The sequence below is a fragment of the Sphingomonas sp. genome (genome assembly GCF_036269755.1).
GTDB lineage: Bacteria > Pseudomonadota > Alphaproteobacteria > Sphingomonadales > Sphingomonadaceae > Sphingomonas.
Window position 1 is genome coordinate 1 of sequence record NZ_DATBDV010000019.1, and the last position, 55,994, is coordinate 55,994.

General features: G+C 66.6%; 60 protein-coding genes and 1 tRNA gene (1 of these 61 running past the window's edge). 40 read left to right on the forward strand and 21 right to left on the reverse strand.

All coding sequences use genetic code 11. The features are described 5' to 3' along the window. From infB to rimP, 5 genes are all read right to left on the reverse strand, one after another. Positions 1-2,045: translation initiation factor IF-2 (infB, locus tag VH326_RS12130; RefSeq protein WP_329632093.1), on the reverse strand; the 2,045-nt coding region annotated here is incomplete at its 3' end. Next, complete coding sequence (locus tag VH326_RS12135) at positions 2,042-2,779, reverse strand: DUF448 domain-containing protein (protein WP_329632094.1); 738 nt, start codon at positions 2,777-2,779, stop codon at positions 2,042-2,044. The genes infB and VH326_RS12135, both read right to left, overlap by 4 nt. Next, positions 2,760-2,990, reverse strand: coding sequence for a 4-oxalocrotonate tautomerase family protein (locus tag VH326_RS12140; RefSeq protein ID WP_329632095.1), 231 nt, complete (start codon positions 2,988-2,990; stop codon positions 2,760-2,762). Before VH326_RS12140 ends, VH326_RS12135 begins: the two co-directional genes overlap by 20 nt. Beyond that, positions 2,990-4,609: a transcription termination factor NusA gene (gene nusA / locus VH326_RS12145; protein ID WP_329632096.1), complete on the reverse strand. Its 1,620-nt coding sequence runs from the start codon at positions 4,607-4,609 to the stop codon at positions 2,990-2,992. The genes VH326_RS12140 and nusA overlap by 1 nt, the downstream gene beginning before the upstream one ends. After that, positions 4,609-5,139 (reverse strand): ribosome maturation protein RimP, encoded by a 531-nt coding sequence (gene rimP / locus VH326_RS12150; protein ID WP_329632097.1) that lies wholly within the window; start codon positions 5,137-5,139, stop codon positions 4,609-4,611. The genes nusA and rimP overlap by 1 nt, the downstream gene beginning before the upstream one ends. A gap of 340 nt (positions 5,140-5,479) precedes the next feature. Between rimP and VH326_RS12155 the strand changes: the two genes are divergently transcribed. The 7 genes from VH326_RS12155 (at position 5,480) to VH326_RS12185 (ending at position 12,535) form a co-directional block, all read left to right on the forward strand. Beyond that, complete coding sequence (locus VH326_RS12155; RefSeq protein WP_329632098.1) at positions 5,480-6,271, forward strand: Coq4 family protein; 792 nt, start codon at positions 5,480-5,482, stop codon at positions 6,269-6,271. Positions 6,272-6,295: 24 nt separating this feature from the next. Next, a complete protein-coding gene (gene recF / locus VH326_RS12160) occupies positions 6,296-7,540 on the forward strand; it encodes a DNA replication/repair protein RecF (RefSeq protein ID WP_329632099.1) in 1,245 nt (414 codons plus the stop codon). A 31-nt stretch (positions 7,541-7,571) separates the two neighbouring features. Continuing rightward, positions 7,572-8,015, forward strand: a complete 444-nt coding sequence (locus VH326_RS12165) for a hypothetical protein (RefSeq protein ID WP_329632100.1) — start codon at positions 7,572-7,574, stop codon at positions 8,013-8,015. Positions 8,016-8,085: 70 nt separating this feature from the next. Next, on the forward strand, positions 8,086-10,581 hold the full coding sequence (gene gyrB, locus VH326_RS12170; RefSeq protein ID WP_329632101.1) for a DNA topoisomerase (ATP-hydrolyzing) subunit B: 2,496 nt from the start codon (positions 8,086-8,088) through the stop codon (positions 10,579-10,581). A 58-nt stretch (positions 10,582-10,639) separates the two neighbouring features. After that, positions 10,640-10,963: a hypothetical protein gene (locus VH326_RS12175; RefSeq protein WP_329632102.1), complete on the forward strand. Its 324-nt coding sequence runs from the start codon at positions 10,640-10,642 to the stop codon at positions 10,961-10,963. A gap of 94 nt (positions 10,964-11,057) precedes the next feature. Beyond that, complete coding sequence (locus tag VH326_RS12180; RefSeq protein WP_329632103.1) at positions 11,058-11,801, forward strand: methyltransferase; 744 nt, start codon at positions 11,058-11,060, stop codon at positions 11,799-11,801. Further along, complete coding sequence (locus VH326_RS12185) at positions 11,798-12,535, forward strand: methyltransferase (RefSeq protein ID WP_329632104.1); 738 nt, start codon at positions 11,798-11,800, stop codon at positions 12,533-12,535. Before VH326_RS12180 ends, VH326_RS12185 begins: the two co-directional genes overlap by 4 nt. Here VH326_RS12185 and VH326_RS12190 read toward each other — a convergent pair. After that, a complete protein-coding gene (locus tag VH326_RS12190; protein WP_329632105.1) occupies positions 12,532-13,509 on the reverse strand; it encodes an NAD(P)H-dependent glycerol-3-phosphate dehydrogenase in 978 nt (325 codons plus the stop codon). The genes VH326_RS12185 and VH326_RS12190 overlap by 4 nt on opposite strands. Next, complete coding sequence (gene tsaD / locus VH326_RS12195; RefSeq protein WP_329632106.1) at positions 13,506-14,531, reverse strand: tRNA (adenosine(37)-N6)-threonylcarbamoyltransferase complex transferase subunit TsaD; 1,026 nt, start codon at positions 14,529-14,531, stop codon at positions 13,506-13,508. The genes VH326_RS12190 and tsaD overlap by 4 nt, the downstream gene beginning before the upstream one ends. A gap of 98 nt (positions 14,532-14,629) precedes the next feature. On the opposite strand from tsaD, the gene hemC reads away from it, so the two are divergent. From hemC to VH326_RS12210, 3 genes are read left to right on the forward strand one after another with little or no spacing between them, the layout of a single operon-like run. Then, complete coding sequence (hemC, locus tag VH326_RS12200) at positions 14,630-15,541, forward strand: hydroxymethylbilane synthase (RefSeq protein WP_329632107.1); 912 nt, start codon at positions 14,630-14,632, stop codon at positions 15,539-15,541. Continuing rightward, a complete protein-coding gene (locus VH326_RS12205) occupies positions 15,538-16,212 on the forward strand; it encodes a uroporphyrinogen-III synthase (protein ID WP_329632108.1) in 675 nt (224 codons plus the stop codon). The genes hemC and VH326_RS12205 overlap by 4 nt, the downstream gene beginning before the upstream one ends. A 31-nt stretch (positions 16,213-16,243) precedes the next feature. Next, positions 16,244-17,116 (forward strand): hypothetical protein, encoded by an 873-nt coding sequence (locus VH326_RS12210; protein WP_329632109.1) that lies wholly within the window; start codon positions 16,244-16,246, stop codon positions 17,114-17,116. Here VH326_RS12210 and VH326_RS12215 read toward each other — a convergent pair. Both VH326_RS12215 and VH326_RS12220 read right to left on the reverse strand, forming a co-directional pair. Further along, positions 17,113-17,898 (reverse strand): DUF72 domain-containing protein, encoded by a 786-nt coding sequence (locus VH326_RS12215; protein ID WP_329632110.1) that lies wholly within the window; start codon positions 17,896-17,898, stop codon positions 17,113-17,115. The two genes, VH326_RS12210 and VH326_RS12215, sit on opposite strands and share 4 nt — an antisense overlap. Positions 17,899-17,912: 14 nt before the next feature. Next, a complete protein-coding gene (locus VH326_RS12220; protein ID WP_329632111.1) occupies positions 17,913-18,095 on the reverse strand; it encodes a KTSC domain-containing protein in 183 nt (60 codons plus the stop codon). A 189-nt stretch (positions 18,096-18,284) separates the two neighbouring features. On the opposite strand from VH326_RS12220, the gene VH326_RS12225 reads away from it, so the two are divergent. The 9 genes from VH326_RS12225 to VH326_RS12265 all read left to right on the forward strand — a co-directional run bounded on the left by VH326_RS12225 (position 18,285) and on the right by VH326_RS12265 (position 26,622). After that, positions 18,285-18,614 carry a TrbC/VirB2 family protein gene (locus VH326_RS12225; protein ID WP_329632112.1) on the forward strand — a complete coding sequence of 110 codons (330 nt, stop codon included), beginning with the start codon at positions 18,285-18,287 and terminating at the stop codon, positions 18,612-18,614. Positions 18,615-18,671: 57 nt separating this feature from the next. After that, a complete protein-coding gene (locus VH326_RS12230; RefSeq protein ID WP_329632229.1) occupies positions 18,672-18,905 on the forward strand; it encodes a type IV secretion system protein VirB3 in 234 nt (77 codons plus the stop codon). Beyond that, positions 18,884-21,256 carry a VirB4 family type IV secretion/conjugal transfer ATPase gene (locus tag VH326_RS12235; protein ID WP_329632113.1) on the forward strand — a complete coding sequence of 791 codons (2,373 nt, stop codon included), beginning with the start codon at positions 18,884-18,886 and terminating at the stop codon, positions 21,254-21,256. The genes VH326_RS12230 and VH326_RS12235 overlap by 22 nt, the downstream gene beginning before the upstream one ends. Continuing rightward, on the forward strand, positions 21,256-22,527 hold the full coding sequence (locus VH326_RS12240; RefSeq protein WP_329632114.1) for a type IV secretion system protein: 1,272 nt from the start codon (positions 21,256-21,258) through the stop codon (positions 22,525-22,527). The genes VH326_RS12235 and VH326_RS12240 overlap by 1 nt, the downstream gene beginning before the upstream one ends. Continuing rightward, positions 22,524-23,330: a virB8 family protein gene (locus tag VH326_RS12245; RefSeq protein ID WP_329632115.1), complete on the forward strand. Its 807-nt coding sequence runs from the start codon at positions 22,524-22,526 to the stop codon at positions 23,328-23,330. The genes VH326_RS12240 and VH326_RS12245 overlap by 4 nt, the downstream gene beginning before the upstream one ends. A gap of 23 nt (positions 23,331-23,353) precedes the next feature. Beyond that, positions 23,354-24,025, forward strand: coding sequence for a TrbG/VirB9 family P-type conjugative transfer protein (locus VH326_RS12250; protein WP_329632116.1), 672 nt, complete (start codon positions 23,354-23,356; stop codon positions 24,023-24,025). Further along, a complete protein-coding gene (locus VH326_RS12255) occupies positions 24,025-25,134 on the forward strand; it encodes a TrbI/VirB10 family protein (protein WP_329632117.1) in 1,110 nt (369 codons plus the stop codon). The genes VH326_RS12250 and VH326_RS12255 overlap by 1 nt, the downstream gene beginning before the upstream one ends. Before the next feature lie 50 nt (positions 25,135-25,184). After that, complete coding sequence (virB11, locus tag VH326_RS12260) at positions 25,185-26,114, forward strand: P-type DNA transfer ATPase VirB11 (RefSeq protein WP_329632118.1); 930 nt, start codon at positions 25,185-25,187, stop codon at positions 26,112-26,114. 73 nt (positions 26,115-26,187) lie between these two features. Next, positions 26,188-26,622 carry a hypothetical protein gene (locus tag VH326_RS12265; protein ID WP_329632119.1) on the forward strand — a complete coding sequence of 145 codons (435 nt, stop codon included), beginning with the start codon at positions 26,188-26,190 and terminating at the stop codon, positions 26,620-26,622. Positions 26,623-26,825: 203 nt separating this feature from the next. Here VH326_RS12265 and VH326_RS12270 read toward each other — a convergent pair. Then, positions 26,826-26,900: transfer RNA gene (locus VH326_RS12270), tRNA-Gly, on the reverse strand. 170 nt (positions 26,901-27,070) lie between these two features. Between VH326_RS12270 and VH326_RS12275 the strand changes: the two genes are divergently transcribed. Together VH326_RS12275 and VH326_RS12280 are read left to right on the forward strand one after the other, a co-directional pair. Further along, a complete protein-coding gene (locus VH326_RS12275; RefSeq protein WP_329632120.1) occupies positions 27,071-27,967 on the forward strand; it encodes a tetratricopeptide repeat protein in 897 nt (298 codons plus the stop codon). Continuing rightward, positions 27,964-28,584, forward strand: a complete 621-nt coding sequence (locus VH326_RS12280; protein ID WP_329632121.1) for an LON peptidase substrate-binding domain-containing protein — start codon at positions 27,964-27,966, stop codon at positions 28,582-28,584. The genes VH326_RS12275 and VH326_RS12280 overlap by 4 nt, the downstream gene beginning before the upstream one ends. Before the next feature lie 110 nt (positions 28,585-28,694). Here VH326_RS12280 and VH326_RS12285 read toward each other — a convergent pair whose 3' ends face one another. Both VH326_RS12285 and VH326_RS12290 read right to left on the reverse strand, forming a co-directional pair. Next, positions 28,695-29,672, reverse strand: a complete 978-nt coding sequence (locus VH326_RS12285; RefSeq protein ID WP_329632122.1) for an agmatine deiminase family protein — start codon at positions 29,670-29,672, stop codon at positions 28,695-28,697. Continuing rightward, complete coding sequence (locus VH326_RS12290) at positions 29,669-31,306, reverse strand: M28 family peptidase (RefSeq protein ID WP_329632123.1); 1,638 nt, start codon at positions 31,304-31,306, stop codon at positions 29,669-29,671. The genes VH326_RS12285 and VH326_RS12290 overlap by 4 nt, the downstream gene beginning before the upstream one ends. 161 nt (positions 31,307-31,467) lie before the next feature. Between VH326_RS12290 and VH326_RS12295 the strand changes: the two genes are divergently transcribed. Next, positions 31,468-33,480: a S9 family peptidase gene (locus VH326_RS12295; protein WP_329632124.1), complete on the forward strand. Its 2,013-nt coding sequence runs from the start codon at positions 31,468-31,470 to the stop codon at positions 33,478-33,480. Positions 33,481-33,543: 63 nt separating this feature from the next. Here VH326_RS12295 and rpsD read toward each other — a convergent pair whose 3' ends face one another. The 4 genes from rpsD to VH326_RS12315 form a co-directional block, all read right to left on the reverse strand. Continuing rightward, entirely contained in the window at positions 33,544-34,158 is a 615-nt protein-coding gene (rpsD, locus tag VH326_RS12300; RefSeq protein WP_329632125.1) for a 30S ribosomal protein S4, read from the reverse strand. A gap of 177 nt (positions 34,159-34,335) precedes the next feature. Further along, on the reverse strand, positions 34,336-34,590 hold the full coding sequence (locus VH326_RS12305; protein WP_329632126.1) for a hypothetical protein: 255 nt from the start codon (positions 34,588-34,590) through the stop codon (positions 34,336-34,338). Between the two features lie 69 nt (positions 34,591-34,659). Further along, complete coding sequence (locus VH326_RS12310; protein WP_329632127.1) at positions 34,660-35,379, reverse strand: RNA methyltransferase; 720 nt, start codon at positions 35,377-35,379, stop codon at positions 34,660-34,662. Positions 35,380-35,411: 32 nt separating this feature from the next. Beyond that, positions 35,412-35,978 carry a DUF1579 domain-containing protein gene (locus tag VH326_RS12315; protein ID WP_329632128.1) on the reverse strand — a complete coding sequence of 189 codons (567 nt, stop codon included), beginning with the start codon at positions 35,976-35,978 and terminating at the stop codon, positions 35,412-35,414. Between the two features lie 38 nt (positions 35,979-36,016). On the opposite strand from VH326_RS12315, the gene VH326_RS12320 reads away from it, so the two are divergent. The 5 genes from VH326_RS12320 (at position 36,017) to nrdR (ending at position 39,490) form a co-directional block, all read left to right on the forward strand. Continuing rightward, positions 36,017-36,841, forward strand: coding sequence for a LytTR family DNA-binding domain-containing protein (locus VH326_RS12320; RefSeq protein WP_329632129.1), 825 nt, complete (start codon positions 36,017-36,019; stop codon positions 36,839-36,841). Positions 36,842-36,902: 61 nt separating this feature from the next. After that, the gene (rpiB, locus tag VH326_RS12325; protein ID WP_329632130.1) at positions 36,903-37,349 is read left to right on the forward strand and encodes a ribose 5-phosphate isomerase B; all 447 of its coding nucleotides are present in this window, start codon (positions 36,903-36,905) and stop codon (positions 37,347-37,349) included. Further along, the gene (glyA, locus tag VH326_RS12330) at positions 37,346-38,656 is read left to right on the forward strand and encodes a serine hydroxymethyltransferase (RefSeq protein WP_329632131.1); all 1,311 of its coding nucleotides are present in this window, start codon (positions 37,346-37,348) and stop codon (positions 38,654-38,656) included. Before rpiB ends, glyA begins: the two co-directional genes overlap by 4 nt. A gap of 2 nt (positions 38,657-38,658) precedes the next feature. Further along, on the forward strand, positions 38,659-38,979 hold the full coding sequence (locus VH326_RS12335) for a zinc ribbon domain-containing protein (RefSeq protein WP_329632132.1): 321 nt from the start codon (positions 38,659-38,661) through the stop codon (positions 38,977-38,979). A 46-nt stretch (positions 38,980-39,025) separates the two neighbouring features. After that, positions 39,026-39,490, forward strand: coding sequence for a transcriptional regulator NrdR (gene nrdR, locus VH326_RS12340; protein WP_329632133.1), 465 nt, complete (start codon positions 39,026-39,028; stop codon positions 39,488-39,490). Here nrdR and VH326_RS12345 read toward each other — a convergent pair. Beyond that, on the reverse strand, positions 39,487-39,669 hold the full coding sequence (locus VH326_RS12345; protein WP_329632134.1) for a hypothetical protein: 183 nt from the start codon (positions 39,667-39,669) through the stop codon (positions 39,487-39,489). The two genes, nrdR and VH326_RS12345, sit on opposite strands and share 4 nt — an antisense overlap. A 301-nt stretch (positions 39,670-39,970) precedes the next feature. Further along, positions 39,971-41,212: a 5-aminolevulinate synthase gene (hemA, locus tag VH326_RS12350; RefSeq protein WP_329632135.1), complete on the reverse strand. Its 1,242-nt coding sequence runs from the start codon at positions 41,210-41,212 to the stop codon at positions 39,971-39,973. Positions 41,213-41,388: 176 nt separating this feature from the next. On the opposite strand from hemA, the gene VH326_RS12355 reads away from it, so the two are divergent. Then, on the forward strand, positions 41,389-41,562 hold the full coding sequence (locus VH326_RS12355; protein WP_329632136.1) for a hypothetical protein: 174 nt from the start codon (positions 41,389-41,391) through the stop codon (positions 41,560-41,562). Here the strand turns inward: VH326_RS12355 and murI are convergent. Then, entirely contained in the window at positions 41,559-42,350 is a 792-nt protein-coding gene (gene murI, locus VH326_RS12360; RefSeq protein WP_329632137.1) for a glutamate racemase, read from the reverse strand. The two genes, VH326_RS12355 and murI, sit on opposite strands and share 4 nt — an antisense overlap. Positions 42,351-42,482: 132 nt before the next feature. On the opposite strand from murI, the gene plsY reads away from it, so the two are divergent. The 5 genes from plsY (at position 42,483) to topA (ending at position 48,755) form a co-directional block, all read left to right on the forward strand. Beyond that, positions 42,483-43,046, forward strand: a complete 564-nt coding sequence (gene plsY, locus VH326_RS12365; RefSeq protein WP_329632230.1) for a glycerol-3-phosphate 1-O-acyltransferase PlsY — start codon at positions 42,483-42,485, stop codon at positions 43,044-43,046. After that, entirely contained in the window at positions 43,043-44,122 is a 1,080-nt protein-coding gene (dprA, locus tag VH326_RS12370; protein WP_329632138.1) for a DNA-processing protein DprA, read from the forward strand. The genes plsY and dprA overlap by 4 nt, the downstream gene beginning before the upstream one ends. Positions 44,123-44,591: 469 nt before the next feature. Next, positions 44,592-45,755 (forward strand): vWA domain-containing protein, encoded by a 1,164-nt coding sequence (locus VH326_RS12375; RefSeq protein WP_329632139.1) that lies wholly within the window; start codon positions 44,592-44,594, stop codon positions 45,753-45,755. Between the two features lie 41 nt (positions 45,756-45,796). Further along, complete coding sequence (locus tag VH326_RS12380; RefSeq protein ID WP_329632140.1) at positions 45,797-46,171, forward strand: hypothetical protein; 375 nt, start codon at positions 45,797-45,799, stop codon at positions 46,169-46,171. Between the two features lie 61 nt (positions 46,172-46,232). Further along, entirely contained in the window at positions 46,233-48,755 is a 2,523-nt protein-coding gene (gene topA / locus VH326_RS12385; protein ID WP_329632141.1) for a type I DNA topoisomerase, read from the forward strand. Here topA and VH326_RS12390 read toward each other — a convergent pair whose 3' ends face one another. Both VH326_RS12390 and panC read right to left on the reverse strand, forming a co-directional pair. Then, positions 48,756-49,052 (reverse strand): hypothetical protein, encoded by a 297-nt coding sequence (locus tag VH326_RS12390; RefSeq protein WP_329632142.1) that lies wholly within the window; start codon positions 49,050-49,052, stop codon positions 48,756-48,758. 61 nt (positions 49,053-49,113) lie between these two features. Next, positions 49,114-49,965, reverse strand: coding sequence for a pantoate--beta-alanine ligase (gene panC, locus VH326_RS12395; protein WP_329632143.1), 852 nt, complete (start codon positions 49,963-49,965; stop codon positions 49,114-49,116). A gap of 74 nt (positions 49,966-50,039) precedes the next feature. Here panC and VH326_RS12400 point away from each other — a divergent pair, with 74 nt between their 5' ends. The 7 genes from VH326_RS12400 to VH326_RS12430 all read left to right on the forward strand — a co-directional run. After that, positions 50,040-50,831: a division plane positioning ATPase MipZ gene (locus VH326_RS12400; RefSeq protein WP_329632144.1), complete on the forward strand. Its 792-nt coding sequence runs from the start codon at positions 50,040-50,042 to the stop codon at positions 50,829-50,831. 10 nt (positions 50,832-50,841) lie between these two features. Next, entirely contained in the window at positions 50,842-51,144 is a 303-nt protein-coding gene (locus VH326_RS12405) for a J domain-containing protein (protein ID WP_329632145.1), read from the forward strand. A 53-nt stretch (positions 51,145-51,197) separates the two neighbouring features. Then, positions 51,198-52,580 carry a phosphoglucomutase/phosphomannomutase PgmG gene (gene pgmG / locus VH326_RS12410; RefSeq protein ID WP_329632146.1) on the forward strand — a complete coding sequence of 461 codons (1,383 nt, stop codon included), beginning with the start codon at positions 51,198-51,200 and terminating at the stop codon, positions 52,578-52,580. Between the two features lie 35 nt (positions 52,581-52,615). Further along, entirely contained in the window at positions 52,616-53,374 is a 759-nt protein-coding gene (locus tag VH326_RS12415) for a 3'-5' exonuclease (protein WP_329632147.1), read from the forward strand. A gap of 131 nt (positions 53,375-53,505) precedes the next feature. Further along, positions 53,506-54,987: a sensor histidine kinase gene (locus tag VH326_RS12420; protein ID WP_329632148.1), complete on the forward strand. Its 1,482-nt coding sequence runs from the start codon at positions 53,506-53,508 to the stop codon at positions 54,985-54,987. After that, complete coding sequence (locus VH326_RS12425) at positions 54,944-55,390, forward strand: response regulator (RefSeq protein WP_329632149.1); 447 nt, start codon at positions 54,944-54,946, stop codon at positions 55,388-55,390. Before VH326_RS12420 ends, VH326_RS12425 begins: the two co-directional genes overlap by 44 nt. Next, positions 55,390-55,994: the 5' portion of a sensor histidine kinase gene (locus tag VH326_RS12430; RefSeq protein WP_329632150.1), read on the forward strand. Its footprint extends 436 nt past the window's final position; the window shows 605 of its 1,041 coding nt (coding positions 1-605); the start codon lies at positions 55,390-55,392; the stop codon falls past the right edge of the window. Before VH326_RS12425 ends, VH326_RS12430 begins: the two co-directional genes overlap by 1 nt.

Consider the following 55,994-nt stretch of genomic DNA (forward strand, 5'->3'; position numbering starts at 1 on the left):
ACCACCACGGGGAGCTCGCGCGCCTCGCCGGCCTGGATCTTGGAGAACATCTCCTCGAGCGTGCCGCGGGCGCCCGCCGCCGCCGTCTTCTGGCGCAGCGTATGCACGCGGAACTCGGTCACCTCGCGGGCGCGGGCCTCGGATTCCACGACCGAGAAGACATCGCCGGCTTGCGGCGTCCCCTGCAGGCCGAGGACCTCGACCGGCATCGCCGGACCAGCGGATTCGATCGGATTGCCCTTGTCGTCGAGCAGCGCGCGGACGCGGCCCCATTCGGTGCCGGCCACGAAGATGTCGCCGACATGGAGCGTGCCCTTCTGCACCAGCAGGGTCGCGACCGCGCCGCGGCCCCGTTCCAGCTTGGCCTCGATGACCGCACCCTGCGCCGCGCGATCGGGATTGGCCTTGAGGTCGAGCACTTCGGCCTGCAGCAGCAGGGTCTCTTCGAGCTTGTCGAGGTTGAGCTTGGTCTTGGCCGAGACTTCGACGGTCAGCACGTCGCCGCCCAGCTCTTCGGTCACCAGCTCGTGGTTCAGCAGTTCCTGGCGCACGCGCTGCGCGTTGGCGTCCGGCTTGTCCATCTTGTTGATGGCGACCAGGATCGGCACGTTCGCGGCCTTGGCGTGGCGGATCGCCTCGACGGTCTGCGGCATGATGCCGTCATCGCCGGCCACCACCAGCACGACGATGTCGGTGACGTTGGCGCCCCGCGCGCGCATCTCGCTGAACGCTTCGTGGCCCGGCGTGTCGAGGAAGGTGATCTTCGACTTGTCCTTCAGCGTGACCTGGTACGCGCCGATATGCTGCGTGATGCCGCCGGCCTCGCCGCGCACCACGTCGGTACCGCGGAGAGCATCGAGCAGCGATGTCTTGCCGTGATCGACATGGCCCATGATCGTCACCACCGGCGGACGCGCCTTGAGCGTCTCGGCCGCATCCTCGACCGCATCGGTCGCCAAATCGATGTCGCTTTCCGACACGCGCACGATGTTGTGGCCGAATTCGGTGACGAGCAGCTCGGCGGTGTCCTGGTCGATCGTCTGGGTCAGCGTGACCGGTGAGCCCATCTTGAACAGCGCCTTGACCAGGTCGGCGCCTTTTTCCGCCATGCGGTTGGCGAGTTCCTGGACCGTGATCGCCTCGGGCACCTGGACGTCGCGGACTTGCTTGGCCTGCGCCTCGCGCGGGCCGCCCATCCGGCGATGTTCCTTTTCGCGCGCGCGCTTCAATGCGGCGAGGCTGCGCGCCCGCGCGCCGTCTTCGCCCCCGAGCGCGCGGTTGACCGTCAGCTTGCCGCCGCGACGCTCGTCGCCGGTGCGGCCGCGTTGACCCGGACGCTGCGGTTGTGCGGTCTCGGCGCCACGCCGCGGCGTGGCTTGGCCAGTACCGCTCGGCAGCGCACGCGCGGCCGGTGCCGCCGTCGCCGCGGCAGGGGTCGGGGCCGGCTCGGGCTTGGGCTGGGGCTTGGGAATTTCGGGACGCGCGACCGGCGAGAAGCGGCGCGGGGCGGGCATCGACGGATCGAGCTGGAGCGCGACGATCGGCTCGGGTTCGGGCGCTGGGGTCGGCGCGGGCGCCGGAGCCGCCGGAGCAGGCTTTTCTGCGGCGGGCGCAGGCGCGGCCTCAGCAGACTTCTCACCGGACGTGCGGGCGCGCTCCTCGGCGCGGCGCTTTTCTTCGTCGGCGACAGCGTGACGCTCGGCATCCTCGCGGCGACGCGCTTCCTCCGCGCTGGCGAGGCGCTGGTCCTCGGCCTCGCGCATCAGGCGGGCTTGACGCTCCTGCGCGGTCTCCGCAGCAGGTGAAGCCGCGCGCGCGACCGGGGCTGCCGGTGCGGGTGCGGGCGCTGGCGTCGGATCGGCCACCGGCGCTTCGACAGGCGCCGCGTTGGGGCCGAGCAAGCGGCGACGCTTCACCTCGACCACGACGGTGTTCGACCGCCCGTGGCTGAAACTCTGCTTCACCTTGCCGGTCTCGACCGTGCGCTTCAGCCCCAGCGGCTGGCGCATCCCGAGCTTCGGCTTGTCGTTGTCGGTCTCGCTCACTCAAAATCCTTCAAGTCTTCGGCCGTACCGCCAGTGCCGTGGCTTTCGCCGGGAAGCGCCGATGCCCCCTGCGAGGCCGTTTCGCAAGGTTCGGGTGTCAAATCAGGGCCGATAAAATGCCGCCAGCGGTCCAGCATCTCCCGGATGCGGCCCGCGGCGGCGCGGTCGGTCACGGCGATATGTACCACATTTTCGCGGCCTAGCGCCAACGACAATATGGTGCGCGACACCGGGAGTGCCAAGCCCTGTTCGCCCGATCCTTCGAGGTCGCGCCCGACGCGCCACGCCTGGGCGAGTTTGCCCGTGCCGTCGGGGCGAGCGTCGGACGCATGGAGCAGCAGGTGGACCTGCCCGCTGCGCGCCGCGGTTTCGATCTTGGCAGTGCCGGTTGTGAGGTTCCCCGACTTCGATTCGAGTCCGAGCCGGTCGAGGAAGCCGCGCTGCAACTGGTCGGCGATCATCGCGCCGAGATCGGCGGGGGTGGTCAGCTCGTTCGTCTTGAAGGCGCGTGCCAATGCGGCCTTGAGCTTGCCCTTGGCATTGGCCGCGTCGAGCTCGGCGCGGCTCACCCCGATCCACGCGCCCCGCCCGGGGGCCTTGGCGCGAATGTCGGGCAGCACCTGACCGTCGGGCGCCAGCGCCAGACGGATCAGCCCTTCGCGCGCGTCATGCTCGCGCGACAGGATACAGGTACGCTCGGGTCCTAAAGCGGTCTCATTGCGAGGAGTCCGCATGCGCGTCTCCCTTCGCAATGTGAGCATCGTGGTCGGCGATCAACTGACCGCCCGCACCGTAATTCTCCGTCGATACTTCGTCGATCACGATCTGCACGACAGCCGGGTTCTTGCCCAGTCGCTCGACGAGCGACCGGGTGACGTCCGCGACGATCCCGGACTTCTGGTCCTTGGTCGCGTGCCCTGAGATTCGGATCGAGACGAACGGCATCAGGCTTGTTCGCCCTCCGTCGCCGCCGGCGCTTCCTCATCCTCGAACCAGTGCGCGCGGGCGGCCATGATGATCTCGTTGCCCTGCTCTTCCGAAAGGCCATATTCGGCGAGCACGCCGCCCTTGTGCTCGGGGCGCTTGGGGGCATCCTCGGCGCGGCGGCGCGGTTCCTGGCGCTTCTTCTCGACCAGTTCGTCGGTCGCGAGGTCGGCGAGATCGTCGAGCGTCTTGATCCCGGCCTTGCCGAGCGTGACCAGCATCGCCTCGGTCATGTACGGCATCGCCGCGAGATCGTCCGACACGCCGAGGCCCTTGCGCTCCTCGCGCGCGGCCGCTTCGCGGCGCTCGAGCGCTTCGCCCGCGCGGCTCTGCAGCTCGGCGGCCAAGTCCTCGTCGAATCCTTCGATCCCGGAGATTTCCTCGGGCTCGACATAGGCGACCTCTTCGAGACTGCCGAATCCTTCGGCGACCAGCAGCTGCGCGAGCGTCTCGTCGACGTCGAGCTCGGTCTGGAACATCTCGGTGCGTTCGAGGAATTCTTTTTGGCGCTTCTCGCTGGCGTCCTGCTCGGTCAGGATGTCGATCGCTTTGGCGGTCAACTGGCTGGCGAGGCGCACGTTCTGGCCGCGGCGGCCGATCGCCAGGCTCAGCTGGTCGTCGGGCACCACCACCTCGATCCGGTCCTCTTCCTCGTCGATCACGACTCGGCTGACCGACGCCGGCTGCAGCGCGTTGACGACGAAGGTCGCGGTGTCTTCCGACCACGGAATGATGTCGATCTTTTCGCCCTGCATTTCCTGGACGACCGCCTGGACTCGGCTGCCCTTCATGCCGACGCACGCGCCGACCGGGTCGATGCTCGAATCATGCGAGATGACGCCGATCTTGGCGCGGCTACCCGGATCGCGCGCCGCGGCCTTGATCTCGATGATGCCGTCGTAGATTTCCGGGACTTCCTGCGCGAACAGCTTCTTCATGAAATCGGGATGCGCGCGGCTGAGGAAGATCTGAGGTCCGCGATTCTCGCGCACCACCTTGAGGATCAGGCTGCGGATACGGTCGTTGACGCGGACCACTTCGCGCGGGATCTGCGCGTCGCGGCGGATCACGCCCTCGGCGCGGCCGAGATCGACGACGATGTGGCCGAACTCGACCCGCTTGACCACGCCGGTGATGATCTCACCCATGCGATCCTTGAATTCCTCATATTGGCGCTCGCGCTCGGCGTCGCGGACCTTCTGGAAGATGACTTGCTTGGCGGCTTGCGCGGCGATGCGGCCGAACTCGATCGGGGGCAGGGGATCGACGATGTAATCGCCGATCGCGGCGCCCGGCTGGAGCTTATCGGCACCCTTCAGGTCGACCTGCTTGAAATAATCGTCGACCGCCTCGACCACTTCGACGACGCGCCACAAGCGAAGATCGCCGGTATTCGGGTCGAGTTTGGCACGGATGTCGTTCTCGGCGCCGTAGCGAGCGCGGGCGGCGCGCTGGATCGCGTCCTCCATCGCCTCGATGACGATGCCTTTGTCGATCATCTTCTCGGTCGCGACCGAATTGGCGATCGCGATCAGCTCGGCACGGTTGGCGGTAACGCCAGAGGTTGCTGGGGTGGCCATCAATCCTGTCCTTCTTCTTCGAATTCTTCTGCGCCCTCGTCGGAGATGGGCGCGGTTGCGGCTAATAGTCTGTCGGTAATCAGCAATTTGGCGTCGGCGACCTGGTCGAACCCCACCGTCATCCGTTCGTGTCCCTTCACGTCGATCGCGATGCGGTCGCCATCGAGACCGGCCAAATCACCAGTCAATTGCTTGCGGCCATCGATTTCGGCGGTCAGCTTGATCCGAGCCTCGTGTCCCACCCAGTCGGTGAAGTCCTTGAGGCGAGTGAGCGGCCGGTCGATCCCCGGCGAAGACACTTCGAGACGATAGGCGTCCTCGATCGGGTCGATCTCGTCGAACGTGTCGGAGATTCGGCGCGACAATTCGGCGCAATCGTCGATCGTCAGCTGGCGCGTGTCGGGGCGTTCGGCCATTACTTGCAGCGTGCGGTCGTCGCCGGCGCCGAACATCCGCACGCGCACGAGATCGAAGCCGAGGGCAGCAGCCTCGGGCTCGATCAATTCCGTTAGTCGGGCGATGTCCGCCATGAACGTTCCAGATAAGCAGGTCCGGCGCCGGAAAGCTGGAGCCTCCCGACCTCTTCACCTGGCGATGTAGAGATTGTGGGGAGGATATACGCCGGGCTCTCCGTTGCTGCAAGGGGGGCGTCAGGACGGGTTGTATTTGGCCAGAACGCCTGAACCTTCTTGAGGAAATCGACTTGGTTTTCGGGTTTGGTGAAGCCGTGCCCCCTTGCGGTCGTATTTCAGCTGAGTGCGAAAAACGTAGATATTTCTACTGCGCTTGAACTGCGTGCCGAATTTATTGACCCTTGACCGGCACATCTCAATCTCTTATTAACACTAATGTCAGTAAGGGAATTGCACTATGGCCGCCAAGCTCCCCCCGTTCCCCGGCACGACCGGACGCCGCGACTGGCGCACCGCGTTCGATGCGATCCGCAAGCTGCTCGCCAATGGCGACGACACGACGCAGGTGTTCCGCATCATGCGCGCATTGAACGTCGGCAATGCGCCGATGAACTATGCGCGGTTCCTGGGCACCGACGAAGGCGGGCGGATGGCCTATGAACGCCATGAGCTTGCGCAGATTTTCTCGCAGCCCGGCTACGCCAAGCAATTTGCCTCCGGCACGGTTGGCGCGGCATACAACCATTTTCTCGAATCGACCGGCTATTCGGCCGACGGCCTCGCCGAAGTGTCGAAGATCAACCGCGAGGAAGATCTGCCGCATCCCTATGCCTGGTTCGGGCGCCGCGTGCGCGACACGCACGACATCTGGCATGTGCTGACTGGGTACAAAGCCGACGAGAGCTTGGGCGAAGCGGCGTTGGTCGCGTTCAGCTATGCACAGGTCGGCGGGCTCGGCTGGGCGCTGATCGCCTCCGCCGCCGCGCTCAAGAGCCGCAAGGTCACGGGCAATAGCCTGTTCATGAAGGCGGTTTGGGAAGGTTACAAGCGCGGCAAGAAGGCCAAGTGGATTTCGGGCGAGGATTATGAGCGCCTGCTCCACGAGCCGCTCGACCAGGCGCGCCAGCGCCTCAACCTCGGCGAACCGGTCGCCTATTTGAAGGCGCAGCGCGAACTGGGCGAGCTGGCGTCCTACATGAGCGCGCCGAAGGCCGAAGCGGCCACCGCCCCCGAGAAGCTCGCGGCCTAAGCTCAACTCCGCTAGGCCGACACGATGCTGTCGCGCCTGATGCTCACCGATTTCCGGAATCACGCAGAAGCCGTGCTCCACCCGGGGCGCGGCTTCGTCGTGCTCACGGGCGAGAACGGCGCGGGTAAGACCAACGTGCTCGAAGCGGTGTCGCTGCTCGCGCCGGGGCGCGGACTGCGGCGCGCACCGCTTGCAGAGATGGCGCGGCAGGGGGGCAGCGGGGGGTTCGGGGTCGCGGCGACCTTGTCGCAAAAGCCCCTCCCCTTCAGGAGTTCGGCTGCAGCCTTATCCCCCGGACAAGGCCAAGAGCAGCCGAACTGGGTTGGGATGGGGCAGTCACGAGTGGACGGTCTCGATAAGATCTCCCCCACCCCCAACCCCTCCCCTGCAGGGGAGGGGCAAATAAACGTCGGCACCGGCACGCAACCGTCAGCGCCCGATCGTCGCGTCGTGCGGATCAACGGCGCGACGCATTCTGCGACCGCGCTCGCCGAATGGCTGACCGTGCTATGGTTGACCCCAGCGATGGACCGGCTGTTCGTCGAACCGGCGAGCGAGCGTCGCCGCTTTCTCGACCGGTTGACGCTGGCGATGAACCCCAGCCATGCGCACCATGCCAATCGCTACGAAGCCGCGATGCGCGCGCGCAACCGATTGCTCGCCGACGCCGGTCCGGAGGGGCGCCCGGACCCCGCCTGGCTGACTGCGCTCGAGGCGCAGATGGCCGAACACGGCGCGGCGATCGACGTCGAGCGTCGCGAGACCGTGGCGGCGCTCGCCGATCGGCTCGGCAATCAGCCGGAGGGGCCATTCGCGCGCGCGAAGCTCGCGATCGAAGGATGGCACGGCGCCGACACGCTCGCCGCCGATCTCGCGGGCGGACGCCGTCGCGACGCCGCCGCCGGACGAACGCTCGTCGGGCCGCACCGCAGCGACCTGGTGGTGACGCATCTGGAGAAAGACCAGCCCGCCGCTTTGTGTTCCACCGGCGAGCAGAAGGCGTTGCTGCTCAACCTCGTCCTCGCGCACGCCGAATTGGTCGCCGACCGCACCGGGCGTGCACCGGTGCTGTTGCTCGATGAGATCGCCGCGCACCTCGATCCCGTTCGCCGTGCGGCGCTGTTCGGCCGGCTCGCCGCGACGGGCAGCCAAGTGTGGATGACCGGCACCGAAACCGCGCCGTTCGACGGCGTCGGCGAGGCGACGTGGCTGACAGTGGCGCAGGGACGGATTCGCGAGCCCGACTCTTGCCCGTCGAAAAAACAGTGATATTCGAATGCCCTCTGCCGGAGACGCCGCGATGAAAAGCCTGCCCGCCTTGTGCCTCGCCGTGCTCACCGCCGGTGTTGCCGCCGCTCCCGCGGGTGCGCGCTGGGAATATATGACGACGCGCGCCGACGGGACGCTGATCGCCGTCGAGCCGGCCACCTTCGCTCGCAAAGGCGACCACGCCACCGCGATTTTTCGGTTCCGCAAGGACGATGCCGAATGGCTCAACCTGGTGGGTGCCGATTGCCGCCATCGCGGCGTATATGCGGTCCGGCTGAACGAGAATCCGGCGACCGTGACAAAGGCCCCGCGCGCGCTTCCCGCGGCGGCGAGCTATCACCCGGCAGTCGCGGGCAGCGTGGGTGCCTGGCTGATCGGCGCGATGTGCCGCGACACGCTGTTGCCGCCGAACATCCAGATGGGCCCGACCGGCCCGGGCGATCCCGCCGCCGTGCCGCCGGGAAGCTTGCGCTGATCGCGGCGCCCTAGCGGCCGCACGCCCCATTTCGCTTCCGTTTCGCGAGCCCCGTCCCTATATGCTGGGCATGGCAGAAGACCCCAATACCAACGATTACGGCGCCGATTCGATCAAGGTCCTCAAAGGGCTCGACGCCGTCCGCAAACGCCCCGGCATGTATATCGGCGACACCGACGACGGATCGGGCCTCCACCACATGGTGTTCGAGGTTTCGGACAATGCGATCGACGAGGCGCTGGCCGGGCATTGCGATCGGATCGACATCCAGCTCAACGCGGACGGATCGGTCAGCGTGACCGATAACGGCCGCGGCATCCCGACCGGAATCCATGCCGAGGAAGGTGTTAGCGCGGCCGAGGTCATCATGACTCAGCTCCACGCCGGGGGTAAGTTCGAGAATACCAGCGACGACAATGCCTATAAGGTGTCCGGCGGCTTGCATGGCGTCGGCGTGTCGGTGGTCAATGCGCTCAGCGAGTGGCTCGACCTGACGATCTGGCGCGACGGCGAGGAGCACAACATGCGCTTCGCGTTCGGCGACGCGGTCGCCCCGCTCAAGATGGTCGGCAAGGTCGAGGGCAAGAAGGGAACGCGAGTCACGTTCCTGCCATCGCCCGCAACCTTCAAGATCACCGAGTTCGATTTCGAGAAGCTCGAGCATCGCTACCGCGAGTTGGCTTTCCTCAATTCGGGGGTGCGGCTGTTCCTGACCGACGCGCGCCATGAAGAACCGCGCACCGTCGAGCTGTATTACGAGGGTGGGATCGCAGCGTTCGTCAAATATCTCGATCGCGCCAAGACGCCGCTGTTCCCGGAGCCGATCTCGGTCAACGGCCAGCGCGACGATATCGGCATCGACGTCGCGCTCGAATGGAATGATTCCTACTACGAAAACGTTCTGTGCTTCACCAACAACATCCCGCAGCGTGACGGCGGAACGCACCTCGCCGCGTTCCGCTCGGCGCTAACTCGCACGCTCAACGCCTATGCCGAGAAATCGGGCTTGATGAAGAAGGAGAAGGTGACGCTCACCGGCGACGACATGCGCGAGGGGCTGACCGCGATCGTCTCGGTCAAGCTGCCCGATCCCAAGTTCAGCTCGCAGACCAAGGACAAGCTCGTCTCGTCCGAGGTGCGCCAGCCGCTCGAAAGCCTGCTCGCCGACAAGATCGCCGAATGGCTCGAGGAGAATCCGCAGAACGCGCGCTCGATCATCCAGAAGACGATCGACGCCGCCGCCGCGCGCGAAGCCGCAAAGAAAGCGCGCGAGGCGAGCCGCAAGTCGGTGCTCGGCATCTCCAGCCTACCGGGCAAGCTCGCCGACTGCCAGGAGAAGGACCCGGCCAAGTCCGAGCTTTTTCTGGTCGAGGGCGATTCGGCCGGCGGATCGGCCAAGCAAGGCCGCGACCGCCACTACCAGGCCATCCTGCCGTTGCGCGGCAAGATCCTCAATGTCGAGCGCGCGCGGTTCGACCGAATGCTCGGCAGCCGCGAGATCGGCACCCTGATCCAGGCGATGGGCACCGGGATTGGCCGCGACGACTTCAACCTCGAGAAACTGCGCTACCACAAGATCGTCATCATGACCGACGCCGATGTCGACGGTGCCCATATCCGCACGCTCTTGCTCACCTTCTTCTATCGCCAGATGCCCGAAATCATCGAGGCGGGGCACCTCTTCATCGCGCAGCCGCCGCTGTACAAGGCGACCCGCGGGCGAAGCGAAGTGTACCTCAAGGACGACGGCGCGCTCGACGAATATCTGGTCGAGAACGGCGTCGCGTCGACCGTGCTCGAGAGCCCCGCCGGTGCGCGGTCGGGCGCCGACCTGCGCGACCTGGTCGATCATGCACGACGCATGCGTACGTTGATGCGCTATGTGCCGCGGCGTTACGATCCGGTAATCATCGAGGCGCTGGCGATGACCGGCGCGCTCGATCCCAAGGCACCGCCGGCGGAGCGCGATGCGCATTTGAAGGCGGCGACCGAACGGCTCGATCAGGGTGACCCGGAAGCGCGCTGGACCGCGCGCGCGACCGAGGATGGCGGATTGCATTTCGAGCGGCTGTGGCGCGGCGTCACCGACCACCATATCATCGAAGCGGCGTTCCTGTTGTCGGCCGAGGGGCGCAAGCTCCACGCGCTCGCGACCGAACAGGCTGGCAGCTATGCCACCGCCGCCAAGCTGGTTCCGTCGAAATCGGCACAGGCGGCGGAAGCGGCCGAGGATGCCGAAAACCCGGTTGGCGAGGATGACGACCTGCCCGTCGTGGTGGGCAAGGGCGAATCGCTGATCGCTCGGCCATCGCAGCTGCTCGACGCCGTCCTCGCCGCGGGGCGCAAAGGCCTGTCGATCCAGCGCTACAAGGGCTTGGGCGAGATGAACGCCGAGCAATTGTGGGAAACCACGCTCGACCCGACCAACCGGTCGATGCTTCGAGTCCAGGTCGAGCAGGCCGACGTCGCCGACGAGATATTCACGCGGCTGATGGGCGACGTGGTCGAGCCGCGCCGCGAGTTCATCCAGGAGAATGCGCTGAGCGTCGCCAACCTCGACGTGTGATCGGCAACCATCGGAGGCGCGTCGAATTTTGCCCGGACAAGCCGGAAGCGGAATAAGCATGGCGACGGATGAATTCACGCCGACGCTCGAAATGGCGTCTGCGGCACGCCACGGTCTTCGGCTGCGCGGGAAGTTCAAACGCGGCGGCACCGAGGTTGGCGTCGCTCGCGCGCATCAGTTGATCGCCCGCGAGCCGCTCGAGCCGCGCGAAGTGAAGTCGATGTACAGCTATTTCGCGCGGCACGAGGTGGACAAGAAAATGCGGACCCACACGTGGGGATCGGACGAGGATCCGTCCGCCGGCTATATCGCATGGCTGCTATGGGGCGGCGATGCCGGCAAGGAATGGGCGGGGCGTAAGCGGCAAATATTGGCGGGCTGAGGTCGTTGCGGCCCAGCACCGATTTCGCTTGAAAGCGCACGGCCATCGGATCGATATCGCAGGTCCAGGCGCGGCCTGTCAGGGGAGAATGACAATGCGGATGCGGTCGTGGATGATGATGGCGGCGATCGTTGCCTCACCGGCGGCAGTGGTGGCCAAGGTGACCATTTCGCCCGCGATCACCACCGCGCTCGCCGATCCAGCGCGCGCCGACCAGGCCAAGGACGACGAGCGTCGTCACGCCGCCGAGGTGATCGCGTTCTCCGGGGCCAAGCCCGGATGGCAGGTCGTCGATTTCTTTCCGGGATCGGGCTATTGGTCGCGCATCTTCGCCGGCGTGGTCGGACCCAGTGGACACGTCTACGGTATCTGGCCGTCAATGGCCGCCAAATATGCCGAAAAGGGCGTGCCGGGGCTGCAGGCGCGCAATCTATCCAATGTTTCCGCCTCGCTCGATGCCGAGGCGATAACCGTGCCGCAGCCCGTCGACCTCGTCTGGACGGTGCAGAATTATCACGACATCGCCAATGACGGACGCGGCGAAGCCGGCATCGCGGCCTTCAACGCGCAAGTGTTCAAGGCGCTCAAGCCGGGCGGCACCTTCATCGTGATCGATCATGTAGCGCCGGCGGGAAGCGGGCTCACCGATACCGACACGCTCCACCGCATCGATCCGGCGATCGTCAAGAAGCAGGTGCTCGCCGCGGGCTTCCAGTGGGTCGGCGAATCAAAGGCGCTCGCCAATCCCAAGGACGATCACAACCTCAAGGTATTCGACCCGGCAATTCGCGGATTCACCGATCAGTTCGTGTACAAATTCCGAAAGCCGCTCAAGTGAAACGCCTGTTCGTTCTCGCGCTTGTTGCAACTATCCCTGCCTGCTCGCCGGGCAACGCACCGACCGCCAACTCGGTCAGTGCCAACACCAACCTCGCGCGCGACACGGCGACCGATGCGCGGCGGCACGGACCGGCGATCGCCGCATTCGCTGGTCTCAAGCCCGGCGACAAGGTAATCGACTGGATTCCGGGTGGCGGATATTGGACGCGGACCTTCGCGCGGATCGTCGGGCGCACCGGCCACGTCTACGGCATCTGGGCGGCGCCGTACGCCGCCGAAGCCGCCACCGACGTGCGCCGCTATACCGAGCTCGCCGCCGACCCGGCATTCGGCAATATCAGCGCGAGCACGCAACCCGCGACCGAGCTCAAGGCGCCCGAGCCGGTCGACCTAGTCTTCACGTCGCAGAACTATCACGACTATGCCGACAAGTTCATGGGCTCGCTCGACCCGGCTTTGCTGGACAAGGCGGCATTCGCGGCGCTCAAGCCCGGCGGCATCTTCCTGATCATCGATCATGTCGCGGCGGCGGGATCGGGGATGCGCGACACCGACACGCTGCACCGGATAGACCCGGCGGCGGTGAAGAAGCAAGTCACCGCCGCGGGGTTCCAGTTCGTTGGCGAATCGCGGCTGCTCGCCAATCCGGCCGACGATCATAGCAAAGCGGTATTCGACAAGTCGATCCGCAGCCGGACCGATCAATTCATCTACAAATTTCGCAAGCCCTAGCCGCGTTCCTTGCGCAGCGGCCGCGCCAATAGCGCACCGATCACGTCCCCAACCGGCGCGCCGTCGAGAAGCGCGCAGACCGCCTCGGTCACCGGCATATCGACCCCCGCCTCGGCGGCTGCTTCGCGTAGAACCGGCGCGGTGAAGGCGCCTTCCGCGACCGTGCGGCGATCGCTGAGCAATTCCTGCGCCGACCGGCCTTCGCCGAGCCCGACGCCCAGCGAGAAATTGCGGCTGCTGGTCGACGAGCAAGTCAGGACGAGGTCGCCCAGCCCCGACAGCCCGGCCATCGTCTCCGCCCGCGCCCCACGCGCGAGCCCGAATCGAGTCATTTCGGCGAAGCCGCGAGCGATCAGCGCGGCGCGCGCATTCTGTCCCAGTTGCGCGCCCTCGACCACGCCGCAGCCGATCGCGAGCACATTCTTGACCGCGCCGCCGATCTCCGCGCCGATGACGTCGTCCGAGGCATAAGGGCGGAACGCGGGTGACCCGAGCCGCTCCGCGAGCGCGGCGCCCAACGCCGCATCCTCGCACGCCAGCGTCACCGCCGTCGGGAGCCCCGCCGCGACTTCGTGCGCGAAGGTGGGGCCCGACAGCACGGCGATCGGCGCGTCCGGCTGCACTTCGCGCGCAACCTCGCCGACCAGCAGCCGCGTCCCGGCCTCGATCCCTTTCGCGCACAGCACCAGCGGCGTCGTCCCGAAGTCCTGCCCGTCGAGCACGCCCCGCACATGCTGCGCCGGCGCCACCACCAGCACTGCGTCGGCATCGCGCAACGCACCAAGATCATCGGTCGCGACGATCGCCGGCGACAGCGGCACGCTCGACAGGAACTGGTCGTTGACGTGGCGCTGGTTGATCGATTCGACCACCTCGGGCTCGCGCGCCCACAGCGTGACGGGCGCGCCGTCCTGCGCCGCGACTTGCGCCAGCGCAGTGCCCCAGGCGCCGCCACCGATAACGCCGATCCTCATGCCTTCACTCCCGCCCCACGCACCTTTTCGGCATCCGGGTCGAGCGGCCAGCGCGGGCGCGGGGCGATGTCGAGCCGATCGGTGAGTCCGGCGGCGAAGCGCTCCGCGCCCGCCCAGGCAATCATCGCAGCATTGTCGGTGCACAGCCATTGCGGCGGAACGCTGAACGGCAATTTGTAGTCGGCCGCGACGCTCTCGAGCGCCACGCGCACTGCGCCGTTGGCCGCGACCCCGCCGGCGACGACCAAAGCGGTGACGTCGACCTCGCCGAGTTGCCGCTGGGTGCGGTCGACCAGGCAATCGACCACTGCCTGCTGGAAGCTCGCGGCGATATCCTCGCGCGCCCATGTCCCAGCTTCGTGCGCGCGCAGCACCGCACTTTTCAATCCCGCGAAAGAAAAATGCGGCTCGGTCGATCCTGCCAGCGGACGCGGCAGCGGGACGATGTCGCGGCCCTCGGCGGCGGCGCGTTCGACCGCAGGGCCCCCGGGGAAACCGAGGCCCAGAATCTTGGCGGTCTTGTCGAACGCTTCGCCCGCGGCGTCGTCGATCGTCGTCGCCAACCGGCGATAGCGGCCGACCCCCTCGACCAGCAGCAACTGGCAATGCCCGCCCGAAACGAGCAACAGTAGATAAGGAAATGCCAAGTCGGGATCGGTCAGCCGCGGGCTCAACGCATGGCCTTCGAGATGATTGACCGCGACCAGCGGCTTGCCCGCCGCGTGCGCCAGCGCCTTGCCCGTCACCAGCCCGACCATCACCCCACCGATCAGCCCCGGCCCAGCGGTCGCGGCGATCGCGTCGACATCGGTCAGCGTCACGCCAGCCTCGGCCAGCGCCGCCGCGACCAGCGGCTCCAACGCGTCGACATGCGCACGCGCGGCGATTTCGGGCACCACGCCGCCATAGGGCGCGTGCGCCGCTTCCTGCCCCGCGAGCTTGTGCGCCAGGATCCGCCGGTCGCCGGTGACAAGCGCCGCCGCGGTCTCGTCGCAGGAAGATTCGAGCCCCAGGATCAGCATGGCCTCGTCCCTAACCGTTCGCCCTGAGCTTGTCGAAGGGCTGCTCTTTCTTCTAACCGATAACAAGCGCAGGGCTTCGACAGCTCAGCCCGAACGGAATGGATTTGTCCCGGCTCTTCAAACTCGGCACTCGCGGCTCCCCGCTTGCGCTCATCCAGGCCAATATGGTCAAGGATGCACTGGCGGCCGCGCATGGCATCGACTGCGAGATCCACGTCATCCGCACGACGGGCGACCGCGTGCAGGATCGCGCGCTGGCAGAAATCGGGGGCAAGGCGCTGTGGACCAAGGAACTCGACCGTGCGTTACTCGACGGCGAGATCGACTGCGCAGTGCATTCGATGAAGGATGTCGAGACGATCCGTCCCGACGCGATCGTCATTGTCGCGATGCTCGAACGTGCCGACGTCCGCGATCGGCTGGTCGGCGCCGACAATATCGACGCTATCCGGCAAGGCGGCGTGGTCGGCTCATCGAGTCCGCGTCGCCGTGCTCAAGTGCTTCGCGCGCGGCCCGATCTGTCGGTGGTGTTGTTCCGCGGCAACGTCGACACGCGTCTCGCCAAACTTGCGGCGGGGGAGGCGGACGCGACGTTGCTCGCCGCCGCCGGGCTCGACCGCCTCGGGCGCGACGATGTCGGCCAGGCCATCGCCACCGAAAAGATGCTGCCAGCGCCGGCGCAAGGCGCGGTCGGCATCGAATGCCGCGCGGATGACGCCATGATGCGCGGGCTGCTCGGCAAGATCGATCATGCGCCGACCAGCCGTGCGGTGCGGTGCGAGCGCGCCTTGCTCGCGGCGCTCGACGCGACCTGCCACTCGCCGGTGGCCGCGCTGGCGATGATCGACGGCGATGTCGTGACGCTGCGCGCCGAATTGCTGTCGGAGGACGGCGCCGAGCATGTCGCCGCCGACGCCAGCGGTGGCGATGGCGAAGCGCTGGCTCGCGATCTCGCCCGCGCGTTGCTCGATCGCGCGCCGCCTGCGGTGCGCGCCGGGTTCGGCGGATGACGCGCCCGGTCGCGGTGCTGCGGCCCGAGCCCGGCAACCACGCGACCGCGTTGCGAATCGAGGCGACCGGCCTGCGTGCGATCCGATTGCCGCTGTTCGCGGTGCGGCCGCTCGCCTGGACGCCGCCCGATCCGCGACGATTCGATGCGCTGATCCTGACCAGCGCCAATGCTGCGCGGCTCGCCGGGGCCGGGTTGGACGCATTACGTAGCTTGCCCGTCCACGCCGTCGGTGCGGCGACCGCTGCGGCCGCGCAAGCGCAGGGGTTGAGCGTCGCGACCGTCGGGCAGGGCGATGGACAAGATCTGCTCGAGACGGTGGCGGCGGAAGGCGTCGAGCGAGCCTTGCTCCTCGTAGGGCGCGATCGTCGGCTCGACGCCGGCGGGATCGTGGCTCAAGCGATCACGGTGTACGCCAGCAACGAACAGGCGATCGCCCCGCCCGCGATCCGCAACCTTTCGGAGACGGTCGCGCTGCTTCACTCTGCGCGTGCCGCACAGCGACTGGGCGAATTGGCCGACCGAAACGGCGTCGACCGCGGCTCGATCCGGCTCGGTGCGATCAGTAGGGCCGTCGCCGATGCCGCCGGACACGGCTGGAATCATGTTGGCGCCGCACCGTCTCCCGACGACGAAGCGCTCGTCGCGCTCGCGCAGCGGCTCGCCGATTGACCGTGCCCGCGCGCACGCGGATAAGGATGCTATGAGCGACCTCGATCCGCTTCCCGCGAACGCCGCCGCCCAGCGCGACTCCGCGCGACGGTTGACGATGGCGACTGCGGCGGGGATCGCGCTCGCGACCTTCCTGATCGGCCTGCTGATCGCGGCCTGGGCGATCAACCGCTTCCGCGCCGCGCCCACGCCGGCGCAGCCGCAACCGGCATTGGTCGCAGAGCCCGTGCCGACCAAGGTGATCGTGACGCCGCCGGCCAGCACCGATCCCGCCTCGCTCAGCGCGCGGCAGGAGATGTTGTCGGCCCAGCTCGCGCAGCTCGAAACGCGCACCGCCGCAGTCACCGGCACCGCCGCGAACGCCTATGGAAACGCCTCGCGCGCCGAAGCGCTGCTCGTCGCCTTCGCCGCGCGGCGCGTGATCGATCGCGGGGTCGATCTCGGCTATCTTGAGCAGCAATTGCGCGATCGGTTCGGCACGGTTCAGCCCGTCGCGGTCGCCACGATCGTGCAGGCGGCGCATCGCCCGGTCACGATCGAGGATCTGCGGCTCGGACTCGATCAGATCGGGCCGCAGCTCGCGCTCGGGCCCTCGGACAGCTCGGGCTGGGGCGGGGCGTTTTGGCGGATGCTCGGTAGCCTGGTCGTCGTCCATCCGAAGAACACGCCATCGCCGGTGCCGGGAGAGCGGCTCGCCCGCGTGCGGCGCATGCTCGCCCAGTCGCAGGTCGAAGCCGCGGTCGAGGAAGTCAGCCGCATGCCGGGCGCGAGCCAGGCCAATGCCTGGATCGACGGCGCGCGGCGCTACGTCGCGGTGCGCAAGGCCCTCGACACGCTCGAAGCTGTCGCGCTGGAGGGCCGTGCCGCGACCCCGCCCGCGCCGGGCACGGTACCGATTCGCTAGAGCCGCGCGATCAGCGCCTGTGCCGCCGCCGGCGCGCGAACCTTGGCGCCGGAAATGAAGAACACGAACGTGTCTCGCGGCGCCTTTTCGGGCGAATCGCCGAAATAGGGCAGGCCCGCGGGAGCCTCGCCCGCCGCCCAGTTCTTCGCAACCGCCGCCCATCGATCGAGCGCGGCTGGCGAATAGCCCGCCGGCTCCTCCTCGACGCTGCTTTCGAGCCGCGCATAGACGAGGTCGGCGGTGACGTCGGCGATCGCCGGATAATCGGGCGATTGCGCATAGACGATCGCAACATTGGCGGCGCGACACATCGCGACGAATTCGGGCACGTGAAAGCTGTCGTGTCGCACCTGCACCGCATGACGTAGTGCGACGCCTTCCTGCTTGGCCGGCAGCAGCTTGAGGAACGCGCCGAAATCCTCCGCGTCGAACTTCTTGGTCGCCATGAATTGCCACAGGATCGGCCCGAGTTTCGGGCCAAGCTCGACGATCCCTTGTCCGGTAAAACGCGCGATCGATTCACCGGCCTCGGCGAGCACCTTACGATTGGTGCAGAAGCGCGATGCCTTAACCGCGAATACGAAGTCGTCTGGCACGACTTTCGCCCAGCCGGCGAACGTCTCAGGCTTGAACCCCGAATAATAGGTGCCGTTAACCTCGATCGCAGTCAGCTGGCGCGAGGCATATTCAAGCTCGCGCTTAATCGGCCATTTGTCGGGGAAGAACGTCCCGCGCCACGGCTCATAGGTCCAGCCGCCGATTCCGACTCGTATCTCTGCCATGCGCCTGCATAGCGTCAGCGCCGTTTGAAGCGATAGCGATCGCGGATTCGGCGATTGAAGAAACCGCCCTTCGAGGTTGCACGGCGCATCGCCTCGACCTCCCGCTCGGGCACGTCGAGATAGGCGTAATGCCGCCCGCTCACGAATTGGATGTCGAGCTCGTGAGTCGCATTGTCGTAGTCGAACGATCGGATCACGCTGGAAGGCATGCGTAATCAACGCCTTGACCCGGCATAGCGTTTCATCGCGAGAGTATGGTCGGCCCGACTCGGCTTGAAACCCCGCCACCGCTGGTGCACACCCGCGACTCGGGCGTGGGGGCGCCGGATGGGCCGTAAACCAGCAGTCCGCGACCGCCACCAAGTGACCATGGAGGCGGGTACAGCGTGTTGCGTTTCATCAAGACCAGGATTTCCCCGCTGATCGCGGCGATCGCCACGATGATGCAGGCGAGCGTCGCGCACGCGCAGGATACGCTGTCCGACCCCGCCGGGTCGGGCGTGTTGGTATCGGCGGTGCGCTGGCTGCAGGGCACCTTGCTCGGCACCGTCGCTACCGTGGTCGCGATCATCGCGGTCGCCTCCGTCGGCTTCCTGATGCTGACCGGGCGGATCAACTGGCGCTATGGCGCGACCGTGATCGTCGGGTGCTTCATCCTGTTCGGCGCCGCCAGCATCGTCGCGGGAATCCAGTCGACCGCCGGCCTCGGCAACTGAGCGGTGGCGGCCGGGTTAGACCGCGATCCGTTATTCGTCGCGTTGACGCGGCCGCAGATGTTCGCGGGCGTCACTTATAGCTATTTCGTCGTCAACGGCATCGTCGCGACTGAGCTTTTCCTGATCTTCCATTCGATCTGGGTGCTGGCAGTGGCGGTGGTCGTTCACCTGCTCGGCATGGTGCTGTGCGTGCGCGAGCCGCGCTTCTTCGATCTGTGGCTGACTCGCGCCAGCCGCTGTCCGCGCGTGCGCAACTATTCGATCTGGCGATGCAACTCCTACCGCCCCTGACCGACGATCGGCGGGTCATCGCGCGGGAAAAAGCGGCGGGCGCGCATCTGCCCTATGCCCGGCACGTCGACGACCATACCGTCGCTACGCGCGACGGCTTGCTGTTGCAGGTTATCCAGCTGCGCGGCCTGCTATTCGAGACCGCCGACACCGACGAGATCAATTACCGCAAGGCACTGCGCGACGCGATGTTGCAGGCGATCGGATCGTCGCGCTTCGCGGTCTATCACCACGTCGTCCGGCGCGAGGCGAATGTCGAGCTCGCCGACAAATTCCCCGACGATTTCTCGACCAAGCTCGATGCCGCGTGGCGCGCGCGGCTGTCGGCGAGGAAGCTCTACGTCAACGATATCTTCCTGACCTTGGTGCGCCGCCCGATGCAGGGCCGCGTGGGGTTTGCCGACCGCGTGCGCGGCTGGTTCGGCAGCGCCGGCGAGGATCGCGACGTCATGATCGCGCACGAGCTCCATCAGCTCGCCACGGCGCGCGACGCGGTGATCGCGCAGCTCGGCAGCTACGCACCGCGATTGCTGTCGGTCTACGAAACCAAGGCCGGCGTGTGTTCGGAGCCGCTCGAATTTCTGTCGGCGCTGTACAATGCTGAGATGCGACCGGTGTTGCTGCCGATGCAGGATGCCGGCGCGTATTTGCCCTATCGCCGAGTCAGCTTCGGCGAAGAAACGGTCGAGCTCGGGGTAGCCGGGCATAGCGACCGCAGCTTTGTCGGGATGGTGTCGATCAAGGATTATCCCGCACAGACCGCCCCGGGAATGCTCGACGAATTGTTGCGTCTGCCGTTCGAGCTGACCGTGTCGCAATCGTTCGGATTCGTGGATCGGCAAGCGGCGCTCGGCAAGATGAACCTGGCGCTACGCCGAATGCGGTCGGCCGAGGACGAGGCGATAAGCCTGCGCGCCGAACTGTCGAGCGCCAAGGACGAGGTTGCCGCCGGGCGCGCCGGGTTCGGCGAACATCACATGACGGTCGCGGTGCACGGGGCAACGCTCGCCGAGGTCGACGCCGGCGTCGCCGAGGTACAGGCGACACTCGCCGACCTCGGCATTATCGCGGTGCGCGAGGATATCGCGATCGAGCCCGCGTTCTGGGCGCAATTCCCCGGCAACTTCAAATATATCGTCCGTCGCGGCCTAATCTCGACCGGCAATTTCGCCGGGTTCGCGTCGAGCCACAATTTCGCGCTCGGCAAGCCGGAGGCGAACCATTGGGGGCAAGCAGTGAGCTTGCTCGAAACCACCGCCGCCGGCCCGTATTATTTCAATTTCCACCAGGGCGATCTGGGCAATTTCACCGTGATCGGCCCGTCGGGATCGGGCAAGACCGTCGCACTCAACTTCCTGCTCGCGCAGGCGCGCAAGTTCCACCCGCGCGTGATCTTCTTCGACAAGGATCGCGGCGCCGAACTGTTCATTCGCGCGATCGGCGGGCGCTACGACGTGCTGCGACCGGATACGGCGTCGGGCCTCAACCCGCTCCAGCTTGACGACAATCCGGCCAACCGCCAGTTCCTGATCGACTGGGTCGCGCAACTCGCGGGCGGCGCCGACATCGACGAGACCGCGAGGATCAAGGACGCAATCGACGCCAATTTCGGCCAGCCCGCCGAGCATCGCCGGTTGCGCCACCTCGCCGAATTGTTTCGCGGCGGATCGCGGCCCACGGCGGACGACCTGTGGTCGCGGCTTCGCCCGTGGTGGGGCGATGGCGAGCGCGCCTGGCTGTTCGACAACGAGCGCGACCTGACCGATCTGTCGGCCGATGCGGTCGGGTTCGACATGACTCAGATCCTCGACGATCCGGCGGTGCGCACCCCGGCGATGATGTACCTGTTCCACCGAGTCGAGGAACGGCTCGACGGGTCGGCGGCGATCATCGTCGTCGATGAAGGGTGGAAAGCGCTCGACGACGAGGTGTTCGTTCGCCGCATCAAGGATTGGGAAAAGACGATCCGGAAACGGAATGGTATCGTCGGTTTCGCGACGCAAAGCGCGCAGGATGCCCTCGAGTCCAAGATCGCCAGCGCAATCATCGAGCAGGCCGCGACTCAGATCTTCATGACCAATCCGAAGGCGCGCGCGGTCGATTATATCGACGGCTTCGGGCTGACACCGCACGAATACGAGATCGTCCGGACCTTGCCCGACGACGCGCATTGCTTCCTGATCAAGCACGGCAACGAAAGCGTCGTCGTCCGCCTCAACCTGACCGGCGAGCGCGACATGCTGACGATCCTGTCGGGGCGGGAGCGCACCGTGCGGCTGCTCGACGAAATTCGTGCCGAACAAGGCGACGATCCGGCCGACTGGATTCCGAAATTGCTGGAGCGCGCGTGATGCAGGTCGCGTGCCCTGCCATTTCCGACATGGCGTTCCTGTCGAGCGTACTCGGCCACGTCGATTGCCAAGCGCAGAATCTCGGCGCGGGCGGCTATCAGGCGCTCGCCGCGCCGGGAGGCCCGGCCGCTTTGCTGCTGACCGGCGCGTTCACGATCTTCGTCGCGCTGATCGGCTATCGCTTGCTGCTCGGCGAGACGCCATCGGTGCGCGACGGAGTGGTCGCGACGATCAAGATCGGTGTCGTGCTGGCGCTGGCGACGAGCTGGCCGGCGTTCCGGACGTTGGCGTATGACGTGACGTTGCGCGCGCCGGCCGAGATGGCGGGCACGATCGGCGCGCCGGCGAGCCTCCCCGGATCGAACGGCGGGCTGGTCGCGCGATTGCAGACGATCGACGACGAATTGGTCGAGCTAAACGTCATCGGCACCGGCAGGCCGCCCAATACCATCCCGTTGGTCGGCCCGTCCGCGACCCCGCTGACCCCTGCGCAACAGCAGCAGCAGCTTCGCCAACTCCAGGATCTCTCCAACCGCGCGCGGTGGGACCCGGTCCATGATTTCTCGCTGCTGGGCAGCGCGCGGACCTTGTTTCTGACCGGCGCGATTGCCGGGTTCGCCAGCGTGCGGCTGATCGCCGGGCTGTTGCTCGCGCTGGGTCCGCTATTCATGCTGTTCCTGCTGTTCGACGGCACGCGCGGGCTGTTCGAAGGATGGGTGCGGGGCCTCGTCGGGGCAGCGCTCGGCGCGCTGGCGACCGCGATCGTGCTCGGGGTCGAACTGGCGCTGCTCGAACCGTGGCTCGCCGCGGTGCTCGACCTCCGGCATCAGAATATCGCCACGCCGGCGGTGCCGGTCGAACTGCTGGTGCTGGCGTTGGTGTTCGCGCTGACCTTGCTCGCGACGTTGGTCGCGGTCGCGAAGGTCGCGGCAGGATTCCGCATGCCGACGGCGTGGCGCGTCCTTCGCGAATCTCTCACCGGTCGTGTGGACGAAGCGACAGCCGCGTTTGCCGCTCCGCGCGTCGGGCAAGCGGCGCCAAACGACGAGCGCGGTCGCGCGCTGGTGATCGCCGATGCGGTCGCCGCCACGCAGCGCCGCGAATCGCTCGCGGCGGCGCCCGCGGCTACCTCGTTCGGCCGTCCGGGCATCACGCGGACCGCGTCCCACGAGATCGCGGTTGCGGGCGCAGTCCCGCTCGGCCAGAGTTTTCGACGGCGGACGCGGGGGCGCGTATCGGCTGGGTCGACACGACGGGATAGCAACAGATGAAACAGGCCGCGCGCGAATCGCTCGACGCCTATTATCGGGAGGCGGGCAGCTGGGCGGAGGACCACACCGATGCGTTGCGGGCGTCGCGCCGCGTGGCGTGGATCGTCGCGGGCATCGCGGTGGCGGTCGCGCTGTGCGAAGCGCTGGCGCTGATCTTTCTCGCTCCGCTCAAGACCGTGGTCCCCTATACGCTGCTGGTCGATAAGCAGACCGGCTATGTTCAGGAACTGAAGCCGCTCGACGCTAATAAGATCGCGCCCGACGCGGCGCTGACCCAGTCGTTCCTCGTCCAGTATGTGATCGCCCGCGAGAGCTATGATCGCGCGCAGCTGCAATCGAGCTTTCAGAAGGTTCAAGCGTGGTCGGTCGAGACCGCCAAGTCGGATTACGTCAACGGCATCGTTGCATCCAACCCACTAAGCCCGATTAACCGCCTGCCCGCTTCGACCATTGTCGAAACGCACGTGAAGAGCGTGTCCTCGCTTGGCGGCAACAGCGCGCTGGTGCGGTTCGAGACGATCCGCCGCGATGACGGCGGTGCGCCGCAGCCATCTGCATCGTGGGTCGCGGTGATCCGCTATCGTTTCTCGACCGAGCCGATGCGCGCCGAGGATCGCTTCATCAACCCGCTCGGTTTCCAGGTGATGCGCTACCGCCGCGATCAGGAAGCGGTGACGCCGCCGGAGCCCGCGCCGACCCCGATTCCCGGACCGACCCAGCCGCAAGTTTCGGCGCCTGAGATCAATGCCGGGCCGACACCCGCGCCGGTCCGTCGGCCGGGCGGGGTCGAGGTCACGCTTTGAGGCGAGCGGCCTGCCTGTTCGGGTTGATCCTCCTCGGCGTTGCGACCCCGGCGGCGGCCCAGCTGCGTCCGACGCCCGGCACGGGCGATCCGCGCATCCAGTCGGTAACGTACGACCCCGACCAAGTCGTGCAGCTCGAAGTCGCCACAGGATACCAACTCACCGTCGAGTTCGCCCCGGACGAACGGATCGAGAATGTCGCGGTCGGCGACAGCGGCGCGTGGCAAGTCACGCCCAACAAGCGCGGTGACCGGCTGTTCATCAAGCCGGTCCAGGGTGGTGTCACCACCGACATGACGGTGGTGACCGACGCACGCAGCTATATCTTCGAACTATCGGGCGGTTTCGGCGGCGGCGCGCAGGCGTTCACCGTCCGGTTTGAATATCCGGCTCCCCCCGAACCCACCGCGACGCCCGGCCAGGCGGTCAACGGCCCCGGACGCTATAAATTGAGTGGGGCAAAGGCGATCCAGCCTGATGCGATCTCCGACGATGGCCTGAAGACGTACATCGTCTGGCGCGCCGAACAGAGCTTGCCCGCGGTGTTCAAGATCGATCACGACGGCAAGGAGACGCTCGCCGATGGCGCGATGCGCGACGGCCGCTACGTGCTCGACAGCGTCAACAATCGGCTGGTCTTCCGCCTCGACAAGCAGAATGCGAGCGCGGTGCGCGTGCCGCAGATGAAGCGCTGATGATCGCGACGGGCGACGATCCGCGTCCGGCTGCCGAGCACAGCGCGCGGCCGATCGTCGCGCGCGAACGGCGCGGCATTTCCAACTGGATGATCGCGGCCGGCATCCTGCTAGCCGCGCTGATCCTGTTCCTGATCCTCGATTCTCGGCGTCGCCAGCTTTCCGCGCCAGTCACCAACCCGCGTTTCGCCGACACCGGCGCGCGCACGCCCGCCGCGCCGCTCTACATCCCGCCCGAGCCCGTGCCGACACCAACGCCATTGCCGATCGTCGTTGCGTCACCCCCGCCACCGCCGGCCCCGCCGCCGCAGCCGCGCATCGTCTATGTCCAGCCCCCGCAGCCGCCGCAGGTCGTCGCACCCCCGTCACCGCCGCCACGCACATCGAACTCCCCGGTGCTGGTGATCGACAATACCGCGCCCGAGGGCGATGTGGCGGGGGGTGCCAACGTTGCTACTGATGTTGCGGGGAATCCGACCGGCGCAACGCCAGGAGCGGCGGGTGCGAGTGGCGCGGCCACCGGAGGGCGCGCGCGCGCATCGGTACTGCGCAACCGTTCGACCACCGTGGCGCAAGGCACGCTGATCCCGGCGGTGCTCGAAACCGCGCTCGATTCGACCCGGCCGGGCCCGGCGCGCGCGCTGGTCACGCGTGATGTCCGCGGCTTCGACGGCAGCAAGGTGCTGATCCCGCGCGGCAGCCGGCTGATCGGCGAGTATAAGGCCGATCTCCAGCCAGGCCAGAACCGCGCTCTGGTGGTGTGGACTCGGCTGGTGCGCCCCGACGGCGCAACGATAGCGATCGGCTCGCCCGCCGCCGACCCGCTCGGCCGCGTGGGGATCAAAGGCAGCGTCAACAGCCACTTTCTCGAGCGCTTCGCCTCGGCAATCCTCAACTCGACGCTCAATATCGGTGTCGGGCTCGCGTCGCGGCTGGGCAGCGGGAATTCGGTCGCGGTGCTCGCGCTCCCGGGCACGCTCGGCGGGGCGGCGACTCCGCTCAACGGCCCGGACCAGGTCCAGCGGTCGCTGCGCGTCAAACAAGGCGTGTCGATCAGCGTGTTCGTCGCGCGCGACTTGGATTTCACCAGCGTGGAGACGAAGCGATAGCCGCGAGCGATCCCGTCTATCTCAAAAGCTACCTCGCGCCGCTGGGGAGCGTGCTGGCGCGCGACGACGTCACCGACATCTATGTCAATCGCCCGGGCGAAGTGTGGATCGAAACGATCGGCGGCGCGATCGAGCGGCACGACGCGGCGGGGCTGGACGGCCCGACGCTGGATCGCCTCGCGCGCCAGATCGCCGCTTTGTCGCATCAGGGGATCAGCCGCGAGCATCCCTTGCTGTCGGCGACCCTGTCCGACGGCGCGCGCGTGCAGGTGGTGGCGCCGCCGGCCACCCGTGGGCCGTTGGCGCTGGCGATCCGCAAGCACGTCTCGTCCGATCTCCGTCTTGCCGACTATGTCGCGACCGGCGCGTTCGCCGAGACCAAGCGCGGCGATGTCGGCGAGCGCTCGGCGACCGACATCGAACTGGCGCGGCTGCTCGACGGCGGCGACATTGCGGGGATGCTGTCGCTCGCGGTGCGCGGTCGCAAGAATATCCTCGTGTCGGGCGGCACGTCGAGCGGCAAGACCACATTCCTGAACGCGCTGATCCGCGAGATACCGGCGCACGAACGCCTGATCCTGATCGAGGATACGCCCGAACTGCACCTCGACCACGCTAATGCGGTCGGTTTGCTGGCGGCGCGCAGCGCGCTCGGCGAGGCGCAGGTCAGCGCGGATTCGCTGCTCGCGGCCTCGCTGCGCATGCGCCCTGACCGGATCATCGTCGGCGAACTGCGCGGGCCCGAGGCCTATACCTTCCTGCGCGCGGTCAACACCGGCCATCCGGGGTCGATGACCACCGTCCACGCCGACAGCGCCGAGCGCGCGATCGAGCAGATCGCGCTGCTCGTGCTTCAGACGGGCACGCGGCTGGGCCGCGACGACGTCCACCATTATGTCCGCAGCACGGTCGACCTTTTCGTTCAACTCGACCGCACCGGCGGCAAGCGCCACGTCGCTGAAATCGTGCTCGCACGATAGCGTAGGCGAGACAGTTGTATCCGCCGCGACAAGCGGTTAGGCTCGACTCCGCGCTGATCACAAGGGGGTGCAGATGGACATGGTTCGAACCAATTCGGTCACGCGTCGCCGTGCGTTGCGCGGGATGGCCGCGGTTACCGCCGGATCGGTCGTGCTTCCCGGTATCGCCAAGGCGTTGCCGCTCGAAGGCGACGTTCGCGTGCTGCGCTGCCGTTACGCGCTGCGCGGCGATCGCATCGTCGAGGGCTATTTCGTGTCGCCGCGCGGCACGCACCAGATCGACACGATGGTGCTGTTGCATCGCGAAGCCGGGCTCGATGCCGCGGCGCTCGCGACCGCGCGGCGCTATGCCAGCGCGGGCAAGCTCGTCGTGCTGCCCGATCTTTCCGCTACCTATCGCGGCTCGCTCGCCGGACGCGACGCTCAGGTCGCCGACGTCAAGCGGCTGGCCGGCAAGCTCGCCAAGCATGCCCGCGGGACGGGCAAGGTCGAGGTGGTTTCGATCTGATTTGAGGCCAACGCCGGTAAAAGAGCCGCCGGGCGACCGGCGGCCTTTTTGTTCGTGGTTCGAGATTGCGATGGATTCGAACCACGCGCGTAGCCCGATAGGGCGGAGCGCCAACAAAAGACTCGCGGGTTCCGACATGGCAGAGCCACGCCGTCCGAACTGCCGCTGAGCACGATTTAGCGCAGCTAAATCGCTGCGGCAGTTGGAGCGGGCGAAGGGATTCGAACCCTCGACCCCAACCTTGGCAAGGTTGTGCTCTACCCCTGAGCTACGCCCGCTCTGGCGCCGGCCCGTGACATCACGGGCGGGTAAGGAGCGGCGCCACTAGCATCGCGCCCCATCGTCCGCAACCCCTTCGCGCGACCGTCCGAAAAGCCTTGGCTTCACGCCTTCCGCCACCACATAAGGGCCTCGCTGCAACGGAGAATGCGCCTTGGCCACGCTTGGAATGACCCCTGCCGAAAAGGAAGCCGTCGAGGCGTTCCGCCGCGACGTGGTCGAGCCGTCGATGACCAAGCTGGTGCTGATCGACTTCTGGGCGGAATGGTGCGGGCCGTGCAAGGCGCTGTCGCCGGTGATCGAGAAGGTCGCCGCCGATTATGCCGACAAGGGCGTGGTGCTGGCCAAGATCGACACCGACGCCAACCAGTTCATCGCCGCGCAATTCCAGATCAAATCGATCCCGACCGTCTATGCGATGTTCCAGGGGCAGTTGGTCGCCGACCTGACCCCCGCGCGCACCGAATCGCAGCTCAAGAAGATGCTCGACCAGATCCTCGCCCAGCTCCCGATCGACAGCGCCGAAGCGCAGACCGAGGCCGAGATCGAGCCTTTGATCGCGATGGGCGAGCAAGTGCTGGCCGAGGGCGACGCTGAGCGCGCCGTCTCCATTTTCGATCAGGTCGCCGAAATCGCGCCTGACCATCCCGAGGTCGTGTCCGGCCGCGTCCGCGCGCTGATTGCAGCCGGTCGGCTCGACGAGGCGGAGGCCGCGCTCGCCGCAGTGTCGGGAGACGCGACCAAGGGCCCGGAGCTCGACCGCGCGCGCGCCGCGCTCGACCTCGCGCGCTCGGCACCGCCCGCGGCCGATCTCGCGCCGCTGATCGCCGCCGCCCAAGCCAACCCGGACGACCTTCAGGCGCGGTTCGACCTCGCCAACGCGCAAATGGCAGCCGGAGAGCGCGACGCCGCGGCCGATTCGCTGCTCGGCATCGTCGCCAAGGATCGCGATTGGAACGATGGCGCCGCGCGCGCGCAATTCCTCAAGTTGCTCGAAGTGGTCGGGCTCGAGGATCCTTGGGTATCGGCGCAGCGCCGGCGACTGTCGGCGATCTTGTTCACGTGACGACGCGGCTGTCGATCTTCCCTTTGGCGGGCGCGCTGCTGTTCCCGCGCATGCATTTGCCGCTGCACATCTTCGAGCCGCGCTATCGCGCGCTGGTCAGCGACGCGATGGCGCGCGACCGCCGGATCGGGATGATCCAGCCGCGCGGCGCGAGCGAGCGCGACCAAAGCCCGCCCCTGTTCGATCTGGGCTGCGTCGGGCGGATCGTCGAGGTCGAGGCGCTCGACGACGGCCGGTTCGATATCGTGCTGGAGGGGCAGGCATTGTTCCATGTGGCGCGCGAGCTCGAAGTGACGACGGCGTTTCGCCAGGTCGAGGCCGATCTGCTTCCCCTCAAAGACGAACCCGAAATCCTCTCGATCGCGCACCGCGCCGCGCTCGAAACCGAATCGCGCCGTTTCGCCGACGCTCAGGGCTACGCGGTCGATTGGGATTCAGTCGGACGGCTCGACGACGAGGCTTTGGTCAACGGCATCTCCCAGATCGCGCCGTTCGATTCGGCGGCCAAGCAGGCGTTGCTCGAAGCTACGGACTTAGCGGAGCGCGCGGAACTGATCGTCCAGCTGATGCAATTCTTCGGCCGCCACGACGGTGAGGACCGAGTCACGCTGCAATAGTCTGTCGCGGTGCCAGCCCGCTCTCCCACCCGACCGCCCATAGAATATCGTAACTGGGCGGCGGGGTGGGGCAGCGGGCCGGCACCGCATATCGGCGATTGCCGATCAAATTAGGCGGGGATTTGCTGGCTGATGCAGTGGAAGCTGCCGCCGCCGGTGAGAATATGGTCGGCGCGTAGCCCGATCACCTCCCGCCCCGGAAACAGCGCGCCGATCGCGGCGACGGCGGACTGGTCGTTGTCGGTACCGTAGAGCGGCACGACCACGCTGGCATTGCCGATGTAGAAGTTCATATAGCTCGCCGGCACGATTTCCTCGTCACGCAGCACGCGGCCGGGGGAGGGCACCGATACCACGGTGACGTTATCATGCTCGCGGGCGCGTTGCCCGGCGCGCTGGTAGACTTGCCAATTGGGGTCGTTGTCGCTCGCCTCGGGCACGGCAAGCGTGCGCGGCGCGACGAACCGCGCGAGGTTGTCGACATGGCCGTCGGTATGGTCGTGAAGCAGGCCGTCGCCGAGCCACAGCACTTCGTCATAGCCGAGATCGCGATAGAGCAGATCCTCGATCTCGCTGCGCGACATCGCGCCGTTGCGGTTGCGGTTGAGCAGGCATTGCTCGGTGGTGACGACGAGCCCGGTGCCGTCGCCGTCGATCGCGCCACCTTCGAGGATCCAGTTGAAGCTTTCGACTCGCTTGCCCCGCGCCTGGGCGAGCCGGAAGCTGACATCGTCGTCGCCCGGCAAATCGTACTTGCCGCCCCAGCCGTTGAACTGGAAGTCGGCGGCGACGCCGTCGCCGCGGACGATCGGTCCAGTGTCGCGCAGCCAGATGTCGCCGAACGGCTGCACCACGATCCGCGCGAAGTCCCCCGCGCGACGCCGCGCCGCCGCCGCCGCTTCCTCGTCGGCCGCGACCAGCAGCACTTGCTCGCCCTTGCCGCCGGCATGCACCGCGCGGGCAAACGCCGTCACTTCGTCGCGCGCCGGCTCGAGGTCGAGCTCCCACAGCTCGGGATGGCTCGGAAACCCGATCCACACCGCCTTGTGCGGCGCCCATTCGGGCTTGGGCGGCGGCAGGCGAGTCACTGGCCGGCGCGGCTCCGGTCGCGAATGCCGCGGAATTCGGCGGTCTTGTACCAATTGGGCCACGAGCTCGTGTCGTCGGCGAGCCGCCGCCCGAACTGAAAATAGAGCGTCAGGTCCTGCACGGCGCCGGCCCAGTTCCAGTTCGGATCGTACTCGTCCTGCGGCTTGTGATAGCGGTTGGCGATGTAATCGAGCGTCGCGGCGTGCCCCTTGGCGACGCCGCCATCGACCAGATCCTCGCCCGATCCGCCGTCGAACATCGGCACGCCGAGCTTGGCGAAGCTGAAATGGTCCGACCGGAAATAGCCGCCGCGCTCGGGGTTGGGCTCGGGCGTCATCACCCGGCCCTGCGCCTCGACCAGCGGCCGCATCAGATCGTCGAGCTCGGACTTGCCCCAGCCGCTGACGACGAAATCGCGCGTCGGGCCGATCACGTTGAGAACGTCCATGTTGACCCCGCCGACCATCTTGGCGAGCGGATAGACCGGATGCTCGGCGTAATAACGCGATCCGAGCAAGCCGCATTCCTCGCACGTCACCGACATGAACACCATCGATCGCTTGGCCGGGCCCGCTTTCACTTGCGCTTCGGCGAGCGCGACAAGCCCCGCGACCCCGCTGGCATTGTCGAGCGCGCCGTTGCAGATGCCGTCGGCGTTGACCGGATCGCAATGGCCCAGATGGTCCCAGTGCGCGGTGTACATCACCGTTTCGTCGGACTTGGTCGTGCCGGGCAGGATGCCGATGACGTTCTTGGACATGCTGCGGCGCACGGCGTTGTCGAAGCTGACCGACGCCTTCACGCCCAATGGCACCGCGCGGAAGCCCTTGTGCTTGGCGGCCTCCGACAGTGCGGCGAAATCCTTGCCGGCACTGGCGAACAGCGCCTTGGCCTGGTCGAGTTGGATCCAGCCGGTCGCCTGGCTCTGGTCGAGATGGTCGCCCTTCTCGTCGAGCTCGACTTGGGCCCCGGTCCAGCTCGACCGCACGACCGCCCAGGGATAAGCCGCGGGCTCGGTGTCGTGGACGATGATCGCGGCGGCGGCGCCCTGGCGCGCGGCTTCCTCGAACTTGTAGGTCCAGCGGCCGTAATAGGTCATCGCCTTGCCGTCGAAGAGGCCATCCTTTCCCGGCGTCTGCCAGTCGGGATCGTTAACCAGGATGACGACCGTCTTCCCCTTCACATCCATCCCGGCATAGTCGTTCCACCCTTTTTCGGGCGCATCGATGCCATAGCCGACGAACACGACATCCGAATTCCTGATGTCGACGCGTGGCGTGACGCGATAGGTCGCGATCACCATCTGGTCGCGATAGCCGAGCGCAAGCGGTGCCTTGCCCCCGGTAAAGGTCAGCGGCGAAACGTTTCGCGCGTCAAGTTCGACCATCGGCACTTGCTGGAACCAGCTGCCGTGATTGCCCGGCTGGAGGCCCGCGGCCTTGAAGCGCTCGACGATATAGGCCGTGGTCTTCTCCTCCGCCGGCGTGGTCGGCTTGCGCCCCTCGAACGCGTCCGACGACAGCGTCTTGTCGACATCCCTCAGCGTATCGACCGAGATGGCAGGCGTGCTGGGTTGGGCAAAGGCCGAACCAGCCGCGACGGCTGCAGCGACCAGGAAGACGAAGCGGCGCATGCGGTATCTCTCGCAGATGATGGATTTGCGTTGTCTGGCAGGGCCTTTCGCGCCATGCAAGCCAACCACTCGCCCAAGTCATGCAATCTTCGGTTGCACGTCTCGGCAGCCTCGCTAAGTGTCGGAAAATTAGAAGGATAAGATGTAGCAAGGGGGGGTGAATGCGATATTTTGGGAGAGCGCTGGCTGGGCTGGCGACGGTTGCGTTGGCAGGTGGCGCCATCGCGGGGGCGCCAGCCGACTCGCCCGTTGCCAAGTCGCCATCCGAAATAGCCAAAGCCTTCGGCGCGCGCGAGAACATTCAGCAAATCAGCCTGTCGCCCGGCGGCGACAAAGTTGCCATGCTGATGCCGCTCGCTGGGCGCGGCATGGCGCTGTTCGTCACCAACCTGGCGGGCGACGCAACCCCCAAACCGATCATGAAATCCAGCGGCGACACCGATCAGCTTCGGGATTGCCGTTGGTCGACCGACACGCGGTTGATCTGCAGCATCTCGCTGACTGCCTCTGACGGTTCGGTTCGGCTGGGCTATTCGCGAACGATCGCGCTCAACGACGACGGGTCGAACGGCAAGGTTCTGTCGGCGCGGACCAGTTCCGACGCGCTGGACATCACGCAGAATGGCGGATCGCTGATCGATTGGGGGGCGGGCGGCACCGGCTCCGTGCTGATGACGCACTATTACGTGCCGGAATATTCTACCGGTACGCACACTGCCGAAACCCGCCGGGGGCTGGGCGTCGATCTGGTCGACACCGCGACGATGTCGCGCAAGGTCGTCGAGCAGCCGCGCGAAGGCGCCTTCGCCTATATCAGTGACGGTCAGGGCGCGGTGCGCGTGATGGGGCTGCAGTCGACCGACGGCAACGGCTATGACGGCAACCGCATCACCTATCTCTATCGCCAGCCCGACAGTCGTGACTGGAAGCCGTTGAGCACCGTCCGGATCAACGGCAACATCTATAGCGGTTTCGTACCGGAAGCGGTCGATCGCGACCTCAACGTGGCGTACGGCTTTGAATCGACCGACGGTCGCGTAGCGCTTTATGTGATTTCGCTCGACGGCAGCATGACCAAAAAGCTCATCGCGTCGCGGACCGACGTCGATATGGATTCGCTGATATCGGTCGGGCGCCGGGAACGCGTCGTGGGCGCGGGCTACGTCACCGACCGGCGTCAAGTCCAGTTCTTCGACCCTGAGCTCAACGCGCTTCAGGCAAAGCTGGCAAAGGCGCTGCCTGGCCATATCGTGACGTTCGTCGATGCCAGCGCGGATGAAAACAAGCTGCTGCTGTTCGCCGGGAGCGACAACGATCCTGGCCGCTACTATCTATACGACAAAAAATCCCATTCGTTGGGTGAGATCCTCCCCGCTCGGGCCGAACTGGCCGGGATGCCGCTCAGCACGGTCAAGGCGATCACCTATCAAGCAGCCGACGGCACCACCATCCCTGCCTATCTGACGCTGCCCCCCGGCAGCGACGGCAAGAACCTGCCGACGATCGTCATGCCGCACGGTGGCCCCGCTTCGCGCGACGAATGGGGGTTCGACTGGCTGTCGCAGTTTTTTGCCGCGCGCGGCTTCGCGGTGATCCAGCCCGAATTTCGCGGCTCGGCCGGTTACGGCGACCAGTGGTACAACAAGAACGGCTACCAAGGCTGGCGCACTGCGATGAGCGACATCAACGATGCCGGTCATTGGATGGTCAAATCCGGCATTGCTGACCCCGGGAAGCTGGCGATCGTCGGGTGGTCGTATGGCGGTTATGCTGCCTTGCAAACCTCGGTCGTCGATCCCGATCTGTACAAGGCGATCGTTGCAGTGGCACCGGTCACCGACCTCGAATCGTTGCGCGACGAGTCCCGCAATTTTACTTATTTCCCCCAGCGCGATGCCCAGATTGGTCATGGCCCCTGGGTCGTCGAAGGCTCGCCGGCGCGCAATGCCGAGCGCATCAAGGCGCCGGTCCTGCTGTTCCATGGCGACCGCGACACCAACGTCTGGATCAACGAATCGCGGTTGATGGCGAGCAAGCTGAAAAGCGCCGGCGCAAAGGTCGAGTTGGTCGAATATAAGGGCCTCGACCACCAGCTCGACGACGACAGTACGCGCGCCGACATGCTGGAGAAAGCCGACGCCTTCCTGCGCGCTTCGATGGGAATGAAGCTCTAGACGCCAACGAAAAAGGGCGGCCCCGCAAGGCCGCCCCTTTTGCCGTTCGACGGACTTGCCGGATCAGCGCGAGTAGAACTCGACGACCAGGTTCGGCTCCATCTTCACCGGATAGGGCACTTCGTCGAGCGTCGGCACGCGGGTGAAGGTCACCTTGGCATTGCCGTCGGGCGCGACGTAATCGGGGATTTCGCGCTCGGCGAGGCTCTGCGCCTCCATCACCAGCGCCATTTCCTTGGCCTTGCCGCCCAGCGTGATCTCGTCGCCGACATAGCAGCGGCGCGAGGCGACGTTGCACTTGACGCCATTCACCCGGATGTGGCCGTGGCTCACCATCTGGCGCGCGGCGAAGATCGTCGGCGCGAACTTGGCGCGGTAGACGATCATATCGAGCCGCTGCTCGAGCAAGCCGATCAGGTTCTGACCGGTGTCGCCCTTCATCCGCGCGGCCTCCTGATAGCAGCCCTTGAACTGCTTTTCGGTGACGTCGCCGTAATAGCCCTTGAGCTTCTGCTTGGCGCGCAGCTGGATGCCGAAGTCGGAAACCTTGCCCTTGCGGCGCTGGCCGTGCTGGCCGGGGCCATATTCGCGCTTGTTCACGGGGGACTTGGGACGGCCCCAGATATTCTCGCCCATACGGCGGTCGAGCTTGTGCTTGGCGCTGGTGCGCTTCGTCATGACAGGTCCTTTGCAATTGCCAACAACGACGCCGCCCGAAGGCGGCGCCTCTTCCGGTCATCGCTCTGACAGGATCAGTGAAGATCCGCAGGGCCGCCGCTTCACCGGAGGTGCGGGGCCATCGCGAAGGGCGCGCCTCTATGGAAGAAGCGCGCCTGGGTCAAGTCGTCGAAGCGTTCAGGGCCGCGACGTGGCGGTCGGCCGTCCGCTGGTCATGCTATCCACCGTTCGCGCATTGTCCGCGTCGATCGACACCCATTCGGACCGCGTGTGGCAAACCGACTTGTACGGCACGATCGAGCCGGTCACCGGCTCGCGGCGGCAGATTTTCTTATCCTTCGGCGGCTGGGGCGAATCCTGCGCGGGAGTGGCGGCAAGCGCGGGAACGGTGAACATGGTCGCGGCGATTAGCGCCATCATCTTGAAACGCATCGGTAACTCCAGAATTCTCGGATGATCGCTTCTTAGCAACTTTTGCGCCGCAGCGAAAGGTGAAAACTGTCAGCCTCGCTGTCGTGGATTGGCGAGCGCCGACAGCACGCCGCGCAGCGTACGCACCTCCTGGCTCGACCAGCCGGGCTTGGTGAGCAACGTGCGCAACGTGCGCTTCGTCGCCGGAGCGCGATCGGGCGGAAAGTAGAAGCCGGCGCCGTCGAGCATCGAATCGAGCTGTCCGATCATGCCGTCGAGCTCGACTTGCGGCGCGGGCGGCGGCAGCTCGATTTCGGGCGGCTTGGCGAGCGCTCGCCCCTTCGACCATTCGTACGCGATCAGGATCACCGCCTGCGCCAGGTTGATGCTGCCGAATTCGGGGTTGATCGGTACCGTCACGATCGCCCGCGCGACGGCGACGTCGTCGGTCTCGAGCCCTGATCGCTCGGGGCCGAACAGGATCGCCGAACGGCCGGGTCGCGCTTGAATCTCCCGCGCCGCCACCTCCGGCGTCAGCACCGGCTTGGTGATCCCGCGCTTGCGGACCGTCGTCGCATAAACGTGCGGGCAATCGGCGACCGCATCGGCGACGCTGGAGAACACGCGCGCTTGTTCGAGCACGACGTCGGCGCCCGATGCCGCAGGGCCCGCGGATGGGTTGGGCCAGCCGTCGCGCGGACTGACCAGCCGCATCTCGGTCAGCCCGAAATTGAGCATGGCGCGCGCGGCCTTGCCGATATTCTCACCCAATTGCGGGCGCACGAGGACGATGACGGGATACTCGGTCACACCGTGCGCGGTCGCCCGCCCGCGCGTTCAAGTCAACCTGGCGTCATAGCGCCGCCGTTCGGCCAGTCGGAGTCGCCGACCCGAGTCAGATGCATCTCGAAGAACTGCACCGGCGCTTGTCCCGGCGCGATTCGCTCGCCGATCTCGGTCCAGACCTTGTCTTTCATCGTCGCGGTATAGCGGATCGTCATCGGTCCGGCCGGGATCTCCCAGACATAGCCGTCCGCAGTCGGCGCGATCACGAAATCGCCCGCTCGGCCCAGCGCGTGCGAGCGAAAGTCGTACGCCTGCTTGCCCGGGTCGTACGATATCACCGCGAAGGCGTTGAAGCCGACGCTGCCGTCCGGGTTGAACCCCCTGCCCTCGATCACCCGAATCGTGCCGCCGAGCATCGGCCCGATCCGCTCGGTCTGGGTGACCTTGTGATCGCCGCCCGGAAACTTGCTGACCGCCGGGCCTCGCCACGTCCCGTCCATCCAGGCGAACTTGGCCAGCGCCGTCTTTTGTGCCGCCATCGCGGCGGTATCGGCGACTTGCGCCGCACCCGGCATGGCGACGATCATCGCCGCTGCCAATCCTGCGATCATGAATCTACGCATCTGGCGTCCCTCCTCGGTTCATGGCAGCGTCGGACCCGATGGCGACGCTTTCCCCCGACCAGCAGATTCGCGCGTCGCGGCGCAACCGCCGCTTCGCCAACGCCGCGCGAAAATTCGCCAATCGCGCTAAATCGCTTCCCGGGCTCGCGATGCTGTCGGTCGGCGGCACGGCGGCGATCGTGCTCGCGACGATCATGGGGGCGTTCGGCACGATCGCGATGCCGGTCGGACAGCGTTTCGGCTTCTGGAGCGTGCTGATCGGCTGGAACGTGATCAAATGGCTGGGCTGGTTCGCCTGGACGGTCCGCACGCCCAAAGATTGGGGGCGGGCCAGCGCGATCGGTGCGGTCGTGGTCAACCTGTCGTTGCCGCTCGAGATCCCGCTCGCCCTGCGGTTGTTCGGCGTCGCCGCGACGATCGACCCCACGCGCACCTGGATCGAAGCGGGCGCGATCAGCCTGACCTTGTTCGCGGTGTTGTTCGTCGCCCGCCGCCCGCAATCCGCTCCGGTCCCACCTATCGTCGATGGCGTCCTGTCGCGCGCCGGCGTGCGCGGCCCGGCCGAGGTCCAGGCGGTGACCGCAGAGGATCATTATTGCCGAGTCCATCTGGCAGGCGGGCGCAGCCTGCTCGTGCTCGCGCGGTTCGGCGACCTGCTCGCCGAACTCGCCGCGGTCGACGGCCAGCAAATCCATCGTGGTGCCTGGGTGGCCGCAGCGGCGATCGACGGTGCGGTGCGCGAGGGACGATCATGGCGGCTGGTGACGACCGAGGGGTCGCGACTTTCGGTCAGCGCGCGCCATGTCGCGGCGGTGCGCGCCCGCGGATGGTTGCGAATAAAGCCCCGCGCCGGGGTGGCGTAACCGCCTCGCGCCCGGTAAGGGCAGGGCGACCCGCAAAGCCCAAAGGACCCGCGCCCCGTCCATGCGCATCGCCATCGCGTCCGATCACGCCGCCGTCGAGTTGAAGGCGACGCTCGTCGCGTGGCTGGGTGAGCATGGGCATGATGTCGACGATCTCGGCCCGTTCGACACCGCGAGCGTCGATTATCCCGATTACGGTTACAAGCTGGCCGAAGCGGTCGCGAGCGGCAGCGCAGAGCGCGGGGTCGCGTTGTGCGGATCGGGGGTCGGGATCTCGATCGCCGCCAACCGCAACCCCGGCTGCCGCTGCGCGCTCGTTTCCGAACCGCTGTCGGCGCGCCTCGCCCGCACGCACAACGACGCGAACGCCATCGCGATGGGCGCGCGGCTGATCGGCCAGGAAATGGCCAAGGCTTGCCTCGACGCCTTCCTGTCCGCCGAATTCGCGGGCGGTCGCCACCAGCATCGGGTCGACAAGCTCGGCCAGCCAATGAAAGCCCAGCCATGAGCACCAATCCAGCACTTCACGATGTCCAGCCCAGCGGCTTCTTCACGCGCGGCCTCGCCGATGCCGATCCGGCGGTCTTCGCGGGGGTCGAGCACGAATTGAAGCGCGAGCGCGACCAGATCGAACTGATCGCGAGCGAGAATATCGTGTCGAAGGCGGTGCTCGAAGCGCAAGGATCGGTGTTCACCAATAAATACGCGGAAGGGTATCCGGGGAAGCGCTACTATCAGGGCTGTCACCCGTCGGACGAGGTCGAGCAACTCGCGATCGACCGCGCCAAACAATTGTTCGGGTGCGGGTTCGCCAACGTCCAGCCACATTCGGGCGCGCAAGCCAACGGCGCGGTGATGCTCGCGCTGACCAAGCCCGGCGACACGATCATGGGCCTCAGCCTCGATGCCGGCGGCCACCTGACGCACGGAGCCAAGGCCGCGATGTCGGGCAAGTGGTTCAACGCGGTGCCGTACGGCGTCGATCCCGATACGCACCTGATCGACTTCGATCAGGTCGAGCGGCTCGCCAGGGAGCACCGGCCCAAGCTGATCATCACCGGCGGATCGGCCTATCCGCGGATCATCGACTTCGCCCGCTTTCGCGCGATCGCCGAGGAGGTCGGCGCGTATTTCATGGTCGACATGGCGCATTTCGCCGGGATCGTCGCCGGCGGATTGCACCCGACGCCGTTCGGCCATGCGCACGTCGTCACCACCACCACGCACAAGACGCTGCGCGGGCCGCGCGGCGGCATGGTGATGACCGACGACGAGGCGATCGCCAAGAAGATCAACTCGGCGGTGTTTCCCGGCCTCCAGGGCGGTCCGCTGATGCACGTCATCGCCGCCAAGGCGGTCGCGTTCGGCGAAGCGCTGCAGCCCGATTTCAAGTCGTACATCGCCGCGGTCGTCGAGAACGCCAAGGTTCTTGCCGCGACGCTCAAGGAACGCGGCTGCAACCTGGTGTCGGGCGGCACCGACACCCACCTCGCCTTGGTCGACCTCAGTCCGCTCGGCGTCACCGGCAAGGACGCCGACGAAGCGCTCGAGCGTGCGGGCATCACCTGCAACAAGAACGGCATTCCCAACGACCCGCTGCCCCCGGTCAAGACCAGCGGAATCCGCGTCGGATCGCCCGCCGGCACTACGCGCGGATTCGGCCCCGCCGAGTTCCGCGAGATCGGCAATATGGTCGCCGACGTCCTCGACGGACTCGCCAAAAATGGTGAACAGGGCGTCGCACAGGTAGAAAATGCTGTGCAGCAGCGTGTTAATGCACTATGTCACCGATTCCCGATCTATCAAGGACTGTAGCGATGACCGAGAATCTGACCCGCATGTGCCCGCATTGCGACGCCGCTTTGGCCGAAGGCGCGAAATATTGCTCGAACTGCGGCGCGTTCGTCGCGGGCGACGGCGAGAACACGTTCGAATCGGCCAAGACCTTCGTGATGAACAGCGCCGCCGAGGCCGAAGCCGCCGCGCGCGACCTCATGAAGAACGAGGATGCGCAGAAGATCGCCGGCGCCGCCGCGGTCGGCGCGGTCGCCGCGATCCTCTTGCCGGTCTCGATGGCGACCGGCGCGGTGATCGGTGGCGGGATCATGGCGTATAATCGCTTCGCCAAGAAGGCATGATTCGATAGGGTCCGTGTTCGATCGGAACTAGGATACGGACCCGAAGATGCGATGCCCTTTCTGCGGACATGACGACAGCCAGGTAAAGGATTCGCGGCCGACCGACGACGGCGCCGCGATCCGCCGGCGGCGGCAATGCGAAGGGTGCGCGGCGCGGTTCACCACGTTCGAGCGAATCCAGCTGCGCGAGCTCGTGGTGCTCAAGAGCGAGGACAAGAAAGAACCGTTCGAGCGCGACAAGCTGCTGCGCTCGATCGAGATCGCGACGCGCAAGCGGCCGATCGAGCCGGTGCGGATCGAGAAACTGGTGTCGGGGATCCAGCGCCAGCTCGAAACGTCGGGCGACGGCGAAGTGTCGTCGAAGCGGATCGGCGAACTGGTGATGGAAGGGCTCAAGGGCTTGGATTCGGTCGCCTATATCCGCTTCGCCAGCGTCTATCGCGATTTCAGCGAGGCCAAGGACTTCGAGGAATTCGCCGGCAATGTCGGTGAGATGGCTGGCAAGCCCTAAACCGGCCGGTAGGTGTGGCGCAGGAAGCGATTCCACCCCACCTTGACCTTGCTCTCGACGGCGAAGTGGAAGCCCGGAGCGCCATCTTCGGTGGGCCAGTAGATCATCCGCGCGAGCCCCGCCGGCATCTGCGCCTCGAACGCGACGGCTTGCGGGTGGACATCCGATCCATCGGCCAATCGCCCCTGCGATCGCTTGCCGTCAGTGGTGAACGAGAAGCAGCCAAGTCCGCCGTCGGCCGCGCCGAACGTGCGATCTCACGGTAGGTCCCACGCGCGCCCATCGTCCATCGCGCGTCGAGTTCGATCCAGCCCTTGCCGAATGCGCGAAAGCTGCGCGTGCACCGCATCGAACCTGCGGGCGTCGCGCCTTGGCCGCTCGGTTCGGTCGCCCAGTCGCCAAGCAACGGCTTGAGCGGCCCAAGCAGTCCCCGTCCCTTGCTCCAGCTCGCCATCCTTTCCCCCGATGGCTCGGTGTCGGTCAGGCCGCTTTGCGCAGCTCCAGCCGGCCCCAGATCTCGACCAAAGCCTGCGTCAGTTCGCGCATCATCCGCTCGTCGTGCGTCGGCCCCGGGGTGAAGCGCAACCGTTCGGTGCCGCGCGGGACGGTCGGGTAATTGATCGGCTGAACGTACACGCCGTATTCGCTGAGCAGGATGTCGCTGATCTTCTTGGCCTTGACCGGGTCGCCCACCATCAGCGGCACGATATGCGTGTCGCCCGGCATCACCGGCAGTCCGGCATCGTTCAACATCGCCTTGAGCATCGCGGCCGAGGTTCGCTGTCCCTCGCGCTCGACGTTCGACTGCTTGAGGTGGCGCACCGACGCCAGCACCCCGGCGACCAGCACCGGCGACAGCGAGGTGGTGAAGATGAACCCCGGCGCATAGCTGCGGATCACGTCGATGACCGTGCGATCGGCGGCGATGTAACCGCCCATCACGCCGAACGCCTTGCCCAGCGTGCCCTCGATGATCGTCAACCGGTCGGCGACGCCGTCGCGTTCCGAAATGCCGCCGCCGCGCGGACCGTACATTCCCACCGCGTGAACTTCGTCCAGATAAGTGAGGGCGTTGTATCGGTCGGCGAGGTCGCAGATCGCGCCGACCGGGGCGATGTCGCCCTCCATCGAATAGACGCTCTCGAACGCGATCAGCTTGGGTAGCGCGGGATCCTCGGCGGCGAGCAGTTCCTCGAGATGCGCGAGGTCGTTGTGCCGGAACAGCCTTTTCTCGCATCCCGAATTGCGGATGCCGGCGATCATCGAGGCGTGGTTGAGCTCGTCGGAAAAGATCACGCAGCCCGGGAGCAGCTTGCCGAGCGTCGCCAGCGTCGCTTCGTTCGAGACGTAGCCCGACGTGAAGATCAGCGCGCCTTCTTTGCCGTGCAGGTCGGCGAGTTCGGCTTCGAGGTCGATATGGTAATGCGTGTTGCCGCCGATGTTGCGAGTCCCGCCCGATCCGGCGCCGACATCGTGGAGCGCTTCCTCCATCGCCGCGATCACCTTGGGGTGCTGACCCATCGAAAGATAATCGTTCGAGCACCATACGGTGATCGGCTGCGGCCCGTTATGCCCGGCGAAGCACCGCGCATTGGGATACGCGCCCTTGTTTCGAAGGACATCGATGAACACGCGATATCGACCCTCGGCATGCAGCCGGTCGATCGCCTGGCTGAAGACCCGCGAATAATCGACGGGACGCGCGGTGGCGGGGTCGCTCATGAATCGCCCGTTACCGCGCCCTTCGGCGTTTTTCCATCACTTATGCGTGCAAATTGCGCATCCATGACCTTGCTCTGGGTAAATGAAGCCCGCCTTCATCGTCGCTATGGTCCGAGTCGCCACTTGATGTGGCCGAGAGCAGAGTATCGCTCCCGCGTGTTTGCCGGAGCCAGATGATGACCGACCAGAGCAGCCCGCCGGGCCAAGACCACGATTATTTCAGCCGGCGCGAGTCGCAGGAGCGAACCGCCGCCGACCGATCGAACGACCCTGCCGCACGGCGCGTTCATACCGCGCTGGCCGACGGTTATGCGCAACGGCTGCGCGCGAATATGCCGGTCGCCGGCTAAAGCGACTCGAGCCGGTCGATCCCGTAGCGCGCCAATGCTCGCATGAGGCGGCGTTCGGGGGCGCTGAGTCGCGTGAACACCGCGCGATGTTTGGGCTTGGCCGGCCCATCCTGCCCCGCCGTCAAATGCGCGACTCGCCGCGCGATCCCGTTCGCGCCATCGACGAACGTCACCGCATGCGGCGCCGCGGCCGCCAGTTCGTCGGCAATCAACGGAAAATGCGTGCAAGCGTTGACCACCACATCGATGCGGTCGCCGCCTGGCTGGTCGAACAGCCCGGCCAGCGCCGCGCGACAGCTATCGCGATCGGCAGGCTCGCCGCGCAATTTGGCCTCGGCAAGTTCGACCAGTGCCGCCGAACCGTGGCGCAGCACCGTGCAATCGCTGGCGAACCGCGCGGCGAGATCGGCGACGTAAGGCTGGCGCACCGTCGCATCGGTCCCCAGCACGCCGATCACGCGAGTCGCGCTGATCTCGGCCGCCGGCTTGATCGCCGGCACCGTCCCGACGATCGGCACATCGAGCGCCGCCCGCACCGCGCCAAGCGCGATCGTCGACGCGGTGTTGCACGCGATCACGATCAATCGCGGGTCGTAGCGTTCGGCGAGCCGTCCAAGCAAAGCCGGCACGCGCGCCGCGATCTCCGCCTCGCTCTTGGTGCCATAGGGGAAGCCCGCCGAATCGGCGACGTAGACCAGGCTCGCCTGCGGCAGCAGCTCTCGCACCGTGGCGAGCACCGACAGCCCCCCGACGCCCGAGTCGAACAACAGGATCGGCCGATCGTCCATGCCGCGCGCCTGTGAACCGCGCCGCACTCCTTATCAAGATCATTGGCGATACGACATTGTTTCGACTATGTTCTGACCGGAAAGGGTGGGGCACTGCCGACCGAGTATCTGTGGGGGCCGCCGGCGGGGGCGATGCTGCTGGGCTATTTGCTCGGTTCGATCCCGTTCGGGGTGATCCTGACTCGCGCGTTCGGCGCCGGCGACCTGCGATCGGTCGGATCGGGCAATATCGGCGCGACCAACGTGCTTCGGACCGGGCGCAAGGAGCTGGCCGCGGCGACGTTGGTGCTCGACGGGGCTAAAGGCGCGGCGGCGGTGCTGATCGCTGCCTGGCTGTTCCCCGGCCATGAGGTCCCTGCCGCCGCGGCGGCGTTCCTCGGCCACCTTTATCCGGTCTGGCTGAAGTTCAAGGGCGGCAAAGGTGTCGCGACGTTGCTCGGCATCGCGCTGGCGTTGCACTGGCCGATCGCTCTGGCGTTCGCCGCGGTTTGGCTCGGGCTGTTCGCGTTGCTGCGAATCTCGTCCGTCGCCGGGATCATCGCCGCGATCTCCACACCGATCGCCGCTGCGGTATTCGGCCGGTTCGATCTCGTCCTGCTGTTCATCGCGCTGGCGTTGCTGGTGATATGGAAGCACCGCCTCAATATCGACCGCCTGCTTCAGGGTACCGAGCCGCGCTTCGGGGCGAAGGGTTGAGCGATCCGGGTGTCGCTCGGCTGCGGCTGATCCGCACGCCGACGATCGGGCCGATCACTTATCGCCAGTTGATCGCGCGGTTCGGCAGCGCGGCGGAAGCGATCGCGGCGCTGCCCGATCTCGCGGCACGCGGCGGCGGGCGCGCACCCAGAGTCGTCGACGCGGCGGTCGCCGAACGCGAGATCGCGGCGGTCCACAAGCTCGGCGCGCGCCACGTGTTCGTCGACGATCCGGACTATCCGCCATTGCTCGGCGAGCTCGACAATGCGCCGGCGGCGATGACCGTTCGCGGCGACCTGACGATCGCACGCCGCAGCGTGATCGCGATGGTCGGCGCGCGCAATGCCTCGGCGGCGGCCTGCCGGTTCGCGCGCGGGCTGGCGGTCGAGCTGGGGCGCGAAGGCGTGGTGGTCGTGTCCGGCCTGGCGCGCGGGCTCGACACCGCCGCGCATCAAGGATCGCTTGCCACCGGCACGATCGGGGTGATCGCGAGCGGCATCGACATCGCCTTCCCGCCCGAGAACAAGGACTTGCAGGAACAAGTCGCGACGCAGGGCCTGTTGATCGCCGAACAGCCGCCGGGGATGGAGCCGCTCGCGCGCAACTTCCCGCATCGCAACCGAATCATCGCCGGACTTGCAGTGGGCACCGTGGTCGTCGAGGCCGCGCCCAAATCGGGCTCGCTGATCACCGCGCGGCTGGCCAACGAGGCGGGGCGTGACGTCATGGCGGTGCCCGGCAGCCCGCTCGATCCGCGCGCGCAGGGCTGCAATCTGCTGATTCGCGAGGGCGCCACGCTGGTGCAATCGGCGGCCGACATCCTCGAAACGATTCGCCCGATCGACGCGCGGATGGTGCGGTCGCCTTCGTCCGATTTTACCGGCGCTCCCGCTGTCGACCCGGGCGACGGCGATCGCCGCGCGATTGCCGGCCTGCTCGGCCCTGTCCCGGTCGCGATCGACGAGCTGATCCGCCAGTCTGGGCTGTCGTCCGCGATCGTCGCGACGGTCTTGCTCGAACTCGAGCTGGCGGGGCGGCTGGAGCGCCACGCCGGCGCACGCGTCAGCCTAGGTTAATCTTGCATAGCGCGTCTAATGATACATTGTGACCTTTGGTGGGAGAGGGACAGTGCACAGAATAGCGACGATCGCAGCCATCGGAACGATCGCGACCATGGCGGTGGCTCAACCAGCTTTTCAACAAGGCGCAAAGGCCCGGCTGGCATCGACGACCGGGCTGTGCCGCCGCGCGCCGGCGCTTGCCTCGTTGCCGCCCGAACGAAACCAACAGCAACAGGACAACGACAGGGTTAGCGTTACCGGCGCAATTGCCGAAGCATTACCCCCACCCCCACCCCCGCCCCCGCCGCCACCGCCTCCTCCTGCTGAGGCCGTGTCGAGTAGCGATCTCGTAGTAACCGGATCGCGTGTTGGAGACGGCAAATCCAGCCGCGGTCCGGCAGCGACGCCAGCGCCCGTTTCGCCTCCGGCAATGGCAATGGAGCCGCCACCTCCGTCAGCGACGGCGCCTCCGCCACCGACAGCGATGGCCCCGCCCCCGCCGTCGCGCGACGGATCTATTCAGCCGCAAGCCGGGCTGCTCACCGCGGGCGAGCATGACGACCTGCTCAACCCCGAACTCTATGCGAGCTACGTCCGCCGCTCCGATCTCGGCCAGCGCTGGCAGACCTTGCCGCTCGTCGATACGGCACGCGCACTGACCGTTGCGGTGACCGATCCGGCGGGCCAGCCGATGCCGCTCACCGACGTGGTGCTGACCTGCGCCGACGGCAACAGCCTGACGTTGCGGACGCTGGCCGACGGTACCGCCATATTCTTTCCCGGCCTCGATCGGCTCGGCGATTCGGTGCGACTGTCGGTCCGGTCCGACGGCCGACCGATAGCGGACGATCGTACGGTCTCGATCCCGAGCGCGCCCGGCGGGCAACGCGTCTCGATCACCGCCGCCGGTTCGGCGCGCGCGGTGTCAAAGTTCGACCTGATGCTCGTCGTCGACACCACCGGCAGCATGGGCGACGAACTCGGTTACCTGCAGGCGGAGCTGCGTTCGATCCTGTCCGCGATACGGCGCTCGCACCCGACGCTGGACATCCGCGTCGGGCTGGTCTTCTACCGCGACGTCGGCGACGATTATGTCACCCGAAGCGTGCAGTTCACGGGCGATATCGACCAGACGCAGGCGATACTCGCCCGTCAATATGCCGCTGGCGGAGGCGATTATCCCGAGGCCGTCGACCAAGCGATGAACCGTGCGGTCAACGATTTCCAATGGCGGCCCGACGCGGTCAAATCGATGCTGTGGGTGGCCGACGCGCCGCCGCACGACGATCGGATCGGCGCGAGCTGGACCGCCGCCGAGATCGCGCGCGCCAAGCGAATCCAGATCGTACCCGTCGCCGCCTCGGGCGTCGCCAAGGAAGCCGAGTTCGTGATGCGTGCGATGGCGGCAGCCACCCAGTCGCGCTATCTGTTCCTGACCGATGACAGCGGCGTCGGCCTGCCGCACAACAAGCCGGCGATCGACTGCTATCTGGTGACCAAGCTCGATGCGCTGGTGCGCCGCGTGCTCGACAGCCAGATTACGGGGCGCCGCATCGAGCCCACCCCGGCCGAGGTGATCCGCACCGTCGGCCGGTACGACGGTGGCAAGTGCGTGCTGCCGTCGGGCAACTGGCAGCAGGACGATTGAACCGATATAGCCGTCGCGTCGATCACCGCGGGAGGCAGGACGTGACGGAAAAGGCTGCGTCTTGGCTGTTCCGCGGCGCGGCGATCTACGGCGTCATCCTGCTGCTGCCGGTCTATTTCCTCGAACGTCGCGTTGCCGCGCCCGCGCCGCGCTTGCCGGCACCCGAATATTTCTATGGCTTTATCGGCGCGGCGCTGTCGTTCCAGCTGATCTACTGGCTGATCGGCGGCGATCCGCGACGGTATCGCGCGCTGATGCCGATCGCGGTGGTCGCCAAGCTGAGCTTCTGGGTTCCGACCGCGATCCTTTGGGCGATAGGGCGCACCGCGACCAGCACCTTCGTCCCGACCTGCGGCGACCTCCTGCTCGGCATCGCTTTCTTCGTCGCGTGGCGCTCGTTGCGGCCGGGGGATTGACGCGCGGCTTCGAGCCTCCCCACCTTACACGCGTACACGTGAGGGGCTTTCGCGAAATCCAATGCAATTAGTCATCGTCGAATCGCCGGCCAAGGCGAAGACCATCGAGAAATACCTGGGATCGGACTATCGCGTTCTTGCGAGCTACGGCCATGTCCGCGATCTGCCGCCCAAGGACGGATCGGTCGATCCCGACGCCGGCTTCGCGATGGATTGGGAAAATTACGCCGACAAGGCCAAGCAGCTCAAGGCGATCACTGACGAGGCCAAGAAGGCCGATCGGCTGATCCTCGCGACCGACCCCGATCGCGAGGGCGAGGCGATTTCGTGGCACGTCCAGGAAGTGCTGAGGAACCGCAAGGCACTCCCGAAGGAAGTCGGGCGAGTCACGTTCAATGCGATCACCAAGGCGACGGTGACCGAGGCGATGAAGCATCCGCGCGAGCTCGACGAGGATCTGATCGACGCCTATCGCGCGCGTAGAGCGCTCGATTATCTCGTAGGGTTCACGCTCTCGCCGGTGCTGTGGCGCAAGCTCCCCGGCGCCAAGTCGGCGGGGCGAGTCCAGTCGGTCGCGCTGCGGCTGATCGTCGATCGCGAGCGCGAGATCGAAGCGTTCACCGCGCAGGAATATTGGTCAGTCGCCGCCACGCTCGAACAGGACGGCACGCCGTTCGCCGCGCGCCTCGTCAAGTGGAACGGCGACAAGCTCGACCGCCTGTCGATTGGCCAGGAAGGCGATGCGCTCAAGGCGAAGGCCGATGTCGAGAACGGCCGCTTCACCGTCCAGTCGGTCGAGACCAAGCCCGCGACGCGCAATCCGCCGCCGCCCTTCACCACCTCGACCTTGCAGCAGGAAGCGGCACGCAAGCTCGGCTTCGCCGCCAGCCACACGATGCGAATCGCGCAGGGTCTCTACGAAGACGGCGCGATCACCTACATGCGCACCGACGGCGTCCAGATGGACGGGTCGGCGATCTCGGCGGCGCGCAAGGCGATCACCGATCGTTATGCGGCGAACTACGTCCCCGACAAGCCGCGGATGTACCAGACCAAGGCCAAGAACGCGCAGGAAGCGCACGAAGCGATCCGCCCGACCGATTTCACCAGGGATCGCGCAGGCTCCGGTGACCATGCCCGCCTCTACGAGCTGGTCTGGAAACGCGCGATGGCAAGCCAGATGGCGTCGGCGCAGATGGAGCGCACGACGATCGACCTCGCCGACGGCACCGGCCGGAATGGCCTGCGCGCTACGGGTCAGGTCGTGATCTTCCCCGGCTATCTCGCGCTCTATGAAGAAGGCCGCGACGACGAAGGGGACGAAGAGTCGCGCCGTCTCCCGCGGCTGCGCGACGGCGACGTGCCGGCCAAGCGCGAGGTGACCGCGGAACAACATTTCACCCAGCCGCCGCCACGCTTTTCCGAAGCGAGCCTCGTCAAGCGACTTGAAGAGCTCGGCATTGGCCGGCCCTCGACCTATGCGTCGACGATCCAGGTGCTCAAGGACCGCAACTACGTCCGCGTCGAGAAGAACCGCTTTTTCGCCGAGGAATCGGGCCGTCTCGTCACCGCATTTCTCGAACGATTCTTCGAGAAATACGTCAGCTACGATTACACTGCGGGACTAGAGGACGAGCTCGACGAGATTTCGGGCGGCCGCGCGCAGTGGCAAAAGGTGCTCGAATCATTCTGGCGCGACTTCAAGCCGCGCACATCCGAAGTGATGGAGTTCAAGCCATCCGAGGTGACGCAAGCGCTCGACCAGTTTCTCGCGCCGTACCTGTTTCCCGACAAGGCCGATGGCGGCGATCCGCGGCTGTGCCCCAATTGCGGGCAGGGTCAGCTCTCGCTGCGCGGCGGACGGTTCGGCGCCTTCATCGCTTGCTCGAACTATCCCGAGTGCAAATACACCCGCCGCTTCGCGCAGGGTGGCGCGGCGGAGGGCGGCGATAGTGGTCCCGAAGGGCTCGGCAAGGATCCGGAGACGGGGCTCGAGGTTGAGCGCAAGGCGGGCCGGTTCGGGCCGTACATCCAGTTGGGCGAGGGCAAGGACGCCAAGCGCGCCTCGATCCCCAAGGACATTCCCGAGCTCGATCTGGAATGGGCGCTCAAGCTGCTAAGCCTGCCGCGCGAAATCGGCACGCATCCCGAGACGGGCAAGCCGATCACCGCGTCGATCGGCCGTTATGGGCCATATCTCGCGCACGACGGCAAATATGCGCGGCTGCAATCGACCACTGAAGTCTTCGAGACCGGCATGAACGCTGCGGTGGTCAAGCTGGCGGAGGCCGCCGCCAATGGTGGGCGCCCTGCGCGTGGGTCGCAGGCGCCGCTCAAGGTGCTCGGCGTGCATCCGCGCAGCGAGGCCGAGATCAAGCTGATGGAGGGGCGCTACGGCGCGTACGTCACCGACGGCACGACCAACGCGACCTTGCCCAAGTCGATCGACAAGGATCAGCTGACGCTCGAGGAAGCCGCGCAACTGATCGATGCGCGCGCCGCAGCGGCACCCGCCAAGGGCAAGCGCAAGGCCCCAGCGAAAAAGAAGGCGGCACCGAAGAAGAAGGCGACGGCCAAGAAGTGATCAGGCGGCGCGGCGCCCCGTCTCGTTGAGGAAAGCACGCGCCGCGGCCTGGGCAGTCGCGATCTCGCGCGCAGTCATTTCGTCCGCCACTTCGGCGCGGCAATATTGCGCCGCTTCGTGGCCGCGCACCGCCGCCAGGTTGAACCATTTGTGCGCCTCGATCAGGTCGACATCGGCGCCCGCACTACCGGTCGAATAGACCATGCCGAGCTCGTAATAGGCGTCCGGGTCGCCGCGCATCGCGTCACGCAACCGGCTCTCGATCAGAAACTGCGCACTCTTCAGGCTGCTGCCCATCTCGCCAACCCCTTTTGTCTTTTGGCCGGCTCACACTGGGACGGCAGGGGTCAACAAATGGTTAACGCGATTTAACCATGAATTCAGGCGCCACGGGTAAGTTGTCGATCAGCCGCGTGGTGCCGATGCGGGCCGCGGCGAGCAGGCGGCGCGGCTGCCCCGGCTGCGGCGCGCCCAAGGTGGCGGCGTCGACAAGCTCGATATAGTCGGTGACAAATCCGGCCGCGACGAGCGACGCCATGGCGGCAGCGGTCGCACCTTGCTCGCCCGCCTCGATCGCCCGCTTGGCCTCGCGAAGCGCGCCCGGCAGCGCCGACGCGTGCTTGCGCTCGTCAGGGGAAAGGTAGGCATTGCGCGAGGACAGCGCCAAACCGTCGGCCTCGCGCACTGTCGGCACGCCGACGATCTCGATCCCGAAGTCGAGATCGGCCACCGTCCGCCGGATCACCGCCAGCTGCTGGAAATCCTTCTCGCCAAAGAACGCGGCATCTGGCCGGACTTGGTTGAACAACTTGCTCACTACCGTCGCGACGCCGTCGAAATGGCCGGGTCGCGCCCCGCCATCCAATCCCTCGCTCACGCCCGACACGGAAACGTTGGTCGCGAATCCTGCCGGGTACATCTCGTCGATGCCGGGCATCCATAGCAAGTCGCAACCGTGCCTGGTCAGCAGCGCGGTATCGGCCTCGGCGGGCCGCGGATAGCGCGCGAGGTCTTCGTTGGGGCCGAACTGCTTCGGGTTGACGAAGATCGACGCGACCACCTTCGCGCCCGTCGCCCGCGCCGCGTCGACCAGCGCCATATGCCCCGCATGGAGCGCGCCCATCGTCGGCACCAGCGCGACCCGCGAGCCGCCGCTGCGCAAATCGGCGACCGCGCGTCTCAGTTCGGGCAGATGATGGACGGTCAGCACGGCATTTGCCCCTTCGACAGTTGGCGTTTCGCCTGTAAAGGCGAGGCAAGGTTTCAGGCAACAAGGTCAGGTACGTGGCGGGGCACGCCAATACGCACATCATCGTTTTCGCCAACGAAAAGGGCGGCACCGGCAAATCGACCACCGCGGTCCATGTCGCGATCGCGCTCGCCGCGCGCGGCAGCAACGTCGCGGCGCTCGACCTCGATCATCGCCAGCGCACGCTGGGGCGCTATCTCGACAACCGCCAAGCGACGATTCGGACGACCGGCCGCGACTTGCCGATGCCGGTCTACGAAACGCTCAACGACCAAAGTGTCGAGGCGTTCGATGCGGCGGTCGAACGGCTGACGGCGGATGCCGATTACCTGATCGTCGATACGCCCGGCCGCGACGATCCGATCGCGCGGCGGGCGGCGACGCTTGCCGATACGCTGGTCACGCCGATGAACGACAGCTTCGTCGACTTCGACCTGATCGGCCAGGTCCATCCCGACACGTTCCAGGTCACGCGGCCGAGCTTCTATTCCGAACTGATCTGGGACGCGCGCAAGGCGCGCGCCAAGGCCGACGGCGCGACGATCGACTGGGTGGTGCTGCGCAACCGCCTCCAGCATATCGAGGCGCGCAACATGCGCCGCGTGTCCGAAGCGCTCCAGCAATTGGCGAAACGCGTGGGCTTTCGCATCATCCCCGGTCTCGGCGAACGCGTGATCTATCGCGAGCTGTTCCCCAAGGGGCTGACGATGATCGACAGCCGCGAGTTTGGGGAAATGGGGCTGAGCCATGTCGCCGCACGACAGGAATTGCGCGAGATGATGGCCGCGCTCGCGCTGCCCGAGCCCGCGCTTCCCCTATTCGCATGATGGCTTTCGCATGATGATCAAGCTGCTCGCCGCGCTCGCCGTCGCCTGGCTCGGCTGGTGGCTGTGGCAGGGGCCGAAGCGAGTCCACACCAGCGGCCGCCGGCCGGGCGCGCCTGCCTCGGAACCGATGCCCTCAGGCGACCACGCGAGCGCGCTGGCGACCCTGGGCGTAGATGCCCGCGCCAGCGATGCCGAGATCCGCGCCGCGCACCGCCGCTTGCTGCAAGCCGTGCATCCCGATCACGGCGGGTCCGCCGAGCTTGCGCAGCGAGTCAATGCGGCGCGCGACACGTTGCTCAAGCGAACCGATTGAACTTTCGCTTGGCCTGCCGGTTGGACGGGCAGTCTCTCATTTCAGGAAACAGAATGTCGCACCGTTTCGATCCATCCTCCCTGCGCGAATACGATATCCGCGGCGTCGTCGGCAAAACGCTGTCGACCGACGATGCCCGAGCGATCGGGCGAAGCTTCGGCACCGTGGTACGGCGCGCCGGCGGCACGCGCGTCGCCGTAGGGCGCGACGGACGCACCACGTCGGAAGCTATGGAAGAGCAATTGGTCGCCGGGCTGGTCGCGGCGGGCGTCGATGTCGTGCGCACCGGGATGGGCCCGACCCCGCAACTATATTATGCCGAGGCCGAGCTCGAGGTGGATGGCGGCATCCAGATAACCGGCAGCCATAACCCCGCCGAGTATAACGGCTTCAAGATGGTGCTGCAGCACAAGCCGTTCTTTGGCGAAGACATCCAAAAGCTCGGCCAGATGGCGGCGGATGGCGACTGGGAGGAGGGCCGGGGCGAAGTCACCGACGCCGACGTCGTCGACAATTACGTCGGGCGCCTGATGGCGGGCTATGCCGGCGGCGCGTACCGGATCGGCTGGGACGCGGGCAATGGCGCGGCGGGCCCGGTGATCGAGAAGCTCACCAAGCTGCTGCCGGGTGAGCATCACCTGTTGTTCACCGACGTGGACGGCAATTTTCCCAACCATCATCCCGATCCGACCGAGGAAAAGAACCTCGCGTATCTGAAAACGCTCGTCGCGGAGAAGAAGCTCGATTTCGGACTGGCTTTTGACGGCGACGGCGACCGGATCGGCGCGATCGATGGCGAGGGGCGCGTGATCTGGGGCGATCAAATCCTGTCCATTCTGGCGGAACCGGTGCTCCGGGAACTGCCCGGCGCCACCATCATCGGCGACGTCAAGGCGAGCCAGGCGCTCTACGACCGGATCGCCGAACTGGGCGGCGAGCCGCTGATGTGGAAGACCGGGCATAGCCTGATCAAGACCAAGATGAAGGAAACCGGCGCGCCGCTCGCGGGCGAGATGTCCGGCCACATCTTCTTCGCGCACGATTTTTACGGCTTCGACGACGCGCAATATGCCGCCGTGCGGCTGATCCGCGCAGTCCACATGATCGGCAAGTCGATGACCGAGATCAAGGACGCGATGCCGGTGATGGTCAACACGCCCGAAATGCGATTCCAGGTCGATGAGAGCCGCAAATTCGCGGTGATCGACGAAGTGCTCGACCGGCTCGAGACCGAAGGCGCGACGGTCGACCGCACTGACGGCGCACGCGTCAACACGCCCGATGGCTGGTGGCTGCTCCGCGCGTCGAACACGCAGGACGTGCTGGTCGCGCGTGCCGAAGCGAAGGACCAGCCCGCGCTCGACCGCCTGCTCGCGCAGATCGACGCGCAACTCGCGGCATCGGGTCTCGCGCGGGGCCCGCAAGCCGCCCACTAGTGGCTTTTTGAGGGGCGAGCGCCCATTTAGTCGCGATGGCCTCCGCCCCTTCCATCATCCGCGTCATCGACCTCGAAACCACCGGCGAAACGCCCGGCGCGCATGGTGTGTGCGAGGTTGGCTGGCAGGACGTTGCGCTGGGCAAGGACGGGCACTGGAACTTGTACGGCGAGGGCGGGAGCCGGCTGATCAACCCCGGTCGGCCGATCCCCCCCGTCACGCAGGCGATCCACCACATCCTCGACGAGCAGGTCGCCGACGCGCCGCTGTGGTTCGACGCCGCGCGGCCGGTGCTCGACCCCTATCCGCGCCGTCTCGCGCTGGCGGCGCACCGCGCCGACTTCGAGATGAAGTTCTGCACGCCCAACATGACGCACGGCGCGCAGTGGATCTGCACCTGGAAATGCGCGCTCAGGCTGTGGCCCGACAGCCCCAGTTTCTCGAACCAGGTGCTCCGCTACTGGCGCAAGCCCGAGGGGCTGGAGCACGAGCGCGGCCTCCCGGCGCACCGCGCGTTTCCCGACGCTTACGTGACCGCGTTCCATTTGCGCGACATGCTCAACGAAGCGTCGCTCGCGCAGCTGATCGAATGGTCGAACCAGCCCGGGCTGCTGCCGCGCGTCCGCTACGGCCCCGATCGCGGCAAGGACTGGCGGGAGATCGCCGAAGACAGCCTGGCCGGATTCCTGACCGATCGCGACCCCGATGTGCGCTTCACCGCCGAGACCGAACTGGCGCGGCGGCGCGGCGGCGGCGCGGTCGGGCGGCCGAACCTTCAAGGATTGCTGCTCTAAGCCGTTGATGTCGCTCAAGCTGGCGCTGCTGGCGTTTCGTTTCGCATGTGGTAAGCGCGGGGCCGATGTTAAGCGTAACCCGACGCGCGGGCGTATCCGAAGGACTCGCTCGGCGCTTCCTTGTCAGTGCGATGGTGGCCGGGTTCGGCGCGCTCGCGCTCGCGGCGATCGCCGGGGTCTGGATTTCGGTGCGCGGTGCCGACCACACCGAGCGAGTCAACCATACCTACGAAGTCGAGCTGGCGATCGAGCAAGTCCGCGCGGTGATCGAACAAACCGAAACGACGCGGCGCGGCTATCTGTTGACGGGCCTGCCGGTCTACCTCCGCGATTCGCAGCTGACTGCGGCGAAGATCGACACCGCCGTCAACGCGCTCGCCGAACTGACCAAGGATAATCCGCGTCAGATCGCGCGGATCGCCGATCTGCGTCGCCGCCTCGCCGATCTGACCGCGCGTCGCGATGCGACGATTGCGACGATGATGGCGGGCTATCGCGAGGACGCGGCCGCGGCGTTCGTCTCCGAAACCACGTCGCGGCCGATGCGAGCGATCCGATACGTGCTGGCGTCGATGGCGAGCGAGGAACGCCATTTGCTCGCACAGCGCGACGCGGCGCAGCGCGACAGCCTGCGCACCTTTTACATCCTGCTGATCGCCGCAGCCATGCTGGTGCTGCTGGTCGCGATCGCCTCGCTGGCGACGGTGCTTCGCTATACCCGCGACCTCGGCGCGGCGCGCGACCGGCTGCAATTGCTCAACACCGACCTCGAAGGTGCGGTCGCCGAACGCACCGCCGATCTGACGCGCGCCAATGAGGAAATCCAGCGCTTCGCCTATATCGTCAGCCACGATCTGCGCTCGCCGCTGGTCAACGTGATGGGCTTCACCGCCGAGCTCGACGCCGCACGCGTGTCGCTCGCCGAGCTGGTCGATCGCGCCGATGAGACGGCGCCCGACATCGTCACCGACGAGGCGCGGCTCGCGGCGAAAGAGGATCTGCCCGAAGCGATCGGCTTCATCCGCAGCTCGACGCAGAAGATGGATCGGCTGATCAACGCGATCCTGCGGCTGTCGCGCGAGGGGCGGCGGACGCTCGCGCCCGAACCGCTCGGCCTCGCCGCGGTCGCCCAGGGAATCAGCGACTCGCTACGCCACATTGCCGACGATCGCGGAGCCGAGATCGTCGTCGAGCGGCCGATGCCGTCGCTCACCACCGACCGGGTGGCGATCGAGCAGATCCTGTCCAATCTGGTCGAGAATGCCGTCAAATATCTGTCGCCCGATCGCCCCGGCCGCGTGGTGATTCGCGCGCATGGCGAGGGGCCGCGCCGGATCGTCGAAGTCGCCGACAACGGGCGCGGCATCGCCGAGCACGATCATGCGCGGGTATTCGACCTGTTCCGCCGATCGGGCACGCAGGATCAGCCGGGCGAGGGTATCGGCCTCGCGCACGTCCGGACGCTGGCCTACCGGCTCGGCGGCACGATCGAACTTGCGTCCAAATTGGGCGAAGGTAGTGTTTTCCGCGTCTCGCTCCCCGCGGCGCCTTCTGAACGGGATCCCCAGCATGAACGACCATCGCAGCGTTTCGATCGTCATGATCGAGGATGATGAGGGGCATGCCCGCCTCATCGAAAAGAATATCCGCCGCGCGGGCATCCTGAACGACATCAGCCATTTCACCGACGGCACGACCGCGCTCCATTATCTGTTCCACCACCAGGATGGCCCGGCGCTCAACGGCCCCGCGCTGGTGCTGCTCGACCTCAACCTGCCGGACATGTCGGGGACCGACATCCTCACCAAGATCAAGGCCGAGGACAGCCCCTTGAAGCGCACGCCGGTCGTCGTCCTCACCACCACCGACGACAAGGTTGAAATCCAGCGCTGCTACGATCTCGGCTGCAACGTCTACATCACCAAGCCGGTCAATTACGAAAGCTTCGCGCAAGCGATCCGCCAGCTCGGGCTGTTCCTCTCGGTGATCCAGGTGCCGGAGGTGGACGCCGGCTGATGCCCCAGTCGATCCGACGCTTGCTGTTCATCGACGACGACGACGGGCTTCGCCGGTTGGCGACGCGCGCGCTCACCCGCCGCGGGTTCGAGGTCGAATGCGCGGCGAGCGGGGCGGAAGGCGTCGCGATGGCGGCGGCGAAGCAGTACGATCTGGCCACGGTCGACCATTACATGCCCGGGATGGATGGGCTGGCGACGCTCGAACAGCTTCGCGCGCTGCCGGCGCCGCCCGCGATCGTCTATGTGACGGGTACCGACGAAGGGCGGATCGCCGTCGCGGCCTTGCGCGCGGGCGCGGTCGATTACGTCGTCAAGTCGGTCGGCGATGACTTCTTCGACTTGCTGTCGGCGGCGCTCGACCATGTCCGCGAGCGTGCCGCGCTCGAACGCGACAAGGCGCTCGCCGAGGATCAGTTGCGCGCGTCGAACGCGCGGCTCGAGGCGCTTCTGCGTGAGGTCAATCATCGAGTCGCCAACTCGCTCCAGCTGGTCACCGCAATGGTCCGGCTCCAGGCGAAGTCGCTGGCCGATGCCGGCGCGCGCCAGGCGCTGGCCGACACCGAACGCCGCATCGACGCGATCGCGCAAGTCCATCGCAGCCT

Bases quoted from the DNA above. Each gene is read 5' to 3' on its own strand.
- VH326_RS12135 (WP_329632094.1), bottom strand. From the start codon at position 2,779: ATGCGGACTCCTCGCAATGAGACCGCTTTAGGACCCGAGCGTACCTGT.
- VH326_RS12140 (WP_329632095.1), bottom strand. From the start codon at position 2,990: ATGCCGTTCGTCTCGATCCGAATCTCAGGGCACGCGACCAAGGACCAG.
- nusA (WP_329632096.1), bottom strand. From the start codon at position 4,609: ATGGCCACCCCAGCAACCTCTGGCGTTACCGCCAACCGTGCCGAGCTG.
- rimP (WP_329632097.1), bottom strand. From the start codon at position 5,139: ATGGCGGACATCGCCCGACTAACGGAATTGATCGAGCCCGAGGCTGCT.
- VH326_RS12155 (WP_329632098.1), top strand. From the start codon at position 5,480: ATGGCCGCCAAGCTCCCCCCGTTCCCCGGCACGACCGGACGCCGCGAC.
- recF (WP_329632099.1), top strand. From the start codon at position 6,296: ATGCTGTCGCGCCTGATGCTCACCGATTTCCGGAATCACGCAGAAGCC.
- VH326_RS12165 (WP_329632100.1), top strand. From the start codon at position 7,572: ATGAAAAGCCTGCCCGCCTTGTGCCTCGCCGTGCTCACCGCCGGTGTT.
- gyrB (WP_329632101.1), top strand. From the start codon at position 8,086: ATGGCAGAAGACCCCAATACCAACGATTACGGCGCCGATTCGATCAAG.
- VH326_RS12175 (WP_329632102.1), top strand. From the start codon at position 10,640: ATGGCGACGGATGAATTCACGCCGACGCTCGAAATGGCGTCTGCGGCA.
- VH326_RS12180 (WP_329632103.1), top strand. From the start codon at position 11,058: ATGCGGATGCGGTCGTGGATGATGATGGCGGCGATCGTTGCCTCACCG.
- VH326_RS12190 (WP_329632105.1), bottom strand. From the start codon at position 13,509: ATGAGGATCGGCGTTATCGGTGGCGGCGCCTGGGGCACTGCGCTGGCG.
- tsaD (WP_329632106.1), bottom strand. From the start codon at position 14,531: ATGCTGATCCTGGGGCTCGAATCTTCCTGCGACGAGACCGCGGCGGCG.
- hemC (WP_329632107.1), top strand. From the start codon at position 14,630: ATGGATTTGTCCCGGCTCTTCAAACTCGGCACTCGCGGCTCCCCGCTT.
- VH326_RS12205 (WP_329632108.1), top strand. From the start codon at position 15,538: ATGACGCGCCCGGTCGCGGTGCTGCGGCCCGAGCCCGGCAACCACGCG.
- VH326_RS12210 (WP_329632109.1), top strand. From the start codon at position 16,244: ATGAGCGACCTCGATCCGCTTCCCGCGAACGCCGCCGCCCAGCGCGAC.
- VH326_RS12215 (WP_329632110.1), bottom strand. From the start codon at position 17,898: ATGGCAGAGATACGAGTCGGAATCGGCGGCTGGACCTATGAGCCGTGG.
- VH326_RS12230 (WP_329632229.1), top strand. From the start codon at position 18,672: ATGTTCGCGGGCGTCACTTATAGCTATTTCGTCGTCAACGGCATCGTC.
- VH326_RS12235 (WP_329632113.1), top strand. From the start codon at position 18,884: ATGCAACTCCTACCGCCCCTGACCGACGATCGGCGGGTCATCGCGCGG.
- VH326_RS12240 (WP_329632114.1), top strand. From the start codon at position 21,256: ATGCAGGTCGCGTGCCCTGCCATTTCCGACATGGCGTTCCTGTCGAGC.
- VH326_RS12245 (WP_329632115.1), top strand. From the start codon at position 22,524: ATGAAACAGGCCGCGCGCGAATCGCTCGACGCCTATTATCGGGAGGCG.
- VH326_RS12255 (WP_329632117.1), top strand. From the start codon at position 24,025: ATGATCGCGACGGGCGACGATCCGCGTCCGGCTGCCGAGCACAGCGCG.
- VH326_RS12265 (WP_329632119.1), top strand. From the start codon at position 26,188: ATGGACATGGTTCGAACCAATTCGGTCACGCGTCGCCGTGCGTTGCGC.
- VH326_RS12275 (WP_329632120.1), top strand. From the start codon at position 27,071: ATGACCCCTGCCGAAAAGGAAGCCGTCGAGGCGTTCCGCCGCGACGTG.
- VH326_RS12290 (WP_329632123.1), bottom strand. From the start codon at position 31,306: ATGCGCCGCTTCGTCTTCCTGGTCGCTGCAGCCGTCGCGGCTGGTTCG.
- VH326_RS12295 (WP_329632124.1), top strand. From the start codon at position 31,468: ATGCGATATTTTGGGAGAGCGCTGGCTGGGCTGGCGACGGTTGCGTTG.
- rpsD (WP_329632125.1), bottom strand. From the start codon at position 34,158: ATGACGAAGCGCACCAGCGCCAAGCACAAGCTCGACCGCCGTATGGGC.
- VH326_RS12305 (WP_329632126.1), bottom strand. From the start codon at position 34,590: ATGCGTTTCAAGATGATGGCGCTAATCGCCGCGACCATGTTCACCGTT.
- VH326_RS12315 (WP_329632128.1), bottom strand. From the start codon at position 35,978: ATGCGTAGATTCATGATCGCAGGATTGGCAGCGGCGATGATCGTCGCC.
- VH326_RS12320 (WP_329632129.1), top strand. From the start codon at position 36,017: ATGGCGACGCTTTCCCCCGACCAGCAGATTCGCGCGTCGCGGCGCAAC.
- rpiB (WP_329632130.1), top strand. From the start codon at position 36,903: ATGCGCATCGCCATCGCGTCCGATCACGCCGCCGTCGAGTTGAAGGCG.
- glyA (WP_329632131.1), top strand. From the start codon at position 37,346: ATGAGCACCAATCCAGCACTTCACGATGTCCAGCCCAGCGGCTTCTTC.
- VH326_RS12335 (WP_329632132.1), top strand. From the start codon at position 38,659: ATGACCGAGAATCTGACCCGCATGTGCCCGCATTGCGACGCCGCTTTG.
- nrdR (WP_329632133.1), top strand. From the start codon at position 39,026: ATGCGATGCCCTTTCTGCGGACATGACGACAGCCAGGTAAAGGATTCG.
- hemA (WP_329632135.1), bottom strand. From the start codon at position 41,212: ATGAGCGACCCCGCCACCGCGCGTCCCGTCGATTATTCGCGGGTCTTC.
- VH326_RS12355 (WP_329632136.1), top strand. From the start codon at position 41,389: ATGACCGACCAGAGCAGCCCGCCGGGCCAAGACCACGATTATTTCAGC.
- murI (WP_329632137.1), bottom strand. From the start codon at position 42,350: ATGGACGATCGGCCGATCCTGTTGTTCGACTCGGGCGTCGGGGGGCTG.
- plsY (WP_329632230.1), top strand. From the start codon at position 42,483: ATGCTGCTGGGCTATTTGCTCGGTTCGATCCCGTTCGGGGTGATCCTG.
- VH326_RS12375 (WP_329632139.1), top strand. From the start codon at position 44,592: ATGGCCCCGCCCCCGCCGTCGCGCGACGGATCTATTCAGCCGCAAGCC.
- topA (WP_329632141.1), top strand. From the start codon at position 46,233: ATGCAATTAGTCATCGTCGAATCGCCGGCCAAGGCGAAGACCATCGAG.
- VH326_RS12390 (WP_329632142.1), bottom strand. From the start codon at position 49,052: ATGGGCAGCAGCCTGAAGAGTGCGCAGTTTCTGATCGAGAGCCGGTTG.
- VH326_RS12405 (WP_329632145.1), top strand. From the start codon at position 50,842: ATGATGATCAAGCTGCTCGCCGCGCTCGCCGTCGCCTGGCTCGGCTGG.
- pgmG (WP_329632146.1), top strand. From the start codon at position 51,198: ATGTCGCACCGTTTCGATCCATCCTCCCTGCGCGAATACGATATCCGC.
- VH326_RS12415 (WP_329632147.1), top strand. From the start codon at position 52,616: ATGGCCTCCGCCCCTTCCATCATCCGCGTCATCGACCTCGAAACCACC.
- VH326_RS12420 (WP_329632148.1), top strand. From the start codon at position 53,506: ATGGTGGCCGGGTTCGGCGCGCTCGCGCTCGCGGCGATCGCCGGGGTC.
- VH326_RS12425 (WP_329632149.1), top strand. From the start codon at position 54,944: ATGAACGACCATCGCAGCGTTTCGATCGTCATGATCGAGGATGATGAG.